This window comes from Rhodovulum sp. BSW8, assembly GCF_003314725.1.
Taxonomy (GTDB): Bacteria; Pseudomonadota; Alphaproteobacteria; order Rhodobacterales; family Rhodobacteraceae; genus Rhodovulum; species Rhodovulum visakhapatnamense.
In genome coordinates this window covers 1-43,102 of record NZ_QNVX01000031.1, presented here as the reverse complement: position 1 = coordinate 43,102, position 43,102 = coordinate 1, and the positions used below count along the sequence as shown (strand labels likewise).

Annotated in this window: 32 protein-coding genes; 24 read left to right on the top strand and 8 right to left on the bottom strand. The window is 68.9% G+C overall.

Going from position 1 to position 43,102, the window contains the following annotated elements:
- Positions 1 to 73: 73 nt before the first annotated feature.
- Together DSD19_RS13535 and DSD19_RS13530 are read left to right on the top strand one after the other, a co-directional pair.
- Positions 74 to 3,787 (top strand): M10 family metallopeptidase C-terminal domain-containing protein, encoded by a 3,714-nt coding sequence (locus DSD19_RS13535; protein WP_113669957.1) that lies wholly within the window; start codon positions 74 to 76, stop codon positions 3,785 to 3,787.
- Positions 3,788 to 4,172: 385 nt separating this feature from the next.
- Positions 4,173 to 7,364, top strand: a complete 3,192-nt coding sequence (locus tag DSD19_RS13530; protein WP_133260437.1) for a GGDEF and EAL domain-containing protein — start codon at positions 4,173 to 4,175, stop codon at positions 7,362 to 7,364.
- A gap of 20 nt (positions 7,365 to 7,384) precedes the next feature.
- Here DSD19_RS13530 and DSD19_RS13525 read toward each other — a convergent pair whose 3' ends face one another.
- The 3 genes from DSD19_RS13525 to DSD19_RS13515 are packed head-to-tail and all read right to left on the bottom strand — an operon-like array spanning position 7,385 to position 10,132.
- Positions 7,385 to 8,635: a TRAP transporter large permease gene (locus DSD19_RS13525; protein WP_113669955.1), complete on the bottom strand. Its 1,251-nt coding sequence runs from the start codon at positions 8,633 to 8,635 to the stop codon at positions 7,385 to 7,387.
- The gene (locus tag DSD19_RS13520) at positions 8,632 to 9,135 is read right to left on the bottom strand and encodes a TRAP transporter small permease (protein WP_207802464.1); all 504 of its coding nucleotides are present in this window, start codon (positions 9,133 to 9,135) and stop codon (positions 8,632 to 8,634) included. The genes DSD19_RS13525 and DSD19_RS13520 overlap by 4 nt, the downstream gene beginning before the upstream one ends.
- Before the next feature lies 1 nt (position 9,136).
- Positions 9,137 to 10,132 carry a TRAP transporter substrate-binding protein gene (locus DSD19_RS13515; RefSeq protein WP_075787317.1) on the bottom strand — a complete coding sequence of 332 codons (996 nt, stop codon included), beginning with the start codon at positions 10,130 to 10,132 and terminating at the stop codon, positions 9,137 to 9,139.
- A gap of 215 nt (positions 10,133 to 10,347) precedes the next feature.
- Between DSD19_RS13515 and DSD19_RS13510 the strand changes: the two genes are divergently transcribed.
- The 10 genes from DSD19_RS13510 (at position 10,348) to DSD19_RS13465 (ending at position 21,819) form a co-directional block, all read left to right on the top strand.
- Positions 10,348 to 11,925 (top strand): hypothetical protein, encoded by a 1,578-nt coding sequence (locus DSD19_RS13510; protein ID WP_113669954.1) that lies wholly within the window; start codon positions 10,348 to 10,350, stop codon positions 11,923 to 11,925.
- 660 nt (positions 11,926 to 12,585) lie between these two features.
- A complete protein-coding gene (locus tag DSD19_RS13505; RefSeq protein ID WP_075787315.1) occupies positions 12,586 to 12,894 on the top strand; it encodes an STAS domain-containing protein in 309 nt (102 codons plus the stop codon).
- Positions 12,895 to 12,924: 30 nt separating this feature from the next.
- Positions 12,925 to 13,293 carry a response regulator gene (locus DSD19_RS13500; RefSeq protein WP_075787314.1) on the top strand — a complete coding sequence of 123 codons (369 nt, stop codon included), beginning with the start codon at positions 12,925 to 12,927 and terminating at the stop codon, positions 13,291 to 13,293.
- Positions 13,290 to 15,263, top strand: a complete 1,974-nt coding sequence (locus DSD19_RS13495) for a chemotaxis protein CheA (protein ID WP_113669953.1) — start codon at positions 13,290 to 13,292, stop codon at positions 15,261 to 15,263. Before DSD19_RS13500 ends, DSD19_RS13495 begins: the two co-directional genes overlap by 4 nt.
- Entirely contained in the window at positions 15,260 to 15,769 is a 510-nt protein-coding gene (locus DSD19_RS13490; protein ID WP_108028083.1) for a chemotaxis protein CheW, read from the top strand. The genes DSD19_RS13495 and DSD19_RS13490 overlap by 4 nt, the downstream gene beginning before the upstream one ends.
- A complete protein-coding gene (locus tag DSD19_RS13485; protein WP_113669952.1) occupies positions 15,766 to 17,466 on the top strand; it encodes a methyl-accepting chemotaxis protein in 1,701 nt (566 codons plus the stop codon). Before DSD19_RS13490 ends, DSD19_RS13485 begins: the two co-directional genes overlap by 4 nt.
- Positions 17,467 to 17,536: 70 nt before the next feature.
- Positions 17,537 to 18,007, top strand: a complete 471-nt coding sequence (locus DSD19_RS13480) for a chemotaxis protein CheW (RefSeq protein ID WP_113669951.1) — start codon at positions 17,537 to 17,539, stop codon at positions 18,005 to 18,007.
- A 71-nt stretch (positions 18,008 to 18,078) separates the two neighbouring features.
- Positions 18,079 to 18,960 (top strand): protein-glutamate O-methyltransferase CheR, encoded by an 882-nt coding sequence (locus tag DSD19_RS13475; RefSeq protein WP_113669950.1) that lies wholly within the window; start codon positions 18,079 to 18,081, stop codon positions 18,958 to 18,960.
- A 7-nt stretch (positions 18,961 to 18,967) separates the two neighbouring features.
- Positions 18,968 to 20,077 (top strand): chemotaxis response regulator protein-glutamate methylesterase, encoded by a 1,110-nt coding sequence (locus DSD19_RS13470; RefSeq protein WP_113669949.1) that lies wholly within the window; start codon positions 18,968 to 18,970, stop codon positions 20,075 to 20,077.
- Positions 20,074 to 21,819: a hypothetical protein gene (locus tag DSD19_RS13465; protein ID WP_113669948.1), complete on the top strand. Its 1,746-nt coding sequence runs from the start codon at positions 20,074 to 20,076 to the stop codon at positions 21,817 to 21,819. Before DSD19_RS13470 ends, DSD19_RS13465 begins: the two co-directional genes overlap by 4 nt.
- Positions 21,820 to 21,855: 36 nt before the next feature.
- Here DSD19_RS13465 and DSD19_RS13460 read toward each other — a convergent pair whose 3' ends face one another.
- Together DSD19_RS13460 and DSD19_RS13455 are read right to left on the bottom strand one after the other, a co-directional pair.
- Positions 21,856 to 22,404 (bottom strand): hypothetical protein, encoded by a 549-nt coding sequence (locus DSD19_RS13460; protein ID WP_113669947.1) that lies wholly within the window; start codon positions 22,402 to 22,404, stop codon positions 21,856 to 21,858.
- Positions 22,405 to 22,474: 70 nt separating this feature from the next.
- Positions 22,475 to 28,552 (bottom strand): LamG-like jellyroll fold domain-containing protein, encoded by a 6,078-nt coding sequence (locus DSD19_RS13455; RefSeq protein WP_207802463.1) that lies wholly within the window; start codon positions 28,550 to 28,552, stop codon positions 22,475 to 22,477.
- A gap of 100 nt (positions 28,553 to 28,652) precedes the next feature.
- Between DSD19_RS13455 and DSD19_RS13450 the strand changes: the two genes are divergently transcribed.
- Complete coding sequence (locus tag DSD19_RS13450) at positions 28,653 to 29,558, top strand: LysR substrate-binding domain-containing protein (protein ID WP_113669945.1); 906 nt, start codon at positions 28,653 to 28,655, stop codon at positions 29,556 to 29,558.
- Between the two features lie 86 nt (positions 29,559 to 29,644).
- On the opposite strand, the gene DSD19_RS13445 is transcribed toward DSD19_RS13450, so the two are convergent.
- Positions 29,645 to 30,136, bottom strand: a complete 492-nt coding sequence (locus tag DSD19_RS13445; protein ID WP_075787304.1) for a hypothetical protein — start codon at positions 30,134 to 30,136, stop codon at positions 29,645 to 29,647.
- Positions 30,137 to 30,452: 316 nt separating this feature from the next.
- Between DSD19_RS13445 and DSD19_RS13440 the strand changes: the two genes are divergently transcribed.
- The 3 genes from DSD19_RS13440 to DSD19_RS13430 are packed head-to-tail and all read left to right on the top strand — an operon-like array spanning position 30,453 to position 33,312.
- The gene (locus tag DSD19_RS13440) at positions 30,453 to 32,207 is read left to right on the top strand and encodes a Tad domain-containing protein (protein ID WP_165828133.1); all 1,755 of its coding nucleotides are present in this window, start codon (positions 30,453 to 30,455) and stop codon (positions 32,205 to 32,207) included.
- Positions 32,204 to 32,746 (top strand): TadE/TadG family type IV pilus assembly protein, encoded by a 543-nt coding sequence (locus DSD19_RS13435; protein ID WP_075787302.1) that lies wholly within the window; start codon positions 32,204 to 32,206, stop codon positions 32,744 to 32,746. The genes DSD19_RS13440 and DSD19_RS13435 overlap by 4 nt, the downstream gene beginning before the upstream one ends.
- On the top strand, positions 32,743 to 33,312 hold the full coding sequence (locus DSD19_RS13430; RefSeq protein ID WP_075787301.1) for a TadE/TadG family type IV pilus assembly protein: 570 nt from the start codon (positions 32,743 to 32,745) through the stop codon (positions 33,310 to 33,312). Before DSD19_RS13435 ends, DSD19_RS13430 begins: the two co-directional genes overlap by 4 nt.
- A gap of 127 nt (positions 33,313 to 33,439) precedes the next feature.
- On the opposite strand, the gene DSD19_RS13425 is transcribed toward DSD19_RS13430, so the two are convergent.
- Entirely contained in the window at positions 33,440 to 35,443 is a 2,004-nt protein-coding gene (locus tag DSD19_RS13425) for a TonB-dependent receptor plug domain-containing protein (RefSeq protein ID WP_243627974.1), read from the bottom strand.
- Positions 35,444 to 35,685: 242 nt separating this feature from the next.
- Here DSD19_RS13425 and DSD19_RS13420 point away from each other — a divergent pair, with 242 nt between their 5' ends.
- Genes DSD19_RS13420 through DSD19_RS13385 form a run of 8 tightly spaced genes read left to right on the top strand, consistent with a single transcriptional unit; the run spans position 35,686 to position 41,803 of the window.
- Positions 35,686 to 36,735, top strand: a complete 1,050-nt coding sequence (locus DSD19_RS13420; RefSeq protein ID WP_113669942.1) for a hemin-degrading factor — start codon at positions 35,686 to 35,688, stop codon at positions 36,733 to 36,735.
- Positions 36,732 to 37,565 carry a hemin ABC transporter substrate-binding protein gene (locus DSD19_RS13415; protein ID WP_113669941.1) on the top strand — a complete coding sequence of 278 codons (834 nt, stop codon included), beginning with the start codon at positions 36,732 to 36,734 and terminating at the stop codon, positions 37,563 to 37,565. The genes DSD19_RS13420 and DSD19_RS13415 overlap by 4 nt, the downstream gene beginning before the upstream one ends.
- Before the next feature lie 4 nt (positions 37,566 to 37,569).
- On the top strand, positions 37,570 to 38,646 hold the full coding sequence (locus DSD19_RS13410; protein ID WP_113669940.1) for an iron ABC transporter permease: 1,077 nt from the start codon (positions 37,570 to 37,572) through the stop codon (positions 38,644 to 38,646).
- Between the two features lie 3 nt (positions 38,647 to 38,649).
- A complete protein-coding gene (locus tag DSD19_RS13405) occupies positions 38,650 to 39,438 on the top strand; it encodes a heme ABC transporter ATP-binding protein (RefSeq protein WP_113669939.1) in 789 nt (262 codons plus the stop codon).
- A 23-nt stretch (positions 39,439 to 39,461) separates the two neighbouring features.
- On the top strand, positions 39,462 to 40,130 hold the full coding sequence (locus DSD19_RS13400; RefSeq protein WP_075787296.1) for a MotA/TolQ/ExbB proton channel family protein: 669 nt from the start codon (positions 39,462 to 39,464) through the stop codon (positions 40,128 to 40,130).
- Positions 40,127 to 40,513, top strand: coding sequence for a biopolymer transporter ExbD (locus tag DSD19_RS13395; protein WP_075787295.1), 387 nt, complete (start codon positions 40,127 to 40,129; stop codon positions 40,511 to 40,513). Before DSD19_RS13400 ends, DSD19_RS13395 begins: the two co-directional genes overlap by 4 nt.
- A gap of 4 nt (positions 40,514 to 40,517) precedes the next feature.
- Positions 40,518 to 40,898: a biopolymer transporter ExbD gene (locus tag DSD19_RS13390; RefSeq protein ID WP_075787294.1), complete on the top strand. Its 381-nt coding sequence runs from the start codon at positions 40,518 to 40,520 to the stop codon at positions 40,896 to 40,898.
- Positions 40,899 to 40,900: 2 nt separating this feature from the next.
- Complete coding sequence (locus DSD19_RS13385; RefSeq protein WP_113669938.1) at positions 40,901 to 41,803, top strand: TonB family protein; 903 nt, start codon at positions 40,901 to 40,903, stop codon at positions 41,801 to 41,803.
- A 13-nt stretch (positions 41,804 to 41,816) separates the two neighbouring features.
- On the opposite strand, the gene htpX is transcribed toward DSD19_RS13385, so the two are convergent.
- Positions 41,817 to 42,719, bottom strand: a complete 903-nt coding sequence (htpX, locus tag DSD19_RS13380) for a zinc metalloprotease HtpX (protein ID WP_113669999.1) — start codon at positions 42,717 to 42,719, stop codon at positions 41,817 to 41,819.
- Positions 42,720 to 43,102 lie beyond the last annotated feature (383 nt).

The window sequence follows — 43,102 nt, the reverse complement described above, 5'->3', positions numbered from 1 at the left end:
CCCCCCCCCCCGGCAATTTCGGAGCGGCGCCACCCGACCGGCTGCGCCCCGGACCAGAACGAGGAGACAGGCCATGGCGCGTCCGATCTATTCCACCCAGCAGATCGCCAACCAGCTTCTGACCGGCTACTGGTCCGCGACCGGCCAGCCCGCGCGGTCCTGGCAGTTCTCGGGGTCCGATCACACCGTCACCTATTCTTTCGGGTCGAGCATGAACGCGTCCGAGCGGGCGCTGGCCCGCACCGCGCTGGACGCCTGGAGCGAGGCGGCAAACATCGGCTTCACCGAGGTGTCTTCGGGCGCGCGGATGTCCTTCGTCAACAACAGCTCGGGCGCCTATTCCCAGACCTATGTCTCGGGCAACGCGATCAGCAGCACCACCGTGAACGTGGCCCGCAGCTGGGTCAGCACCTACGGGACCGGCTTCGACAGCTACAGCTATCAGACCTATCTGCACGAGATCGGGCACGCGCTGGGGCTGGGCCATACCGGCAATTACAACGGCTCGGCCAGCTATTCGCGCGACGCGCTTTATGCCAATGACAGCTGGCAGACCAGCGTCATGTCCTATTTCTCGCAGGGCGAGAATACATATGTGGCCGCCACGACCGCCTTCACCCTGACCCCGATGATTGCCGATGCCCACGCGGTGCAGACGCTTTATGGCGCCCCGGCCGCGGTGCATGCGGGCGACACCGTCTACGGGCGCAACTCGACCGCGGGCGGGGCGCTCGACACGCTCGGACGGACCGGGATCCAGCCGGTTACCTTCGTGCTGTCCGACAGCGGCGGCACCGATCTGGTCGATTTCTCGCATTGGGCGGCAAGCAACCGGATCGACCTGACCGCAGGCAGGACCTCGGACGCGCTGGGCTGGACCGGCAACATGATGATCGCCGCGGGCACGGTGATCGAAAACGTCACGACTGGCGCCGGGGCCGACCGGGTGACCGGCAATACGGCCGCCAACACGATCTCGACCGGGTCGGGCAACGACACGCTTGACGGCGGGGCGGGCGACGACGTTTTGATCGGAGGTGCCGGAAACGACAGCATGACCGGCGGGGCCGGGGCGGATCTTTTCCGCTTCTTCGCCGGGTTCGGCGATGACCGGATCACCGATTTCGCTTCGGTCGACCGGATCGACTTTACCACGATCCCGGGGGCGGCCAGCTGGACGGATCTGGTCGCGCTGATGGCGCAGTCGGCTTCGGGCGTCACCATCGCCACGACCGAAGGCAGCGTGCTGTTGCAGGGGGTCACACTTGGCGCCCTGACCGTCGCCAACTTCCTGCTGTCGGACGGATCGGGCGGCGGATCGGGCGGTGGATCGGGCGGTAGCGGGTCGGGCGGTAGCGGGTCGGGCAGCGGTGGGGCGGGCGGCAGTTCGGCGACCCAGATCTCTGGCACCGAGGCGAGGGACGTCCTCCAGGGAACGACCGGCGACGACCTGATCGACGGGCTTGCCGGGGCGGATACCATCCGTGCGAATTCGGGCAATGACACGGTGACCGGCGGGCTCGGCAACGACATCGTCTATCTCGAGTCTGGCGACGACGTTTTCGTCGATGGCACCGATATCGGCGCCGACCGTGTCTATGGCGGGGCGGGCAACGACCGGCTGGTGTCGCAGGGCGGGCGCGACCTGTTCTATGGCGAGGCTGGCGACGACGTGCTGACCGCCGGCAATGCGGGCAGCGTGCTGTCGGGCGGAACCGGCAACGATACCATCACCGGCGGGGCCGGGATGGACAACGTGACCGATGATGGCGGCGCAGATCTGGTCGATCTGGGCGCGGGCAATGACCGCTATCTGGGCCGCGGCGACAGCCCCGGCATGGCCGATACCGTCAGCGGCGGCGACGGCAACGACACCATCACCACCAGCAATGGCAACGACCTGATCGACGGCGGCGCCGGGAACGACCGGGTGAGCGCGGGCGCCGGCAACGACACCGTCACGGGCGGCGCCGGCAATGACGCGCTGCAGGGGGGCAAGGGCGATGACAGCCTGTCGGGCGGCGCGGGCGATGACAGCATCTCCGATACCGGCGGCAATGACAGCGTCGATCTGGGCGCGGGCAACGACCGCTATTCGGCCACCGGCGACACTGCGGCGATGGGCGACACGGTCAGCGGAGGCGAGGGCCACGACCGGATCATCGGCAGCACCGGCAATGACAGCCTGTCGGGCGATGCGGGCAATGACGTGCTGTCCGGCGGTGGCGGTGCCGATACGCTGGCGGGCGGTGCGGGCAACGACACGATGACCGGTGGCGGCGGCAACGACGTCTTCGTGCTGGGCGCGGGCTTCGGCACCGACACGATCATGGACCTGCGCGCGGGGGATGTGATCGACCTGTCCGCGGTCGGTGCGGTCGCGGACTGGAGCACGCTGATGACCGGTGCCACGCAATTGCGGACCGGTACGCTGCTGACCACCTCGGACGGGACGCTCCTGCTGCGCGGGACCGCTCTGGCGACGCTCGGGGCGTCGTCCTTCCGCTTTGCGGGCTCGGGCAATGACGGCCTTGCCGTGTCGGGAACGATCACGGGCACCGCTGGCGCCGATGTGCTGAATGGCAGCGCCATGGCCGATACCATCGCGGCGGGCGCGGGCAACGACCGGGTCGATGCCGGGGCCGGGCGGGACAGCGTCGATCTTGGCGAGGGCGCCGATATTTTCGTCGACACCGCCGAGACCGGCGCCGCGGGCGGCGACACGGTGCGCGGCGGCACCGGCGACGACCGGATCTTCGGCACGGCCGGGTTGAACAGCTTTTACGGTGAGGCCGGGCGCGATGTGATCCTGGGCGGGGCCGGGGCCGATCTGATCGACGGCGGCGCCGACAATGACACGATCACCGGCGGCGCGGGCGACGATACCGTGCTGGGCGGGGCGGGCAACGACCAGATCCGGCTGGACGGAGGCGACGACACCTTCACCGACAGCGCCGATGCCGGGATGGACCGGGTCTATGGCGGGGCGGGCGACGACCGGTTGATCAGCCTTGGCGGCCGCGACGCGCTTTACGGCGAGGCGGGCGACGATCTGCTTCAGGCCAGCGATGCGGGTGGTCTCTTGTCGGGTGGCCTCGGCAATGACACGCTGACGGGCGGTGCGGGCAATGACAGCGTCACCGACAGCGGCGGCAACGATCTGGTCGATCTGGGCGCGGGCAATGACCGTTATACCGCGACCGGCGACAGCCGCAGCCAGGGCGATACCGTCTCGGGCGGAGACGGGAACGATTCGATCCAGCTCGGGGCGGGCAACGACAGCGTCGATGGCGGCGCGGGCAACGACCGGGTGGGCGACACGGGCGGCCGCGACCTCGTGCGCCTTGGCGACGGCGATGACAGCTTCAACGGCAGCCGGGATCTGGCCGGCGACGGCGACACCGTCCATGGCGGGGGCGGCAACGACCGGATCTATGGCGGGCGCGGCGCCGACAGCCTGTCGGGCGATGCGGGGGACGACCTTCTGGCCGGCGGCGCCGGGGCGGACACGCTTCTGGGCGGGGCGGGCAACGACCGGCTGACCGGCGGCGCCGATGCCGATCTTTTCGTCTTCGCGGATGGCGACGGCGTCGATCTGGTGATGGACTTCCGGGCCGGGATCGACCGGCTCGACCTGACGGCTGTCTCGGGGCTGTCGGGCTGGGCCGACGTGGCCGCCCACATGACCCAGAGCGGCCGCGATGTGCTGTTCGACTTCGCAACGGTCGACATCCAGCTGGCGCGAGTCGATATCGGCGTGCTCAGCGACAGCGACTTCCTGATCTGATCCGCCGAAAGGGAGCGGGACCGGGACGGGGCGGCACAAGGCGGCCCCGTTTTGCCGTTTCGACCCCCGGCGTTCTTGCGGTCCATGGCCGCCGCCGAAGTGCCGCAACGTTCGTGCCCGCAATCACATTTGCCGGACCGGGGCGCGCGGCCCTTTCCGGGCAGAGCGTGGGCAATCAAGCACTTGGTATTTAAGCGATTTGTGCAGGGTTGTCGCCCGCCGGTCCGGCGGAACGGCTTTTCGGCCCGGAAGAGCCTTGCAGCGCACAGGCGACGGCCTCGCAAATGCCGTAATTCCGCAGCACGTTTGCAACCCTACCGTGTGCCGATCGCTCGGAGCGGCTTTTCCGCGCCTTGGGCCCACCGACAGTGCGAGGACCAGTGTCGTGCCAAAGGAACAAGTGAACGGCCTCGGTATCGGGCCGCGCGGGAAACCTCAGCCCGAACCGGCATCCTCGTCCACCCAGTTCGAGACCCTGATCGGCCGCTTTCGCAACCGGGCCATTCCATCCGACGGGCCTGCCAGCCAAAGGCCCGCGGCCAAAGGCGAGGGGCGCCCGGACCGCGACACCGGACCGGTGGCGCCCGTCCGGTCCGGCGCCTGCGTTCCGGAGCAGGCCGATATCCTTCAGGTGGCGGCCGCCTCGGCGGGAATCGGGCAATGGTATGCGGAACTGCCCGCGACCGAGATCCGGGCCACGGCCGAGTATTCCCGGGTCCTGGGCTATGAACCCGGCGAAATTCCTCTGGATGTGCAAAGCTGCGTCGAGCGCATCCATCCCGAGGACCGCGCGAGCATCCTCGGCCAGCTCGAGGCAGCGGTCCGGGGCGAGATCGACCGGTTCGGTTTCGATCACCGGCTCCGCTGCAAGGGAGGCGGCTATCGCTGGTTCGCGGCCACCGGGCAACTTTTCGCGGCGGCGACCGGGGACCGTCCGGCGATCCTCTGCGGCAGCCTCGTCGACGTCACCGACCGCAAGCAGGACGAGATCCGTGCCGCCGGGCTGGCGGAGGCCGCGCGCGATGCCAGCGAACGGCTGAACGCGCTGGCCGACAATGCGCCGGTCGCGCTTTTCGAGCTTCGGCGCGATCCGGGGGGCAGGCTGAGCGCCCCCTATTTCAGCGCCAGGCTGGCCGATCTGTCCGGCGTCCCGGCCGAAGATCTTGCGCGGGACGTGCGCGCCGGGTTCCGCTGGATCCATCGCGACGACATGGCCGCGCTGCGCGAACAGGCCCGGCGGTCGGCCGAGGATCTGTGCCCGGCGTCGGTGCGCTTCCGGCTGCGGCACCCCGAGCGGGGACTGCGCTGGTATCGGGGATCGTCCCTGCCGACGGCGCTGCCCGACGGTTCGGTGCTGTGGCGCTGCAGCGTGCTGGATATCACCGACGAAATCGCGGCAGAGCGGCGGGCGGCCAAGGCGTCAGAGGCCCAACGCTTCGCGCATGAGGGGCTGACGACGCTGGCCGAGAACTCTCCCGGGGCGTTGTTCTCGCTGCGGCAGACGTTCGATGGCAAGATGCGCTTTCCCTATTTCACCTCGCGATTGCCCGACCTCATGGGGGTCACCGGAGCCGATCTGCGCAAGAGTGTCGGCAAGGCGTTCCGCCATGTCGCGCCCGAGGACGAGGCCGTGGTCGGGGACGCCTTCGCCCAGTCGCTGGAGACGGGCGCCCGGGCCGAGGTCAAGTTCCGGGTCGAGCATCCGCAGAAGGGGACGATCTGGCTTCTGTGTTCGGCCAGTCCGCTCCGCTCGGCCGACGGGGCGATGTGGTACGGCTACATGATCGACATTACCGAGCGGCTCGAGATGGAACGCCGGGCGGCGCGGGCCACGGCCGAGGCGCATGATGCGATGGACCGTCTGGCCTCGATCGCCGAGATTGCGCCGGTCGGGCTTTACGAGGCGCAGCGCGCGCCCATGGGCGGGTTGAACTTCACTTATACCAGCGCGCATTTCAACGACCTGATGGGGTTTTCCGGCGGCGACGATCAGCGGCTGCAGACGCATATCCTGGAGCGCATCCATCCCGACGACCTGCCCCAGTTCCTGGCCAATATCGAAACCACCTCGCAGACCCTCGCGCTTCGGCGCCAGCGGTTCCGGATCTTCCATCCGATCCGGGGCATGCGCTGGCTCGATGCCTCGGCGACCCCGCGCAAGGGGCCGGACGGGGTCGTGACCTGGCGCGGCGCGCTTTACGACGTGACCGCCGATGTCGAACGCGAAGCCGACCTGCGCCGCGCCCACGGCTTGGCCGAGAAGATGCGGATCGAGAACGAGCGGCAGGCGCTCCATGACGGGTTGACTGCCCTGCCGAACCGGCGGTTCTACGACCGGGTTCTGGCCGAGCGTCTGGCCGAGGCGGGTGCGGGCGGGCCGCGCGATTGCGTGTTGATCCGCATCGACCTCGACCATTTCAAATATGTCAACGACACCCTGGGCCATGAGGCCGGGGACCAGGTGCTGATCCGGGTGGCCGAGGTGTTGCGCGGTGCGATCCGGGGGGCCGATTTCGCCGCGCGGATCGGGGGCGACGAATTCGCCATCCTGCTGGCGCCGGGCGTGACGCGGCGCCATGCGCAGGATGTGGTCGAACGGGTGCAGGCCCGGCTGGCCGAACCGATGCTGTATCGCGGGCGCCCCTGCCGGTTCGGCGCCAGCTTCGGGATCGCCCAGTGCGACGACATCTGCGGCCCCGACAGCGACATCCAGCTTTTCGCCGATGCCGCGCTTTATCGCGCCAAGGCCAGCGGCCGCAGCCGGATGCAGTTCTTCACCCGGGCGCTGCACGACACGATCCTGCGCGACCGGCGGCTGGCGGCCGAGATCCACGAGGCGCTGGAGCGCGACGAATTCGTGCCGTTCTTCCAGCCCCAGGTCTGCGCGATGGAGAACCGTCTGGTCGGGGCCGAGACGCTTCTGCGCTGGCGCCATCCGACGAAGGGCGTGCTGGCGCCCTCGGCTTTCATGCATGTGGCCCAGCAGCTGCGGCTGGTGCCCGAGATCGACCGCCTGATGATGGAGAAATCCCGTCAGGCGCTGGACCGCTGGCGCGCGGCGGGGCTGCATCTGCCCAAGATCAGCTTCAATGTCAGTTCTGGCCGGATGCACGACCCCGACGTGGTCTCGGCCGCGCGGGCGATGCGCAGCGAGGACACCAAGGTGACCTTCGAGTTGCTGGAATCGATCCTGGTCGAAGAGGAAAGCGATGCCTTCCGCACCCATCTGGCCGCCGTGCGCGAGGCCGGGATCGACATCGAGATCGACGATTTCGGCTCGGGCCATGCCTCGATCATCGGGCTGCTCGAGATCGCGCCCTCCTCGCTGAAGATCGACCGCCGCATCGTGGCGCCGGTGGCAAGCGACCTGCGGTCCCGCAATCTGGTGCGCGCCATCGTCGAGATCGCCGAGGCGCTGGGGATCGGCACCGTGGCCGAGGGGGTCGAGACCCCCGATCAGGTGCGGATCCTGCGGGGGCTGGGCTGTCAGGTGCTGCAGGGCTACCTGTTTTCCCGGCCTGTCGACGAGGCCGGGTTCCTGGCCTATGCGACGGAAAAACTGCGGCGGCGGGCCTGACCGCCCGCCGCGCGAGGCCGTCAGCCCGGAAGCAGCGGCAGATAGGTCACGAGGATCAGGACCGCGACCAGCACCGCCAGATAGGGCAGCACCGCCTTGGCGATGCGCTCTAGCCCCAGCCCGGTGACCGAGGAGGCCACATAAAGATTGATCGCGACCGGGGGCGTGATCATGCCGATGGCCAGCCCGACGACCAGGATCACCCCGAAATGCACCGGATCCACCCCGAGTTGCAGCGCCAGCGGCAACAGCAGCGGCGTCAGGATGATCAGCGCCGAGGCGGTCTCGACGAAGATGCCGGTGACGAGGATCAGGACCAGCATCATTGCCAGCACGATCGTCGGATTGTCCGAGACCGACAGCACCAGCGCCCCGATCTGCGCGGGCACCTGCCAGTTCGACAGGGCCCAGCTGAGCGCGGCCGAGGCCGAGATCACGAACATGATGACGGCGGTCGTCACGCCCGACCGGATCAGCAGCCGGTAGATGTCCTTCAGCCCCATGTCGCGATAGACGAAGAGCGAGACGAAGATCGCGTAATTGACCGCGATGACCGCCGCCTCGGAGGGCGTGAAGAGGCCCGAGAAGATGCCGCCCAGAATGATGACCGGCGTCATCAGCCCCCAGAAGGCCGAGACGAAGCTGCGCGCGATGGTTTTCAGCGAGAAGGGCGCGCCCTTGGGATAGGCCCGCCGGTGGCCCTGCACCAGGGCCACGACCATCAGCCCCGCGCCCATGGCGATGCCGGGCAAAAAGCCGCTCAGAAACAACGCCGACACGGATTCCTGGGCGATCACCGCATAGATGATCATCGGCACCGAGGGCGGGATCACCACGCCGATGGTGCCGCCCGCCGCGATCAGGCTGGCGGCCGAGGCCGGGTCATAGCCCTTGCGGGTAAGCTCGGGCACCAGCGTCGAGCTGACCGCCGCCGTCGTCGCCGCGCCCGAGCCCGAGATCGCGGCGAAGAACATCGCCGCCAGCACCGAGACGATGGAAAGCCCGCCCTTCAGAAAGCCGATCATCGCATCGGCCAGCGCCACCAGCCGGGCGCTGACCTTGCCCTCGGCCATGATGTCGCCCGCGAGGATGAACATCGGCACCGCGACCAGCGCGAAGGAGTTGATGCCGGAAAACATCTGCTGCGGCAGCACCAGAAGCGGCACGCCGCCGGCCTGCATCGCGACCATGGTCGCGCCGCCGATGGCCAGCGCGACCGGCAGGCCGAGGATCATGAACAGAAAGAACAGGCCGAAGAGAAGCAGGCTCATTCCACCGGCTCCCCGGCGTCGGGAAGGGCGCCGGTCAGCAAAAGCCGCATCAGATCGGTCGCGGCCAGCCAGGCCATCAGACCCGCGCTGACGGGGATGATCGCGTAGATATAGCTCATGGGCAGCCGCAGCGCGGCGGATTTCTGGAAGCTCTGCATCGTCATGTAGGTCTGGCCGATCCAGGCCAGGCTGATCAGGAAGGCCACGGCGATGACCAGGGCCAGCGCGGTCGCGGCGCGGCGCGCGGGGTCGGGCAGCCGCTCGACCAGCACGCCGACCGCGATATGGCGGTGCCGCTGCCAGGCCAGCGCCGCGCCCAGAAAGGTCAGCCCGATCAGAAGGAACCGCGCGACCTCCTCGGTCCAGCCGACCGCGGTGAAGGCCACCCGCGACACGATCTGCAGCGTGATGACCGCGATCAGCGCCGCCATGCCCGCCGCGATCACGGGGGCAAGCACGGCGCCGATCGCGCGTTCGATCCGGCCGAGGAGGCTCAGCACGTCAGTTCAGCTCCGCCCGGATCCGGGTCAGGGTGTCGCCGAACCTCTCGCCGTATTTCTCGTAGACCGGCGCCACGGCCTCCTGGAAGGCGGTCAGGTCGGGGGTCTCGTTCACCTCCATCCCGGCGGCTTTCAGTTCGTCAAGCTGCTGGGCCTCCATATCGGCGTTGAAGGCGCGTTCGGTGGCCGCCGCGTCATGCGCGGCCTCGACCACGATCTGCTGCGCCGCCTCGGGCAGTTTCGACCAGGTGGGCATGCCCATCACGAAGACCGCGGGCGCATAGGTATGCCGGGTCATGGTCATGTATTTCTGGGTCTCGTTCAGCTTGAAGGAATAGACCACCCCGACCGGGTTTTCCTGCCCGTCGATGGTGCCCTGCTGCATCGCCGTCAGCGCCTCTGTCCAGGCCATCGGAATGGCATTGGCGCCCAGCGCCCGGAAGCTGTCGGTATAGACCGGGTTTTCCATCACCCGGATGCGCAGCCCGTCGAGATCGGCAGGCGTCGCCACCGGACGCCTGGAGTTGGTCAGGTTGCGGAAGCCGCGCTCGGCATAGGCGAGGCCCTTGAGATTGACATCGGCCAGCTTGTCCAGCAGCTCCTGGCCGATCTCGCCGTCGAGCACCCCATAGGCGGCCTCGCGCGAGGGAAAGAGGAAGGGCAGCTCGAACACCGCCATTTCCTCGACGAAGTTCGCGACCGGCCCGTTGGTGATCAGTCCCATGTCGATGCTGCCGATCTGCATGCCTTCCAGCAGGGTGCGTTCGTCGCCGAGCGTGGCATTGGGCACGATCTCGACCGAGATCTTGCCGCCGCTGCGTTCGGCCACCAGATCGCGGAAGGCGACGGCGGCCACCTGATAGGCGTCCTTCTCGTTCACCACATGGGCCAGCCGCAGGGTGACGGGCTTCATGCCGTCGAGATCGGCGGCCAGAGCGGGGGTGGCGCCAAGCGCCAGCGCGGCGGCTGCGGCGGACAGGAACGAACGTCTCTGCATCGGGGAGTCTCCTTCAGGATCAGCGGCGGGACCTTGGGCGATGTTACGCAGGGCGTCAACCGAACATGCCGATAATTGCGGCAGACGCGCGCGGGTGGACAGGATGATTTGCCGGGGGGGGGAGTGCCCGGATTTCGCCTTGATCGCGACAGACTGCTGCCCCGGGGTGGCATTATCCCGGATCTCAGAACAATTCTGCCGTGGCCTGCCAATCGATGCCCGATCTTTCACCGCCGATGCCGCAGCCGAGGGTCGGGGCGCGTGCCGTCCCGGCCGGGGCGGTGCTGGCGGCCGTGACCCTGGCGGCGCTGATCCTGCGCCTGCCGCTGCTGTTGTGGGGGGCCGACGCGCTCGACCGGCAGGTCTTTCCCGACGACACCTATTATGTTCTGTCCATCGCGCGCAACATCGCGGCCGGTCTCGGCCCCACGGCCGATGGGACGGTGCCAACCACGGGGTTTCAGCCGCTGATCGTGGCGCTTCTGGTGCCGATCTTCCGGCTGACCGCCGACCCGGTGCTGCCCGCACTGGCGGCGGCCGCCATCGGGGCCATCGCCGGGGCGCTGGCGGCGGGGCTGGCGGCACGGCTGGCGCTGGCGCTGACCGGGTCATGTCTGGCGGCGGCCGGGGTCGGGCTGGTGCTGGCCACCGGTCCGGTCTTTGCACTGACCCATCCGAACGGGCTTGAAACCGCGCTGGCGGCGGCGGCGCTGCTGGCCACCGCCGTTGCGCTGGCCGAAACCCGGCCGGGTGCACCGATGCGTCGCTTCGTCGGGATCGGGGGGCTGGCCGGGCTCGCGGTGCTGGCGCGGGTCGATGCGGCGGTGCTGCTGGCACCGGCGGGGATCTGGGCGGTTCGCGCGCTGGGCTGGCGCGGCGCGGGGCGCGCGGCGCTGACGGCGTTTGCCGTGATCGCGCCCTGGGTCGGGGTCTGCCTTTGGCTGACCGGAAATCCGCTGCCCGAAAGCGGGGCGGCGGTGGCCACGCTTGCGGCGGCCGACGGGTTCGACGGATGGATGACCTTCACGATGGGCGTGCTGGCCTTGGGCGGGGTCTGGCCCGACGCGGTTTTCGGCTGGGCGCCCATGGCCGGGATCGCGGTCGCGGCCGCAATCCTGCTGCCTTTGCTGGCGGTTCGGCGGGGGCATTGTGCGCCGCTGGCGGCGGCGCTGGCCCTGGGCTGCCTTGCGCTCTTTCTGGCCTACACGTTGGGGCTTGGCGCGGTCTGGTTCTTCGAGCGGTACTTTTCGCCGATCCATTGCCTGGTGCCGGTGCTGGCGGCGGCTCTGGTGTTCGGGCGGTCCCCGCCCTTGGCGGTGCGTGTGCTTTGGGGGCTGGCCGTCCTCGCGCTTTGCGGCTTTGGGCTCTGGCGCCTCGCACCGGTGCTGAGCGATCCGGGGACCGAGCGGCTGCATGCCTTCGCGCCCCCCAGCGGCTATGGCGAGATGGCCCGCGATCTGCTGCCCGAGCTGCCGCCGGGCGCGACCCTTGGGGCGCTGCAAAGCGGGGCGCTTGGATATTTCGCGCCGCCGGGTCTGCGGGTGGTCAATCTCGACGGGGTGGTGAACGGTCTGGCGGCCGCGGCGCTGCGCGAGGGGCGGGTCTGCACCTATCTGAAAGCCGCCGGGATCACCCATTTCGCCGATTGGGACCTGAACCGCGCCCTGCTTCTGCGCCGGGTCGAGCCCGGCGCTACGGTCGTCCTCGACCCGCTTTACCGGTCGGCCGTGGCGCAGGGTCGTCACCGCGTCACGCTTTACAGCGTCACGGCAGACTGCACCCCGCGACCCTGAGGCTCGCGATCTCCTGACATCCTGCCCCGGCCGACCGGGCCGCTCGGCGCGACATGCTGTGTCTGGCGCCGGATTTTCCCTGCGCGATTCGGAACATCCTCTCGAAACCGGGGTCGATGCCGCCTGCGGCCGGGTGGGAATCCTCCGATCGGCCGGTATTCGCAAAATGCATGATAGCTATGCGTTCAGAAATGTGGCGAGCGCAGGCCCGGTGCCCCGACTTCGCCACAGGTCGAAACGAAGGGTTACGCTGCCGACGGATCGGGGTCCGGCGCATCTGCAACGCAACGTCAGAGATCGGCGGGAAGAAATACCGTTTGGCGGCCGTCCGGGCGCGAGTCGGGGAATCGGACGTGCCGATCGCGCTTCGTTACCGCAGCGGGATCGGGCGCAACGTCACAGCGTCCGGCAAGCAAGAAAGAACGAGGCTTTTGATTTTAATCCTGGCGAAGGGCGGTTCTCGCCGTGGTTTTGTTTCCCTTGCGTCACCTTTGGGGCGTTTCGGCCAAGATCCCAATTGGGGCATTTCCTAGGAGAACCGGAAAAATTTAGCGGACTGTCCGTTTGTCGCCCGGCGGCTTCTCATCCAGAACGCGAATGTCCGGAAACAGAACAGGCCTAAGGCCTCGTCTTTTCCCGAACCTGGACGGAGATGCAGACATGAACCCGGAAACACCCGACATGATCGGAACGGGAGAGATTTGCCTGGCGCATGAGCTTGGACCGCGCGACGCGGCCGGCATCCGCGACCGGGTCCTGGCGGCCCTGCGCGGGGGCGGCGCCATCGTTGTCGACACGACCGAAGCGACTGGCATGCATGTGGCGATCCTACAGATATTGCTGGCTCTGGCCCGGGACGCGGCCCTGGCCGGCCGGCCGTTCACGCTGATCGCCCCGCCCGGCGGCGCCTGCGCGACCGCCTTCGAACGGGCCGGTCTCGACCTGCCGGGTCAGGCGCGCGCCGCCTGATCCGAGCCCCCCAGATCTTGGAGAATTGCAATGTCAAAGACGATCCTCGCCATCGACGACTCGCCGTCGATCCTTCAGATGGTGGCGCACACCCTCACAACCGCAGGTTATCAGGTGATCGAGGCGGTCGACGGGGCGGACGGCTATGACAAGGCCGTCGCCAACCGGATCGACGCGGTCATCACCGACCTGAACATGCCCCGGCTGAGCGGGCTCGACTTCATCCGCAAGTACCGCACCCATGCCTCGAGCGCGGGCGTGCCCATCGTGTTCCTGACCACCGAGACCGATGACGGGCTGAAGCGCGAGGCCAAGGAGGCGGGTGCCACCGGCTGGATCGCCAAGCCCTTCAAACAGGATCAATTGCTGGCCGTCGTGAAGAAGGTCGCCGGAGCATGACCCTGTCCGCCGATCCCGCCGAAACCTTCCGCCAGGAGGCGCGCGACCTTCTGGACACGCTGGAACAGACCCTTCTGGATCTCGAACACGACCCGGGCGACAGCGCGCTGGTCGATGCCAGCTTCCGCGCCATGCACACCCTCAAAGGGTCGGGCGCCATGTTCGGCTATGACGAAGTGGCCGATTTCGTGCATGAATTCGAGACCGCCTTCGACCGCGTCCGCAAGGGCAAGGCGGCGATCAGCCCGGGCCTCGTGGTGATCGCGCTGGCCGCCAAGGACCATATCGCCGATCTGGTCGGCGAGCCCGGTCAGCACGCCGCGAAGGGCGCTCCGATCCTCGAGGCGCTGCGCCAGACGGTCGATACCGGCCCGGAGGCGGGCGCCGCGCCCGCCGCAAAGGGTCCGGCCGCCGCGGCGCCTGCAGGGGGGGTGCGGGTGCGGTTCCGGCTGCCGCCCGACGCCATCGCCTTCGGGACCGATCCGGTCTTGCTGCTGGACGAGATGCGCGAGCTGGGGGCCGACCGCGTGGTCGGGCTGACCGACCGGCTGCCGCCGCTTGACGAGATGGACCCGAGCGGCACCTATCTGGGCTGGGAAGTCACCTTCGAGGCCGGGATCTCGGCCGAACAGATCGACGATGTCTTCCTCTTCGTGCGCGACGGCATGGAGCTGACGCTGGAGCCGCTGCAGCCGCCGCAGGCGCCGAAGGACGCGTCCGAGGCGGCGGCCCCCGCCGACATGGCGCGGCGCGGCCGCGAGGCCGAGGGGCGCGCGGCCGCCGCCTCGTCGCTCAGGGTGCCGGCCGAGCGGCTCGACGAGCTGATGGACCGGGTCGGCGAGCTGGTGATCGCCCAGTCGCGGCTGGCGCAGATCGCCTCGGCCGGGGACGATCTGAACCTCAAGGCCGTGGTCGAAGAGCTGGAACGGCTGTCCTCGGGGCTGCGCGACACCACGATGGGCATTCGGATGGTGCCGATCGGCACGCTGTTTTCGCGCTTCCGTCGGCTGGTGCACGACCTCTCGGGCGAGCTGGGCAAGGAGATCGACTTCGTCACCAGCGGCGAAGAGACCGAGCTGGACAAGACCATGATCGAGCGGCTGGCCGATCCGCTGGTCCACCTGATCCGCAACGCCATCGACCATGGCGTCGAGGGGCCCGAGGCGCGCGGACATGCGGGCAAGCCCGCCCGCGGCCGGGTCCGGCTGTCGGCCGCCCATACCGGGGCCGAGGTCGCGATCTCGATCGCCGATGACGGGGCGGGGCTCGACCCGGCGCGAATCCGCGCCAAGGCCGAGCAGAACGGGCTTCTGGCGCCCGACCAGAAGGTGACCGATCAGGAGCTTTACCAGTTCGTGTTCCATCCCGGGTTTTCGACCGCAAGCCAGGTCACCTCGATCTCGGGGCGCGGGGTCGGCATGGACGTGGTCAAGCGCACCATCGAGGGCTTGCGCGGGACCATCGACCTGACCAGCACGCCCGGTCAGGGCACGGTCGCGACGCTGCGCCTGCCGCTGACGCTGGCGATCATCGAAAGCATGCTGGTGCAGGTCGGGGCCGGGCGCTACGCGATCCCGCTGTCGGCGGTCGAGGAATGCGTCGAGCTGCCCGCCGCGCAGGACGGCAAGGCCGCCGGGCGCAACTTTCTGAACATCCGCGGGCGGCTGGTGCCGTTCCTGCGGCTGCGCGAGCTGTTCAGGACCCAGGCCGAGCGGGCCGAGCACCAGAAGGTGGTGATCGTCTCGGCGGGCGAGGCGCGGGTCGGGCTGGTGGTCGACCAGATCATCGGCAACAGCCAGACCGTCATCAAGTCGCTGTCCAAGCTGCATGCCGATGTCGAGACCTTCTCGGGCGCGACCATCCTCGGCGACGGCACGGTGGCGATGATCCTCGATGTGAGCGCGCTGGTCGGCTTCGGCCAGGCCTATGAAAGCCGCCTGCGCGGCGAACAGCTGGGGAGGGTGGCATGAGCGCCGTCGACAAGCCCACCGGGCCCGCCGCGATGCGCGCCCTGACCGTCGGGCTTCAGGGCGAGGTCTTCGCGCTGCCGGCCGAAACCGTCAGCGAAATCCTCGACATGGTTCCCGTGACCGAGGTGCCCAATGCGCGGGCCTTCGTGAACGGTGTCATCAACGTGCGCGGCAAGGTGGTGCCGCTTGCGGATCTTCGGGTCATGTTCGGCATGGAGCGCACCCCGCCCGATGCCGATACCCGGATCGTCGTGACCGAGATCGACCTCGACGGGGAACCGGCGCTGGTCGGGATCATCGCCGACAAGGTGCACGACGTCACCGAAATCTCGGACGCCTCCGTCGAGGAGGCGCCGAAGGTCGGCATGCGCTGGCCCGCCGAATTCGTGCGCGGCATCGGCAAGCATGGCGACGACTTCATCATCATCCCGGACATGGGCCGGATCTTCGGATCGAAGGGGGATCGCGATCCGTCCTTCGCCACGGACGAAAGGAAAGCGAAATGACACTCTCTCTCAGGGCCAAGCTCGCCCTCGCCTTTGGCGCCCTGCTGCTGTTGATCAGCCTGTTGGGGGGCGTCGCGATCCTGCAGATGAACCGGATCAACGCGCAGTCGACGATCATCGCCGACAACTGGCTGCCCAGCGTGGACGAGGTGCGCCAGCTCGACACGATCATGGCCAAGTATCGCATCGGCGAGTATGCCCATGTTCTGGCCACCACCGAGTCCGAATTCGAACGGATCGAAACCTATATCGACGGCGTCCGGGCCAAGCTTGACGCCAGCCGCGCCGCCTATGAGGCGCTGATCATCGCGCCCGAGGAACGGCAGCTTTACGCCCAGTTCAACGAAAGGCTGACGAACTATCTCGAGAACTCCAAGCGGATTCTGCGCTATTCGCGCAACAACCAGAAGGACCTGGCCGGCCGCGAGATGAGCGACTCTCTGGAACTGTTCGATACGGTCACGGCCGATCTGACGGAACTGGTGGCCTTCAACTCGAACGGGGCGCGTGCGGCCAGCGCGGAAGGCGACGAAGCCTATGCAACCTCGCAGAAGGTGGTCTTCGGGGGGATCGGGCTGGCGCTGCTGGTCGGCATCGGTACCGCGATCTTCCTGATCCGCAACATCACCCGCGCCCTGGGCGGCGAGCCCGACTATGCCCGCGACGTGATCCGCGAGATCGCCAGCGGCAATCTCGAGGTCAAGGTGGCGACCCGCGAGGGCGACAGCGACAGCCTTCTGGCGGCCGCGCGCGACATGGTGGCCAAGCTGAAGGAGGTCATCACCGAGGTCGCGGTCTCGTCCCGCAATGTGGGGGCCGGAAGCCAGGAGATGTCGGCCGCGGCCGAGCAACTGGGCCAGGGCGCGACCGAACAGGCCTCGTCGACCGAGGAAGTGTCGTCCTCGATGGAAGAGATGGCGGCCAACATCAAGCAGAACGCCGACAACGCCGCGCAGACCGAGAAGATCGCCCGCCAGTCGGCCGGCGACGCCAAAAGCAGCGGCGATGCCGTGGGCAAGGCGGTCAAGGCGATGGAGACCATCGCCGAGAAGATCCTGATCGTGCAGGAGATCGCCCGTCAGACCGACCTGCTGGCGCTGAACGCGGCGGTCGAGGCGGCGCGGGCCGGGGAACATGGCCGCGGCTTTGCGGTGGTGGCCTCGGAAGTGCGCAAGCTGGCCGAGCGCAGCCAGGCGGCGGCGCAGGAAATCTCGGGCCTGTCGGGCGACACGGTCAAGGCCGCGCAGCAGGCGGGCGAGATGCTGACCCGGCTGGTGCCCGACATCCAGCGCACCGCCGAACTGGTGGCCGAGATCTCGAATGCCAGCCAGGAACAGAATGCCGGGGCCGCGCAGATCAACGTCGCGATCCAGCAGCTCGACAAGGTGACCCAGCAGAACACCTCGGCCTCCGAGCAGATGGCGGCCACCGCCGAAGAGCTGGAAAGCCAATCGAGCCAGCTGCAGCAGGTGATCGGCTACTTCCGTGTCGCGCTCGATGAAATGGCCGGGCGTGCGGGCAGCCATCACGTGGCGCAGCGCGGCCGCCGGTCGGACAGTTCGCCGGTCGAGGACGCGATCCGCAAGACCGCCGCGCCCGCCCGGCGGCGCCCGTCCCAGGCCTCGGGGGGCTTCATGCTCGACATGGGCGGCGATGACGACATTGACCAGCAGTTCATGCGCTCTGGCGCCGCCTGAGCCGCCCTATCCCACAGTTCCGGCCGCCTCGCCGAGGCGGCCGGTCTCCGACCGATCCCGGGAGATCAGAATGGCCGACCAGACCCAATATGTGACGCTCGGCGCCGCCGACAGTCTTTTCGCCGTGCCCGTCGAGCGGGTGCAGCAAATCCTTGAAACCCAGTCGATCGCGGCGATGCCCCATGCCCCGGCCGATTTCCTGGGCATGATCGACGTGCGCGGGCAAAGCGTGCCGGTGATGGACCTGCGCAAGCGCCTGGCGCTGCCCGCCGCCGAGGACAGCCACAGCACCCGGATCATGGTGCTGGACGCCCGCGTGGGCGAGGCGCCGCGCCGGATCGGGCTCAAGACCGACCGGGTGTTCGAGGTGACCGCGCTGGATGCCGACACGATGGAGGCGCCGCCCGATCTGGGCGCGTCCTGGCGCACCGAATTCGTGGCGGGCGTCGGCCGCCGCAACGGGGCCTTCGTGACCGTGCTCGATCTTGACCGGCTGTTCGCCGCGGCCGATCTGCCCGCGGCCTCCGGCGCCGCCGCCTGAGCCTCCCTCCCGGGTTTTCGACCGCGTCGCGGACGCCCCGGCCCTGCAACCCATCTTTCACGGAGCCCGCCATGACGGCCTCTTCGCTAGCCCTGAGACCGACCGGCGGTGCCGATGACGGCGACCGGATCGACGATAGCAGCTTTTCGCGCATTGCCACGCTGGTGAACCGCCAGACCGGGATCCGGCTGCCGCCGTCCAAGCGCCTCATGGTCGAGGCGCGGCTTCGGCGGCGGGTCCGGGCCTGCGGTCAGCCCAACCTTGCCGCCTATTGCCGGTTCCTGTTCCAGGAGGGCGGGCTTGACCGCGAGGCGCTGCACCTGATCGACGTGGTGACCACCAACAAGACCGACTTCTTCCGCGAGTCCGATCATTTCCGGTTTCTGGCGGGACCCGGGCTTGACGCGATGCTGGGGCGGGCCGGGGGCGGGCGCCGGACCCGGCTCAAACTCTGGAGCGCGGCCAGTTCGATCGGGGCCGAGGCCTACACCATCGCGATGGTGCTGGCCGAGGCGGCGGCGCGGGGTCCGGGCTTCGACTTCACGGTGCTGGGCACCGACATTTCGACCGCCGTTCTGGCCCATGCCAAGATGGCGATCTATCCCACCGCCTTCGCGGCCCCGGTGCCCGAGGGGCTGCGTCATCGCTATTTCATGGAGGCGCGCGACCCCGTGCGTCAGGAGGTGCGGGTCGTGCCCGAACTGCGCGCGCGGGTGTCCTTTGCGCGGCTCAACCTGATGGACACGCGCTATGCGGTCGACAGCGATTTCGACGCGATCTTCCTGCGCAATGTCCTGATCTATTTCGAACGCGACGTTCAGATCGCCGTGGTCGGGCGGCTGATCCGGCATATCCGGCCGGGCGGGTTCCTGTTTCTCGGTCATTCCGAAAGCGGGATCGCGGCCGAACTTCCGCTGCGCCAGCTCGCGCCCGCCACCTTCCAGGTCGAATGAGGATGCCATGACTTTCCAACCCAGCTTTTCCGGCAAGAAATGGCGCGTCCTGATCGTCGACGATTCCGCCTCGGTGCGGCGCGTGCTCAGCGACATCATTTCCAGCGATCCCTGCCTCGAGGTGATGGGGACCGCCGCCGACCCCTATGCCGCGGCCGAACGGATCGGCCGCGAACTGCCCGACGTGATCTTTCTGGACATCGAGATGCCGCGCATGGACGGGCTGACCTTCCTGCGCAAGATCATGGCCCAGCGTCCGCTGCCGGTGGTGATCTGTTCCAGCCTGACCGAAGCGGGCTCGGTCGCGCTGATGGAGGCGATGGAGGCGGGCGCGGTCGATGTGGTGACCAAGCCGCGCATGGGTTCGGTCGAGTTCCTGCAGCATTCGCGGATGATGATCTGCGACACCGCGCGGGCCGCCGCCCAGGCCCGGGTCCGGCCGGGACGCGCGCGGCGCATGCAGGTCGAGAAGAAGCTCAGCGCCGATGCCATGCTGCCGGCCCGGCCCGGGCGCGGCCCCTCGGTGGTCGCGGCCGAACGGATCGTCTGCATCGGCGCCTCGACCGGCGGCACCGAGGCGATCCGCGAGGTGCTGGAGGCGCTGCCCGCCGACTGTCCGCCCATCGTCATCGTCCAGCACATGCCCGAAGGATTTACCGCGGCCTTCGCCCGGCGGCTTGACGGGCTGTGCGCGATGACTGTGCGCGAGGCCCGCGACGGCGACCCGATCCTGCCCGGACAGGTGCTGATCGCGCCGGGCAACCGCCACATGATGATCGCGCGGGCGGGCGCCCATGCCCGCATCGTCATCGCGGACGGCCCGCCGGTTTGCCGGCACCGGCCCTCGGTCGACGTGATGTTCCGGTCTGCCGCGCAGCAGCTGGGCAGCGGCGCGGCGGGTATCCTGCTGACCGGCATGGGCGATGACGGCGCGCAGGGCTTGCTGGAAATGCGCGAGACAGGCGCCGCGACCGTCGCCCAGGACGAGGAAAGCTCTGTGGTCTTCGGCATGCCGAAAGAGGCCATCGAACGGGGTGCCGCCGCCCGGGTCCTGCCGCTGCCGCGCATCGCGCCCGCGATCCTGCAATTCTGGGCCGGGTCGGGGGGTGCGCGATGAGCGCGGCGGCCGCCTGGCTCCGGGTGGTTCCCCCCGACCCGCCCGGGTCCGCGGTGCTCGACGAGATCGTCTCGGGCCGGTTCGCGGCCCATATCGCCGGGCCGCGCCAGGCCATCGAGCAGGCCTTTCTGGCGATGGGCAGCGGTCTGATGGCCGGGGCGCATCTGCTGACCGACATCTCGGCCGCGCATCGCGACATGGCGCTGGAATTCGAGGGTCCCGCGTTCCTGCAGGGGGTCGAGCAGATCAGCCGCCTGCGCGACGAGGTCGGCCGGGTGCTGGAGGGCATCACCACCGGCGACGCGGAAATCGCCCGGCTGGCCGAGACCACCAAGCGGGTGCGCACGCCGCTGGAACAGATGGATTCGGCGATCCGGCTTCTGGGGCTTGTCGCGGTCAACGCCCGGATCGTGGCGGCGGGCATCGAGTCCGACCAGAACGACCTGACCGCCTTCACCAGCGAGATGGCCGGGATCGCGGCCGAGGCCAAGGCCGCCGTGCGCTCGATTTCGGAGGTGCATGAGCGGGTCTGCCGCACCGTGGCCGAGACCCGGCGCACCCAGACCGAATTCAGCCGCGGCCATTTTCGCACCATGGCCGCGATCCGCGACCGCCTGGACGAGGACCTGCGCAGCATCGAGGCCCAGCGCGCCCAGGCGGCGGAACATGCCGACAGGTCGGCGACGCTGGCGGCGGGCATCGGCGCCCAGGTCGGCGAGGCGGTCGCGGCGGTGCAGGCGGGCGACATGACGCGCCAGCGTCTGGAACATGTCGAGACCATCCTCGACCGGCTGGCCGATGCCGCCGATGCCGCCGATGCCGAGCGGCTGGCGGGGCTTCTGGGGCCGCTGGCGGCGGCCGAACTGGGCGCGACCCATGCGGATTTCGTGGCCGAGGTCGGGCATTTCGTCAATGCTCTCGAAGCGATGCGGGTCGATGCCGACGCGGTGCTGCGCGCCGGGACCGAACGCGCCGGGCGGACGCTCGCGGCCAGCGGCGAAGCGCTGGCGGCGCTGGTCCGGGACCTGCGCTCGATCCGCCCGCTGCTGGACGACGAGGCCCGCAACCGCGAGACCGCCCGCCAGCTGGGCGAGGGCGCGGCCGATGCGATGCATCTGATGATGTCGCGGATCGACGTCCTGGAACGCACCGAACACGACGTGCGGCTGCTGGGGCTGAACATGGCGATCCGCTGCAGCGGGCTGGGCGACCGGGCCAGCGGGCTGCGGGTCATCGCCAAGGAACTGAGCGGCGTCGCGGCCGACACCAGTGCCGCCGCCGCCCAGATCCGCGACATCCTCGACGGGGCGCAGAAGACCGTGGCCGACACCCGGCGGCGGACCGCCGAGGGTGGCGGGGTCGAGGGCGATCCGGCGGCCGCGGCGAGCGATCTCGAAACCGTGCTCGACCGGCTGCGGGCGCATGGCGCGACCCTGGCCGAGGCCTGCCCCCGGACCATCGCGATCCTCGACGAGACCGCCGAGCGCGCCCACCGGGTCAGCGCCAGCGGCGATGGCTGGCCTGCGCTGGTGGCGCGGCTGGAAACCCTTGGCGGGACGCCCGACCCGGACGAGGTCGCGGCTTTCGGGGATCTGCTGGCGGGGATCCGGCGGGTCTATACGATGCAGCAGGAACGCCGGATTCACGATGCCGTTCTGGGCTTGCCCACGCCCGGGGGCGAGGACGAGCCGCCCGCGGCCGACGGGGGCGACGCGGACGACATCGACGGGTTCCTGTTCTGACGCGGCCCCCGCGGGGGCCGTGGCACAGGTCTGCGATCAGGCGGCGCGGCGGCGCAGGGCGACACCCGGCAGCGCCAGCGCGGCCAGCAGCATCGGCAGGGTCGCGGGCAGCGGCACCGGGGCGGGCGCGGTCTGGGCCGACAGGGTCAGCCGCGCGGTCGCATAGATGTCGGCCGTGGCGCCGAACGGGTCCGGGATCGGCGCATCGAAATGCAGCTCGGCCAGCACGGTGCCGCCGAACAGATCGGCGGCGCTGCCGGTTGCGGTAAAGACGAAGCTCAGATCGTCGACCCCATCGAAGCTGTAGCTGTCGGCCTCGCCATAAAGCGCCTCGGCGCCGTCTTCGGTCAGCACGGTCAGGACGAAGGCCGGATCCCAGAGGCCCGAGACGCCGCCGAAGATCCCGGCATAGAGCGGGCTGAACGAACTACCGTCGAAGACCGGGGCATTGGCCTCGGCGGTGATGTCGCCGCCCATGAACAGGACGTCGGCGGCGGTGTCGGTCAGCGTGGCGCTGAAGCCGGGGGTGGCCAGCGCAAGGGCGGTGGCGGCGGCGAGGACGGGCATCGGCAGGGACAGGGACATGACCTTTAGGTCTCCTTGAAAGATCTGTGGGAAAGCGGCCGCCCGGCGTCCGGGCGGCCGGTGCAAAGGGTCAGGCGAAGCTGAGATCGTCGAAGCTCTCGACCCCGGCAATCACCAGCTGGTCGAGATCGGCGCCGATCCAGAGCGTGACGCCCGCGGCGGTTTCGCGGATCTGGTGGATCTCGGCGCCGCCGAGGTCGATCCGGTCGATCCCGGTCTGGTAGTCGGCGATCCGGTCGGTTTCGCGCTGGCCGTTGGCGGTTTCGTCGCCGAAGACGAAGGTGTCGGCGCCCGCGCCGCCCCAGATCTGGTCCAGACGGCCCGCGCCCGCGAACAGCGTCTCGTCGGCATCGGTTCCGACCAGGCGGTCATTGCCGGCCGTGCCGTGCAGCTCGACCGCGAAGTCGGACGACAGATCGACGATGGCGATGTCGTCGAAGCTGGCCCCGGCCGCGCCCCAGGACCAGACCCCGGCGCGGCCCGCGCCGATGTCGTGATCCTCGACCGGATAGGCGAAGAGGTCGGTGCCGTCGATGGTGGCCGAGATCTTGCCGTCGACGATCCGGGCCTCGAAGGTGAAGCTGTCGCCCGGCGTGTAGCTGGTGGCGCCCCGGGCGATCATCGACTCGTAGTTGTCGACCACCTTGACCAGGGTGAAGAGGTTCACCCGGGCGTCGAGCTCGATCTTGTAGTAGTTGTTTTCGTCGACATAGTTCAGCATGAAGCCGACCGCGCCTTCGGGCGCCGTCACCTCGGCCCGGATCGCGTAGTCGGTCAGGAGGCCGTCGCCGTCCCAGAGCGCGTAGCTGCCCTTGTGCAGCGCGAAGGTGCCGTCGCCCAGAGGCGACCAGCCGCGCTGCCAGACATCGGGATGGCTGGCGCCGTTCCAGGTCAGTTCACGGCTGTAGGCGCCCGATGTCTCGACCAGCGCGCCGTCGATCACCTGCCAGTCGGCCGTGCCGGTGGCGGCGGTGCCGTTGCCCGCGATTTCGGTCGCATCGACGATGGTCCAGCCGGTGGCGTCGCCATCCTCGAACCGGTCGGCCGCGATCAGCCGGTCGCCGCTGGCCAGATCGACCGTCACCGCGTCCGAGGCGGTGCCGTCGAGCGTCAGGGCGAAGCTGTTGCGCCCGGCCGTGGCGGTGGCCTCGACGGTCAGACCCTCAGCGTCAAGGTCGCGTCCGGTCCAGAGCGCCTCGGCCGCGCCCGCGGGCAGGATCGAGGCCGCGCCGTTCAGGGTGACCGTTTCCCGCCCGTCGCCGTCCCAGTCGATGACGATCCGGTTGGGGCCGGCATCGGCGGTCAGTTGCGGGGCGCGGACCACGACATCGTCGAAGATCGCCCCTTGCTGGCTCGAGCTGTAAAGCCCGACCGTCCCGGCGCCCAAGGGTGCGCTGTCGGTAACCGCGCCACCGAAAAGCGCCACCCCGTCCAGCGTGACCACGATCCGGCCGCCGACTCGCGTCACCGCGAGGTCCTGTTCGTCGTTGAAGGTGTAGCCGCCCGCCTCGGAGGCCAGCACCGTGGCCGTCCCGGCCTCGACCCGGATCAGCTGGCGGGCATTGGTCTGGTTGTCGAGGCTCAGCAGATAATAGCTGCCGTCCCCGTCGAAGCTGAAGACCACGCCCATGGTGTCGTCATCCATCGAGCGGATCGTGGTCTCGAAACTCAGGTCGGTCCAGGCGCCGCCCTCCCAGACGACGAGGTTGTCGGTGCCGTTCGACCGGTCGTAAAGCGCGGCCTCGGGCGCGCCCACCGTGTCGCCATCGGCCATGGCGCTGCCGATCACGGCGAAGCTGCCAAGCTGGCGGGCGTCGGACAGGTCCAGCATCTCGACCGTTGCGGTGCCGAAATCGGTGGCATCGAGCGCGCCGTCGAAGGACAGCTGCACGGCGCCTTCGGGCTGGTCGCCCGAGAGCGGGCCATCGGCATCGACGCCGCCCAGCGCGGCGATGGCCTCTGCGTCCAGGGCCTCGGGCGTGAAGGCGACGGAGGCGGCATAAAGATCGCTGGTTTCGCCGTTCTCGTCCGAAAAGAGCAGGAAGCCCTTTTCGCCGTCGATGGTCCAGCGCGACCCGTCCGCGACATTCGCATCGACCACCTGGGTGCCGACCAGGGCGCCGTTGATGTACTTGCTGAGAACCTGCGCGCCGTCCTCGACCTTGACGCTGAAGGCGACGCGGTTCCAGGCGTCATAGGCAAGGCTGCCGTCATATTGCCCCGAAATCCCGATGCCGCCATTGGCGATGAAAAGCTCACCATCGGTCGCGTTGGTGAGGTCGGTCTGGAACAGCGCGGTCCAGGCGCCCTGGCCGCTGCCGACATAGAGATCGAAGATCAGCGTGTATTCGGCGATCTGGCCGGTCGCGCCGGTCGTGACATGAAGCGCCTCGGTCTGGCCGAGCGCGGGCAGTTTCAGCACGCCCACCGCCTCGGCCGTGGCGCCCGCACCGCCGAGCCAGACCTTGGGCGAGGCCAGCGTGGTTTCAAAGTCGGTGCCGGTGTCCGAGCCGCCGTTGAAATCGTCCCATTCGTCGGGATCGGCCACCGCGATCACGCCCGAGCCCTTGGTGAAGTCGGCCCGGTCCTGACCGTCGGCCGAGGTCCAGAACTTCGAGGTGGTGAAGCTCCAGCCGCGCCATTCGTCGGTGCCGCGGGGCACGCTGTCGGGGGTGTCGACCGACCAGCCCTCGGGCGCGTCATGGGTCCAGCCCAGCACGTCCGAAGGGATGTTTTCGTTGGTGGCCGGTTGCAGGTCGTCCGCGAGGCTGTCGAAATCCTGCGCCATCAGCACCGTGCCCTCGGCATCGGTCAGGACGATGTTGTCGACCGCCCAGAACCAGTCGTTGCCCGCCTCGCTCATCTTCCAGAAGAATTCGACCGAGGCTGCAGTGTCGGGCACCTTGAGGTCGAGCGAGATCCGTTCGTTCTGGTTCGACCCGTCATCGGTGGTATTGGCGCTGTCGAAATGCAGGATCGCGGTCGGGGTGCCGCCATCGACCGATACCAGCACCTCGGCGGTCTGCGAGTCCTCTGGCCGCCAGTGGCTGTCGAAGGACAGTGTCAGGGTCTTCTGCCCGACGCCGTTGATCGACCCGATGCCGAAGCCCAGATCGGTGCCGATCTCGGCCAGATCGGGCTGGGCGACGGCGGGGTTGACCCAGCCCTGGGCGATGCCGTCGTCGAAGGTCTCGACCAGCCAGACATCGTCGGTCTCGACGATCACCCGCAGGTCGTCGCGGCTGACGACACCCGAGGCGGTCTCGACGGTCAGGGTCAGATCGTGGATGCCCGCGCCCAGCTCGGCCGAGGTCTCCTTGCCGGTGGCCACGACCTTTCCGTCCTCGTCGGTCCAGGTCCAGGACAGGATGTCGCCGTCCGGATCGGCCGAGGCCGCGGCCGACAGGGCGACGGTCGCGGTGCTGGCGCCCGCATCGGCGGTGATGTGCAGGTCGGCGCCCGCATCGGCCTCGGCCTGCGCCGCCCGTTCGCCGATATCCGCGTCGTGGAACTCTTCCTGGTGGCCGACATAGGCCCCGGTCAGACCGTCGCGGCTGGCCTCTTCGGTTTCGCGGTGGCCGGTGAAATACTCGTCGAGATCGGTGAAGTAGGTTTCGGTATAGATCGCGTCGTTGTCGGGGTCGACGGTGATCAGGCGGATCGCGCCGTTGCCGCCATTGCCGCCCTCGGTGGCCTCCAGCGCGACCCCGTTCTGATAGTTCATCAGGAACTGGTACACCTTGTTGCCGTAGTCGTTGTAGGACACCACGGTTTCGGCGCCGTCGCCGAAGATGTGCCCGCCGAAGGCGAAGACGACATTCGCGTGCGAGGACACCACGTCGCGCCAGATCTCTTCGCCATCCCACGCTCCTTCGGGATCGGCGCCAAGCCAGTAGTCATAGCCCGCGCCCTCGCCCTCGAGGTCCGAGCCCAGCGGGTCGTGGCGGCCGTTGAAGTTGTTGTAGCTGTGGGTGACGATGATCGCCTTGCGGTCGCCGTACTCGGTCAGGACCCGGTCGGCCCAGGCCAGAACGTCGTCGCGGGGGCCGAATTCCAGGTTGATGGTCACCCAGCCGGTGCCGTCGGTCGCGGTCCAGAGGTGGTAGTTGTTGTCATAGCGCTCGGGCTCGGCATCGTAGACGCCGCCGAAGGTCGGGTCCTCGGACATGTAGCCGACCGAGAAGGCGTCGTTGAAGTTCGAGGTGTCGCGCAGGTTGCCGGCGCTGTTGACGATGTCGTGGTTGCCCTGGACGATCGAGAAGTTCACCCCGGCCTCGCGCAGGATGTCATAGGCCGACAACGCGATGTCGAACTGGTTGGTGGCCGACCACTGGCTGACATCGCCCACATTGGTCAGGAAGTTGATGTTCTTGCCTTCGGCATTGTCGGCGACCCATTGGGTCATCTCGCTGAAGACATGCTCGATATAGGGGTTCGAGGTGTAGTCCTGGGTGTCGGGGAAGACCGCGATGGTATAGGCGTTCTCGCCCGCGACGCGGACCCGCACATGGTCCTCGAGGCTTTCGCCATTGGCGCCATGCGCGGTGATCACCAGGTCCGACAGGCCATAGGCGTCGAAGTCGAGCGTGAGGATGCCGTTCTCGATGCTGGCCCCGACCGCGTCGCCGTTGCTGTTGGTGACCGCGAAGTCATGGGCGCCGTCGCCGAAGACCTCGGTCAGATCGTAGTGCCGGGCCTCGTCGCTGAGGCTGACCAGCATGTCGCGGATGCCGCCCGAAACCTCTGGCTCGACGGGCGTTTCGTCCGAGATGTCGTTCAGGGTGACGCCGCCCCGGCCGAATTCGGCGGTGGGCTCGTGCCCGTCGAAGCCGATCTGAACCAGCGCCTCGCCCTCGGCGAAGGGACCGTCGGCATCGACGCCGCCCAGCGCGGCGATCTCGGCGGGGCTGAGTGCCGCGCCCGACAGCGCGAAATGGGCCAGATAGCCTGCGGCGGTCTCGCCGTCCTCGTCGGTCAGGATCAGGAAGCCGGTCGAGGCATCGACGGTGAAGCGTGCGGTATCGACGGTCTGGGTGCCGACCAGGGTGCCGTCGATGAACTTCGACAGGGTCGAGCTGCCGTCGCCGTTGTCCTTCACGCTCAGCGCGATCCGGGTCCAGCTTTCGGCCGGGACCGCGCCGGAATAGACGCCGGAAATCCCGATGCCGCCGCTGCCGTTGATGAAGAAATCGCCGTCGGAGGTGTTGCCCGCGTCCAGCTGCAAAAGCGACTGGAAGCCGCCGGTGGCGTCAGTGCGGATATCCCAGACCATGGTGAAATCGGTCAGGTCCGGGGTGCCCGCGGGCGGCGCGATATGCAGTCCCTCGCCAGCCTCGAAGGCCGAATAGTTCAGAACCGGACTGTCGCCGCCGGGGGCCTCGATGCCGAATTGCGCGGCATGGCCGATCCGGCTGTCGCCGAGGGCGACCGGCGTGCGATAGTCCGAGCCTTCCAGGATCACCTCGGCCTCGCCATAGCGGGTGGCGACGGTGCCGCCCGCAAAGGTGACCTCGACCGCGTCGGCGCCGGGCGCGACCGGGAAGAAGCCGCCCGCAGCGGGGGCGGGGGCCGCGGCCAGCGCCGCTGCCACGGTTTCCGCATCCGGCGGGTTGGCCATGAAGAAGATCGACGAGACGAAGCCCGCCGAGGTCTCGCCGTCATTGTCGGTGAACAGCCGGAGCCCGATTTCGGGGTCGATGGTCCAGCGGTCGGTGACACCCAGGGTCTGGGTGCCGACCAGCGCGCCGTCGACGAATTTGCGCAGCACAGTGTCGCCGTCTTCCAGCGAGACGGTCATCGCGACGCGGACCCAGGTATCGAACGGCACCTGACCCTCGTAGACGCCGGAAATGCCCAGCGCGGCGCCATCCGCCCCGCGTTTCAGGAACAGCTCGGCATCGCCGTCGCCGGTCTGCACCAGCCCGGTATAGGACCCGGCGGTCGACGGGATGTAGAGATCCATCGCCAGCGCCCATTCGGCGACCTGTGCGTCGGCCTTGGGCCGGAGCGTCACGGATTGCGCATCGGTCAGCGCGTCGAAGGCCAGAACGTCCGCCTCCGTTCCGCCGATCGCCGGAAGGCCGAAATCGGTCGTGCTGCCAAGCGCGTGATGCGCGAGATCGAGTGCCATGCTGTTCCCCCAGACCATGTCATCGCGCGCCGGAACGGCGGCGCGGTCGGGGAAGCCTTGCGGCAGGCTTACATATAGATCAAATTGATTGTATCTTCCGGACGGTTAGGTTTTTTCAATGAATTATCCGCAGATCCGTGCCTTCCATCTTGTCGCCAAGGAAGGCAGCGTACGGCGCGCGGCCGAGCTTCTGGGCGTGTCTCAGCCGACGATTTCCCAGCATCTCAAGGGGCTTGAAACCCGGCACGGGGTCCGGCTGTTCGAAAAGCGCGGCCGCGGGCTGGTGCCGACCGAGGCGGGCGAGCGTCTCTTTTCCGTGACACTGAGGTTAACGGAACTTGTCAACGAGATCGACGATCTGCTGGAGCAACGGCCGCGGGCGGCGACCGGACGGCTGCGGGTCCATGCGGATTCGCCCGGTATCGCGGTGCGGCTGGTCTCGCGGCTGAGGGCCAGCCATCCGCGGATCGAGGTCACGATCCAGCGCCGCAGCACCGAGGCCATCGCGGCGGCCCTGCTGGAAATGCGGGCCGATGTCGGCATCGCGGTCGAGCCGATGGTCGATCCGGCGCTCTTGATCCTGCCCTATCGCTATGAGGAATTGCGGGTCTGCCTGCCCGCGACCAGCCCGCTGGCACAGCGCCGCGATTTCGCGCTCGATGCCATTTCGGGCCAGACCCTGATCCAGCGCGAGTCGGGGTCGCGGACCCGGGCGCTGGTCGAACGGACCATTGCCATTGCCGGAAAGACGCCGGCCTCGGTGCTGGAGATCGAGGGCTCGGACGTCGTGCGCGAAGCCGTGGCCTGCGGCCTGGGGATGACGTTCTTCGCCGAATCCGACTGCCTGCCCGATCCGAGGGTCGTCTATCTGCGGCTGGCGCCGCCGCAGCGCCAGATCGGGTTTTCCGAACATATCATGCTGCGCCGCGACCGCCGCCGGGTCGTCGAGATCGCGGCCTTCTTGTCAGCCGCCGCGCTGGGCGAAGGCGAGCCCGCGCCGGGTGTCCCCGGGGCGCGGCGCTGAGCTCGGCCGGGCCCGGCCTGCCCGCAGGCACGCAAACGGCCGACCCGAAGGCCGGCCGCGAAAGGGGCGGTATGGCAGCCTGACGATCAGGCTTCGATATTGTCGACCACCGCGCGGGCGAAGGTCGCCACCAGCGCCGTGTAGACCTCATGGCTGGTCGGCGTGATAACCGTCACGTCCGAGCCTTCGGGCAAGAGCGGCATGACCTGGTTCAGCTTCACGGTCAGGTCGAAGGTCTGGAAGTTGGAATTGTCTTCCATGTCGATGACGTTCACCGTGCCCGACATCTGGTTGTCGGCGGCCCCGATCTGTTCCTGGAAGAAGTTGGCCAGTTCGACCTCGTTCATGTCGATCTTGATGTCCATGCCGGTCTCGCCGAGCCGTCCGACAAGCTGGGCGGCGATGGCCGCCTCGAGGTCTTGGTCGAGCGACTTCCAGTAGGCCGCGGCCTGCGGGTTGTTCAGGTCGGTCAGCGAGGTCTCGACGTCGATCGACTTGATGGTCTCGACGTCGTCGGCCAGGGCGGGGGCGGCGACGGTGGCGCCCAGAAGCGCGGCCATAATCGAAGTGCGAATCATGTCTCTTCTCCGTTCGTCAGGGTGGAACGGCGCCGGGGGGCGGCGTCCGTTTCCATTGTCGAGAGAACGTGCCAGGGGCCGTCGGGTTCCCGGCGGGGGCGCGGGCGGGCCGAGGGTGGTCGGATTTCCGCGCATCGGCGGGGCGGGGGCCGGAACGGTGCCCCGGCCGATCCGACCGCCGCGGTCCTTGGCTAAAACTGCCCCCGAATGCCGAAAAGCTCTCCCCGGTTTGGCCCCACTGCTGCCGCATTCTGGCGAAATCCTGTCGGACGCGGGACTTTCAGGACCTTGTCCATGGATTAGGGGATCAGGACGAATGCAAGATCGCTGCAGGGGGATCCTCAGATCCGCCGGGACCCGGCTGTGCGGGTTCGGCGGCGACGAGCGCGGGGCGCTGGTCGTCTTCTTCCTGTTCGTCTTCGTGGGCATGCTGATCGCCGGGGGCATGGCGGTCGATTTCCTGCGCGCCGACGAGGAACGCACCCGGCTTCAGGCCACGCTGGACCGCGCGGTACTGGCTGCGGCCAATCTCGACAGCCGTCAGGACCCCGAGGCGCTGGTGCACGACTACTTCCGCCGCGAGGGGCTCGAGGATCATATCCGCGACGTCCAGGTGCATTCGGATCTGAACGGCCGGGTCGTCGGCGCCACGGCGAGCTTCGACATTCACACCCTTTTCCTGCAGTTCACCGGGATCGACACGCTCAGCAGCGGTGCCTCGGGCGTCGCGCGGGAACACATCCCCAACAGCGAGATCTCGCTGGTGCTCGATATTTCGGGGTCGATGCGCTGGGATTCGCGCATGGCGAAGATGCGCCCGGCGGCCAAGGACTTCATCCATTCGGTGCTGAACCCCGAGGACCCGACCCGGGTTTCGATCAATCTCATTCCCTATGCCGGGCAGACCAATCCTGGCCCGGTGCTGTTCGAGTATCTGGGCGGGCAGTGGCGCAACGGGGTGGGCAACTTTTTCGAGGAATGGCCCCAGGACATCTCGCACATGACCACCGATTTCGACACCGACGGCGACGGGGTGCCCGACACGGTGGTCAAGGTCGACGAGTTTCCCGATTCCGGCCAGCCCAATCATGTCAGCAACGATCCCGACGATTTCTTTCCCGAGATGGTGAAGTTCATCCGCAGCTCGGTCCCGGCGGTGGCGTCGGCGACGGTGATCGGGGCGCGGGTCAAGGGCGGCATCCAGACGACGCAGTATTACGCGGTCGAGGGCAACGCGAATGGCGAGGCGCCCGACACAGACCCGCTGGCCGCGTCGGGCGGCGGCAAGGCGAATTCCGAGCCCAAGGCCGACTACACGCTGATGTGGAACGATTTCGACCATGAGGCGATCCTGCGCCCCGCCAGTTGCCTTGAACTCGGCAGCGGCGAGTTTACCCAGAGCGGGCTGCCCTCGAACGGCCCTTACGAACAGACGCCCCTGTTCATGTACTGGACCATCGACCGGTCGGTGATGGACTGGGGCTGGTGCCCCGAGGACGATACCGCGATCCAGTATGCCCAGAACGACGAGGCCGTGCTTGACGCTTTTGTCGACGCGATCCGGATGCATGACGGCACCGGGACCCATTATGCCATGAAATATGCCCTGGGGCTGCTCGACCCCAGCGCGAACGCGGCCTTCCGGCATCTGCAGACCGAGGGTCTGGTGCCCGCCGACTTTGCCGACCGGCCGGCCGCCTGGGACGATGCCGAGACCGCGAAATACATCGTGCTGATGACCGATGGGGCGATCACCGAGCAGTATCGCCCGACGAACCCCGACGCGGCGGTCAATGCCACGGTCGAGCTTGAAAAACAGTCCGGTTCCAAGCGGCGCAAGACCACGACCGACGTCCAGAACGTGGCAAGCTTCTACGAGACCTGCACTCTGGCCAAGAAAAACGGCGTCGTGATCTTCACCATCGCCTACATGGCCTCCAGCGCCGCCAAGCAGCAGATGCAGACCTGCGCCTCGACGCCGCTGTATTTCTTCGACACCACCCCCGACAATATCGGCGAGGCGTTCTCGGCCATTGCGGGCAAGATCAACAAGCTGCGGCTGATCCAGTGAGGAAGGGGGCGATCATCCGCGCGCTCGGCCGTTTCGCCCGCCAACGGACGGGAAGCGTCACCGTCGAGATGGTGATCCTGTTTCCGATCCTGTTCATGGTGTTCCTGATGGCTTTCGAGCTGGGCATCCTGAACGTCCGGCAGATGGCGCTGGCGCGGGCTACCGATATCGTGGTGCGCGATGTGCGCCTCGGCACCGAAGGCACGCCCGATTTCGCGGCCTTCCGCAGCCGGATCTGCGAGGTGGCGACCATCATCCGCGATTGCGAGAACGTGATCCGGATCGAGATGCAGTCGCTGCCGCCAGAGCGCTGGGCGACGATGACCGCGCCGCCCAAATGCATCGACCATGCCGAGACCATCGACGCCTCGCTCGACTTTAACCACGGGGTCGAGAACGAGCTGATGTTCATCCGGGTCTGCGCGCTGTTCGAGCCGATCTTTCCCGGCACCGGGCTGGGGCGAAAGCTGCCCAAGAATGCCGAAGGCGAATATGCGCTGATCGTCACCAGCGCCTTTGTCAACGAGCCCTCGATATGACCGGGCGGGCCGCCCGGCGCGCGGGCCGCTTCGCGCGCGCCGAGGCGGGCAGCATGACGGTCGAGTTCGTGCTGATCCTGCCGCTGCTTTTATGGGCGCTGGTCGCGCTGCATGTCTTCGTGGGCGCGTTTCAGTTGCGCAACACGGCGACCAAGGCGACCTATACGCTGGCCGACATGCTGTCGCGCCAGACCCAGCCTGTCGATCAGGCGTTTCTGGACGGGGCCGACAGCGTTCTGCAATTCCTGGCCGGGCCTTCGGCGCGGCTCAGGGTGACGGTGGTCCGCTGCACCGCCGATTGCGCCGATGATGCCACCCGCAGGCTTGCCATCGACTGGCCGGGCGCCACCGCGGGAATGCAGGCGATGACCGCGGCCGAGCTGGCGAGCGACGCCTATCGGGCGCGGATCCCGGCGATGGAGCTGGGCGACCGGATGATCCTTGTCGAGACCGAGGTCGATTACACCCCGATTGCCGATTACGGGCTGCCGTCGATGACCTTCGAGACGCTGATGGCGACGCCGCCCCGGTTCGCGCCGCAGCTCTGCTGGCAAAGCTGCGGCTGACCGGTCCGCGGCGCGAAGACGTCAGGGCGTCTTCGGCCGCGTCCCGGCTGTCGCGGAGGCGTGTCCGGGGCTCCGGTCGAACGCCGCCTGCCGCGGACCCGTCCCGGCCCCGGGGCCGGAGACCGGATCAGAAGGTTCTGGCCAGGGTCAGCTTGAAGGTCCGCCCCGGCGCGGGCCGGGTCGCCAGATGCGGAGTGTAGTCGAGATCGAAGGCGTTCTCGATCCCGGCGCGGATTTCCGTTCCCTTGAACAGGCCCTCCTGCGGCCGCCAGGTGGCGCGCAGGTTGTGGACGGTGCTGGAATCGGACGGCTTGTCCGACCGGTTCATTTCGGCGGCATGCGCCACCTCCCAGCTCAGGTCCAGCGTCTCGCCCCATCTTTTGCCCAGCGTCACGCGCAGATCGTCGGCCGGGGTGCCTTCCCAGTCATCCCTGATCCCGGGCGTGGTGTTTTCGCCCCGCGCGATATTCGCGTTGAAATCGACATAATGGCCCGAGGGCAGGCTGTAGGCGGCCTCGAGCTCCAGCCCCTTCATCCGCGCATCGGTGATCGGCACCATGGCGTCGGTGGTATAGGACGTGATGTCCCAGACCGTGGTGTGATAGGCGGTCGCCTTCAGCGCCAGATCGTCGCCCTCGGCAAAGACCGTGCCGCGGTCGTAGGACACGCCCAGTTCGTAGGTCCGGGCCTTTTCGCTGCGGGTCATGTAGGCGGGCGTGCCCAGATCGTCGATGATGGGCAGGTTCTCGGTATAGGCGGCGCTGCCGAAGACCGCCCATCCGTTGCCGAAGGCATAGCGTGCGGAGAGGCCCCCCATCAGCGCGTCATTGTCGTAATCGGCATAGCTGTCGCCGCCGATATCCTGGGTCTCGTAGCGCAGCGCCGGGGTCAGCGTCAGCCCGCCGAAGGACATGTCGTCGACCGCGAACAGCGCCCAGCGCTTGTCGGTGCCGCCCGGGGCGGAATTGGCATCGAGCCGTTCCTTGCGGACATATTCGACGCCCGTACGCAGGTCATGGCCGAGCTGGCCAGTCGCAAACAGCGCCTGGTTCTTGACCGTCAGTTTGGTCGTCTCGTAGCGGTGATCGGCATTGGTGGTGGGGAAACCGCCAGGCGGGAAGGGGAAGCCGCAAGCGCCACCTTCGCAGCTCGAACTGCCCGGCACGTAGTCCTGATCGATCTTCTGCTCGGCATAGCTGAGGGTGGCGGTCAGGTTGATCAGATCGTTGCCCGCCGGATTGAAGGCGTATTCCAGAATGGCGGTCTTCGACCGGGTCTTGCGGTCGACATTGCCGAACATGTCGGTGGTCGTTCCGAAGGTGTCGTAGGGCACGTCCTTCTCGTCCGAACTGGTGTCGGAATAGCTGAGCTTGACGGAATGCTCGCGCGCCTCGCCGAAGGTGTACTTGCCCTTCAGCATCCATGAGGGCAGGTCGAACCCTTCATCGCCGATGCCGTTTCCGTCGCCGTCCGTCTGTACGCCCTGGCTGCGATAGGTGTAGTTGCCGAGGAATTCGAGGTTCTCGTCGGGCTGCCAGGCCAGGATCGTCGACGACGCCCAGGCATCGCCATTGGTGCCGTATTGCAGGGTCTGACGCAGCTTGAAGCCGGGCTCGCCGCCGGTGAAGTCCGAGGCGTCCTTGGTGTCCAGCCGGATCAGCCCGCCGATGATGCCCGACCCGTATTCGAAGGTGCCAGCGGTGCCGCGGATCACAGTGACTTCCTTGTAAAGCGCGGGGTCGGTGAAGAGCTGGGTGCCGATCCGGTACAGCTCTTCCGACCCGACCGAGGCCCCGTCGACCTGGATCGCGACCTTCTGGTCCGATCCATAGCTCGAGGTGGCGCCGAAGCCGCGGATGTTGATGCCCGACCCCTGGGGCGTGGTGCCGTTGATCAGCGACACGCCGGGAACCGAATCCACCAGTTCGGCGATGGTCGTGGCCTGCCGGTCCTCGATTTCCTCCTCGTCGACCACCGTTTCCGAGATCGCGGTATCGGTGCGCACCTCGCGCTTGCTCTGGCCCAGCGTCACCGGGTCCAGGCTGAAGCTGTCCTGGGCCGCGGCAGGCCAGGCCAGGGCCATCGCTGTACCGCAGGCCAGAAGGCCTGCCGTCATATGTCGTGCCGTCATGTTCCATCCCCTTGTCAGATCATGAAAGATTCCATGGCTGGCAAAGCGGCTGGCGCATGTCGCTTGGACATCCGCCGGCGGGGTTCCGCACGACGGTCTTGCATCGGGTATGAAATCTGATAGTTTCTGTCAACATTGAGGGCCACGGGAATGGCCCATGATATCCAGCAAGCTGCGCGCGCGCCCCGGGGCGGCGCCGTCAGGCCAGCCGCATCCATCAGGAACTTCGAAGGGAGCCTCCCATGGGAGACGGCAAGGCCGTGTCGCCGGACCGGATAAGGTCGATCCGGCAAGAGAAATCCACCGCCCGTGCCCGCGATCTGGCCGACAGCCTGGGCGTGGCCGAGGCCGAGCTGCTGGCAGCCGAAACCGGGCGGGGCGTGACCCGGATCGCGGCCCATCCCGACGCGCTGATGCCGGCGATGCCGGGGCTTGGCGAGGTGATGGCCCTGACCCGCAACGAAAGTGCAGTGATCGAGAAGGTCGGGACCTATGGCCCCTACACGCCCGGCGATCATGCCGCGATGGTGCTGAGCCCCGCGATCGACCTCAGGATCTTCCCCCGGCACTGGGTCCATGGCTTCGCGGTCGAGGAAACCCGGGGCGGCAAGGTGCGCCGCTCGATCCAGATCTTCGACGGGGCCGGGGACGCGGTCCACAAGATCCATCTGCGCGACGGCTCGTCGGCCGAGGCCTGGCAGTCGCTTGTCGATACCGTCCGGCTGGACGATCAGTCCGACCGGCTGACGCTTGACCCGCGCGCGCCCTCCGAGCCCGCCAAGGTGGATCGTGGCGCGGTCGAGACCCTGCGCGGACAGTGGGACCGGCTGACCGACACCCACCAGTTCCTGCAGATGGTGCGCAAGCTCAAGATGAACCGGCTTGGGGCCTACCGGATCGCGGGCGCGCCCTATGTCCGGCCGCTGGCGCCCGATTGCCTGCACGGGCTTCTGAACGCGGTGGCCGACGAGGCGCTGCCCTTCATGATGTTCGTCGGCAATCGCGGCTGCATCGAGATCCATTCCGGACCCATCGAGACCGTCAAGCCGACCGGCCCCTGGCTGAACATTCTCGATCCCGGCTTCAACCTGCATCTGCGCGCCGATCATGTGGCCGAGGTCTGGGCGGTGACGAAGCCGACCCGGCGCGGTCCGGCCCTGTCCGTCGAGGCCTTCGATGCCCAGGGCATGCTGATCCTGCAGGCCTTCGGCATGCGCGTGGGCGAGGTCGATCACACCGGCCCCTGGGGCGAGATCGTCGCGGCCCTGCCGGGGCTCGAGGTGGCGGCATGATCCGCCCGCTTGTCGCACTGACCCTTGCGGCGCTGGCCGCGCTGCCCGCGCAGGCGGCCGACCGGGTGGTGTCGCTGGGCGGCGCGGTCACCGAGATCGTCGCGGCGCTGGGCGAGGCCGACCGGCTGGTCGCGCGCGACACGACCTCGAGCTGGCCCGAGGCCGTGACGGCGCTGCCCGATGTGGGCTATGTCCGGCGTCTGTCGGCCGAGGGCGTTTTGTCGGTCGCGCCCGACCTGATCCTCGCCGAAGAGGGCGCCGGGCCGCCCGAGGCGGTCGATCTGCTGAAATCCGCCGCGATCCCCTTCGTCGTCGTGCCCGACGGCTATGACCGCGACGCGGTGGCCGCCAAGATCGAGGCCGTGGCCGGGGCTCTGGACGTGCCCGAGAAGGGCGCGGCGCTTGCCGCCGAAGTTGGCCGGGCGCTCGACGCGGCGGCGGCCGAGGCGGCCGAGGGGCCCGCCCGGCGGGTGCTGTTCGTGCTGTCGGTGCAGGGCGGGCGGCTTCTGGCCAGCGGGCGCGGCACCGCCGCCGATGGGATCATCCGGCTCGCGGGCGGGGTGAACGCGGTCGACGCGTTCGAAGGCTACAAGCCGTTGACCGACGAGGCCGTCGCCCAGGCCGCCCCCGAGGTGATCCTGATGATGGCGCGCGAGGGCGCCGAGGATCTGGCCGCCGAGGTGCTGGCGCTGCCCGCCGTCCGGACGACGCCCGCCGCCGCCAGCGGTGCGCTGGTCTCGATGGACGGGCTTTATTTGCTGGGCTTCGGGCCGCGCACGGCCCAGGCGGTGCGCGATCTTTCCGACGCGCTCGACCGCGCCGGGAGCTGAGCCGATGGTCGCGCTTCTGCACGAGGTCTCCGGCCCCGCCCCGCACTGGGACCGCACGCCGCGTGCCTGGCGGCTGACGGTGCTGCTGGTGCTGGCGCTGGCGGTCATGTCGGCGGCAAGCCTGGCCGTGGGTGCCGCGGGCACCTCGCCCTGGGCGGTGCTGGCCGACATCATGGCGGGGCGCGAGGTCGCGCTGGCCGACCGGGTCGTGCTGTTCGAGATCCGCCTGCCCCGGCTGGCCATGGGCGCGCTGGTCGGCGCGGCGCTGGCCGTGTCGGGTGCGGTGATGCAGGGGCTCTTTCGCAACCCGCTGGCCGATCCGGGGCTGGTCGGCGTCAGCGCGGGGGCGGGCCTTGGCGCCATTTCGGCCATCGTTCTGGGTGGCCTGTTGCCCGCCGGAGTCGCGGGCGCGCTGGGCTACCATCTGGTGCCGGTGGCGGCTTTCGCGGGCGGCTGGGCCACGACGCTGGTGCTGTACGGCATCGCCACGCGGCGCGGGCAGACCTCGGTTGCGACCATGCTTTTGGGCGGCATCGCGCTGGGCGCGCTGGCGGGGGCGCTGTCCGGCATTCTCGTCTACATGGCCGACGATGCGCAGCTGCGCGATCTGACCTTCTGGGGGCTCGGCTCGCTGGCGGGCGCCACCTGGACCAAGCTTGCCGCCGCCGCGCCGCTGATGATCCTCGCGCTCGTTGCCGCGCCGATGCTGGGGCGGGGGCTGAACGGGCTGTCGCTGGGCGAGGCGGCCGCCGCCCATGTCGGCATCCCGGTGCAGCGGCTCAAGACCGTGGCGATCCTCACCGTGGCCGGCGCGACCGGCGCCGCGGTCGCGGTCAGCGGCGGCATCGGCTTCGTCGGCATCGTCGTGCCGCATCTTCTGCGCCTCGCGACCGGACCCGATCACCGGCCACTGCTGGTCAATGCCGCCCTTCTGGGCGCGGCGCTGCTGATCGGCGCGGACATGATCGCGCGCAGCCTGATCGCGCCGGCCGAGCTGCCCATCGGCATCGTCACCGCCATTCTCGGCGGGCCGGTCTTCCTCTGGATCCTGCTGCGCCGCCGCGGCCTGCTGGGGTTCTAGACAATGCTGGAGGCCACCGACATCACCGTCCGTCTGGGCCGCCGCGAGATCCTGACAGGGGTCGATTTCCGCGCGCAGCCCGGACAGATCACCGCCATTGTCGGCCCGAACGGTTCGGGCAAGACGACCCTCCTGCGAGCACTCACCGGTGAACTCTCCCATGACGGGCGGATCCGGCTGAACCACCACGATCCCGCCTCCCTTCGACCCTGGGTGCTCGCAGGCCTTCGGGGGGTGTTGCCGCAGGCCACGCCCATGGCCTTTCCCTTCACCGCCGCCGAGGTGGTCCGGCTGGGCCTGATGGGCGGCATCGAGGCAGCCGAGCCCGATCTGGTGCCGAAGGCGCTGGGGCGGGTCGGACTGGCGGGCTTCGAGCCGCGCCCCTATCAGGAGCTTTCGGGCGGAGAACAGCAGCGGGTGCAACTGGCCCGGGTTCTGGCCCAGGTCTGGCATCCGACCGCCCATGGCCAGCCGCGCTGGCTGTTTCTCGACGAACCGGTCTCGGCGCTCGATATCGGCCACCAGTTGCAGGTGATGCGGATCGTGCGCGATTTCGCCGATGCGGGCGGCGGCATCGTCGCCGTCATGCACGACCTGAACCTCACCGCGATGTTTGCCGACAGTGTGGCCTTGATGGCGGGCGGGCGGCTGATGGAGCAGGGGCCGCCCGCCACGGTGCTGCGCGACGACCTGCTCAGCCGCGCCTATCTGTGCCCGCTGCGCGTGAACGCGCTGCCCGTCAACGGCCCCTATCTTCTGCCCCAGGCCAGCGGCCCGATCGCCGCCGAATGACGCCCAATCACGGAGACACGTCCATGGACCTGACCGAAAAGACCGCCGCCATCGCGGAGTTTCTCGACAAGGGCGGCCCGGCGATCTGGGCCATCGCCGCACTGTCGGTCATGACGGTGGCGCTGATCCTGTGGAAGCTCTGGCGCCTCGCGCTGGCCGGGGCCTGGTCGCGGGCGGCGGCGAATGGCGCGGTCGCAAGCTGGCTCGAGGGCGATGTCTGGCGCGCCCGCAGCGCGCTTGAGGGGCGGCGGGGGCTGCGCGCGGTCGCGGTCCGGGCGGCGATCGAGGCGCGGCTCGACCCCGAGCTTGACGCCGCCACCGCCCGCGAAGAAGTCGCCCGCGTCGCCACGCGCGAGCTGACCCGCGCGCGGTCCGGGCTGCGCGCGCTTGACCTGATCGCCACCATCGCGCCGCTGATCGGTCTGCTGGGCACGGTTCTGGGCATGATCGCGGCCTTCAAGACCCTGCAGGAAACCGGCGCGCGCGCCGATCCCTCGGCGCTGGCGGGCGGCATCTGGGAGGCGCTTCTGACCACCGCGGCGGGCATGGCCGTGGCGATCCCGGCCTCGGTTGCCCTGTCCTGGTTCGAAAGCGTCACCGAAGCCGCGCGGGTCGATATCGAGGATGCGGCGACCCGGGTGCTGACCCGGGGTGGGCCGGGCCGCGCGGCGCTCCGGGCGGCGGCGGAATGAGCCTCGGTCTGGCCCCTCCGGCGGCCCGGCGACGGCCGAGCCTCACGCCGATGATCGACGTGGTGTTCCTGTTGCTGGTCTTCTTCATGCTGGCCGCCCGGATGGGGGCCGAGGTGGCGCTTCCGGTCGCTGGGGGCGCGGGCGGCACCGCCGAGTGGTCCGGTCCGCCCCGGCTGGTCGATATCCGCCCCGAGGCGCTGACGCTCAATGGGGTCGAGACCCCGCTTGAGGGTCTGGCCGAGGCGCTGACGCCACTGGTCGAGGACCCGGCGGCCGACCCGGTCGTGCTGCGCCCGCGCGATGGTGCCGATCTGCAGCGCGTGATCGAGGTGATCGAGACGCTGTCGGCGGCGGGCTATACACAACCGATCCTGGTGGAGTAGCCCCATGCGCCTGACCCTGGCCGCCCCGCGCCCGGCGCGGGAAAGCGTGGTTCCGATGATCAACGTGGTGTTTCTGCTGCTGATCTTCTTCCTGATCGGCGCGCGGCTGGCGCCGCCCGACCCGATCGAGGTGCATCCGCCCGAGGCCGCATCGGACCGTCCGCCCGAGGGGATCGAGGCCTTGCTGATCGCCGCCGATGGCACGCTGGCCTATCGCGACGCGCGGGACGAGGACGTTTATCCGGCGTTGGCCGATGCCCCGCGCGAGGGGCCGCTGACGGTGCGCGCGGACCGCGCCGTTGACGGCGCGGCGGTCGCGCGGGTGCTGGCGCGGCTTGCGGCCGAGGGCGTGACCCCGGTCGAACTGGTGGCGGCCGCGCGCTGATCATGCGGGGCCTTCTCGAACTTCTGGCCTTCGGCGGCACGGCGCTGGTCTTGCACCTGGCGCTCTGGCCGCAAGACGAAACCGCGGGCGTCGAGTCCTCGGGCGGCGGCGGCGCCGATCTGGCGACGGTCGCCGCCTCCTCGGCCGCTATCGCCCGACAGGTGGCCGAGTGGGAGCGCCCGCCCGAGCCGGTCGCGCCCGCCGAGATCGCCCCCCCGCCGGTCGTCGAGCCGCCGCCCGAGGCCTTGCCCGAACTGGCCGCCCCCGAGGCCCCAATCCCCGAGGCCCCAATCCCCGTGCCCGACAGTCCCGCCTTGCCCCGCCTTGCCGCTCCGACGCCGCCCGATGTCGAGCTTGCCGCGCCCGAGCCGCCGCCGCGCCCTCCCAAGCCAGAGGTCAAGCCAGACCCCGCGCCCGAGGTCCCCGAGGTCCGGCAGGCCGAAGCCGACACGCCGCGCCCGGTCGAGCGGCCGGATCGCAAGCCCGCCCCGACACCCGCGCCGCAGCAGACGGCGCGCACCGAGGCCTCGCAAAGCTCGGTGGCGCAGCAGGCCCAGCGCGCGGTCGGGGCAGGGGGCACGGCGCGCGGGCAGGCCGGTCAGGCCAGTGCCGCGACCCGCGATCCGGGCCGGATCGCCTCGATGATGGCCCAATGGGGCGCCTCGATCCGGGCGCGCATCCAGCGCCGGGTGCCCGAAGGCGCGGGCCGAGGCGCGGCCCTGGTCGAACTGACGGTGTCGGCCCAGGGCACGCTGGTCGCGGTGCGGGTGGTCCGCTCGTCGGGCGACGCACGGCTCGACGGGCTGGCGCTGGCCGCGGTGCGCCAGGCGGGCCGCTTTCCGGCCGCGCCCGCGGCGCTGGGCCCCGGGGCGCGCAGCTTCAGCCTCGAGGTCCGCTCGCGCTGACGCGGGCCGGGGCTCAGCCCCAGGGGCCGCGCGGGGCGCGGCGGATCGTCGGGCGGGGACGGGGCGCGGGCGCAGGCATGGCCGAGCCCGCCATCTGCCGCAGCGCCGCGACCCGGTTCGCGGTGCTGGGATGGGTCGAGAACAGCTTGTCGCGGCCTTCGCCATGCAACGGGTTGATGATGAACATATGCGCGGTGGCCGGGTTGCGCTCGGCCGCGACATTGTCGATGCGCTGGGCCAGCGCCTCGATCCTGGTCAGGGCCGAGGCCAGCCACAGCGGCTGACCGCAGATCTCGGCGCCGATCCGGTCGGCCTCGTATTCCCGGCTGCGGCTGATCGCCATCTGGATCAGACCCGCAGCCATCGGCGCCAGCAGCGCCATGGCAATCGTCGCGACGATGCCGCCGCCGCCCTCGCGCCGCCCGCCGAAGAAGAAGGCGAAATTCGCCAGCATCGAGATCGCGCCCGCGAAGGTCGCGGTCACCGTCATGATCAGCGTGTCGCGGTTCTGGATATGCGCCAGCTCATGCGCCATCACGCCCGCGATTTCCTCGGGCGAAAGCCGGGCCAGCAGCCCGGTGGTCGCGGCCACGGCCGCGTTGTCGGGGCTGCGCCCTGTCGCGAAGGCATTGGGCTGGTCGCTGTCGATCAGGTAGACGCGCGGCACCGGCATCCCGGCGTCGCGTGCGAGCCCGGTCACGATCCGCTGCAATTCGGCGCCGTCCGGGCCGGTCGCGGGCCGGGCGTTGTTCATCCTCAACACCATGGAATCCGAGTTCCACCAGGTCATGAGGTTCATCGCGGCCGCCACCACGAGGGCGATCACGGCCCCCGAACTGCCCGCGATCATCGCCCCCACGCCCATGAAGACCGCCGTGAGGGCGGCCATCAGAAGTGCTGTCCGGAAGTATCCCATCATCGTCACGCCATGCTTCGGGAAAACCTGTCCGCGATATAGGCATGGCCGGGTGCGCCGCAAGCGGCAGGCCGGGCGCTGTCGGGGCAGTGGGGTGTCAACAAATTGACAAAACTCCGTGCGGTCGCGTCACGCGTTTCACAATTCTTTCAGCGCTCCGGCGATCTCCCGTTCATTTTTTACAGGATTTGGTAAACAGGCGAGAATGAGGAGGCGGGCGGCCATCCCCGCCAGGGGCTTGACCGAGAGGAGGATACAGCATGACCGATATGATGAAACCCGGCGAGGCCGCTGCGGCGACCCATCCGCCGCAACCGGATTTTGTGTCCGGGGCGCATATCGATGCTGCGGCGTATGAGTCGATGTACCGTCAGTCGGTCGAG

Coding starts and splice junctions, on each gene's coding strand:
- DSD19_RS13445 (WP_075787304.1), bottom strand. CDS start 30,136: ATGATTCGCACTTCGATTATGGCCGCGCTTCTGGGCGCCACCGTCGCC.
- DSD19_RS13505 (WP_075787315.1), top strand. CDS start 12,586: ATGAACCCGGAAACACCCGACATGATCGGAACGGGAGAGATTTGCCTG.
- DSD19_RS13475 (WP_113669950.1), top strand. CDS start 18,079: ATGACGGCCTCTTCGCTAGCCCTGAGACCGACCGGCGGTGCCGATGAC.
- htpX (WP_113669999.1), bottom strand. CDS start 42,719: ATGGGATACTTCCGGACAGCACTTCTGATGGCCGCCCTCACGGCGGTC.
- DSD19_RS13410 (WP_113669940.1), top strand. CDS start 37,570: ATGGTCGCGCTTCTGCACGAGGTCTCCGGCCCCGCCCCGCACTGGGAC.
- DSD19_RS13430 (WP_075787301.1), top strand. CDS start 32,743: ATGACCGGGCGGGCCGCCCGGCGCGCGGGCCGCTTCGCGCGCGCCGAG.
- DSD19_RS13390 (WP_075787294.1), top strand. CDS start 40,518: ATGCGCCTGACCCTGGCCGCCCCGCGCCCGGCGCGGGAAAGCGTGGTT.
- DSD19_RS13515 (WP_075787317.1), bottom strand. CDS start 10,132: ATGCAGAGACGTTCGTTCCTGTCCGCCGCAGCCGCCGCGCTGGCGCTT.
- DSD19_RS13395 (WP_075787295.1), top strand. CDS start 40,127: ATGAGCCTCGGTCTGGCCCCTCCGGCGGCCCGGCGACGGCCGAGCCTC.
- DSD19_RS13400 (WP_075787296.1), top strand. CDS start 39,462: ATGGACCTGACCGAAAAGACCGCCGCCATCGCGGAGTTTCTCGACAAG.
- DSD19_RS13470 (WP_113669949.1), top strand. CDS start 18,968: ATGACTTTCCAACCCAGCTTTTCCGGCAAGAAATGGCGCGTCCTGATC.
- DSD19_RS13450 (WP_113669945.1), top strand. CDS start 28,653: ATGAATTATCCGCAGATCCGTGCCTTCCATCTTGTCGCCAAGGAAGGC.
- DSD19_RS13420 (WP_113669942.1), top strand. CDS start 35,686: ATGGGAGACGGCAAGGCCGTGTCGCCGGACCGGATAAGGTCGATCCGG.
- DSD19_RS13385 (WP_113669938.1), top strand. CDS start 40,901: ATGCGGGGCCTTCTCGAACTTCTGGCCTTCGGCGGCACGGCGCTGGTC.
- DSD19_RS13480 (WP_113669951.1), top strand. CDS start 17,537: ATGGCCGACCAGACCCAATATGTGACGCTCGGCGCCGCCGACAGTCTT.
- DSD19_RS13455 (WP_207802463.1), bottom strand. CDS start 28,552: ATGGTCTGGGGGAACAGCATGGCACTCGATCTCGCGCATCACGCGCTT.
- DSD19_RS13440 (WP_165828133.1), top strand. CDS start 30,453: ATGCAAGATCGCTGCAGGGGGATCCTCAGATCCGCCGGGACCCGGCTG.
- DSD19_RS13485 (WP_113669952.1), top strand. CDS start 15,766: ATGACACTCTCTCTCAGGGCCAAGCTCGCCCTCGCCTTTGGCGCCCTG.
- DSD19_RS13405 (WP_113669939.1), top strand. CDS start 38,650: ATGCTGGAGGCCACCGACATCACCGTCCGTCTGGGCCGCCGCGAGATC.
- DSD19_RS13460 (WP_113669947.1), bottom strand. CDS start 22,404: ATGTCCCTGTCCCTGCCGATGCCCGTCCTCGCCGCCGCCACCGCCCTT.
- DSD19_RS13510 (WP_113669954.1), top strand. CDS start 10,348: ATGCCCGATCTTTCACCGCCGATGCCGCAGCCGAGGGTCGGGGCGCGT.
- DSD19_RS13525 (WP_113669955.1), bottom strand. CDS start 8,635: ATGAGCCTGCTTCTCTTCGGCCTGTTCTTTCTGTTCATGATCCTCGGC.
- DSD19_RS13500 (WP_075787314.1), top strand. CDS start 12,925: ATGTCAAAGACGATCCTCGCCATCGACGACTCGCCGTCGATCCTTCAG.
- DSD19_RS13415 (WP_113669941.1), top strand. CDS start 36,732: ATGATCCGCCCGCTTGTCGCACTGACCCTTGCGGCGCTGGCCGCGCTG.
- DSD19_RS13465 (WP_113669948.1), top strand. CDS start 20,074: ATGAGCGCGGCGGCCGCCTGGCTCCGGGTGGTTCCCCCCGACCCGCCC.
- DSD19_RS13425 (WP_243627974.1), bottom strand. CDS start 35,443: ATGACGGCACGACATATGACGGCAGGCCTTCTGGCCTGCGGTACAGCG.
- DSD19_RS13490 (WP_108028083.1), top strand. CDS start 15,260: ATGAGCGCCGTCGACAAGCCCACCGGGCCCGCCGCGATGCGCGCCCTG.
- DSD19_RS13535 (WP_113669957.1), top strand. CDS start 74: ATGGCGCGTCCGATCTATTCCACCCAGCAGATCGCCAACCAGCTTCTG.
- DSD19_RS13495 (WP_113669953.1), top strand. CDS start 13,290: ATGACCCTGTCCGCCGATCCCGCCGAAACCTTCCGCCAGGAGGCGCGC.